This is a genomic window from Pseudomonas sp. zbq_18 (assembly GCF_043102245.1).
In the GTDB taxonomy this organism is placed as follows: domain Bacteria; phylum Pseudomonadota; class Gammaproteobacteria; order Pseudomonadales; family Pseudomonadaceae; genus Aquipseudomonas.
The window spans coordinates 1-57,671 of the sequence record NZ_JBICIT010000019.1 but is presented as its reverse complement, the minus strand read 5'-3'; the positions used below and the strand labels follow the sequence as shown (position 1 = coordinate 57,671).

Below are 57,671 nucleotides of genomic sequence, written 5' to 3'. Positions count from 1 at the left end.
TCGCCCTGATGCTGACGCAGGTCTGGCTGGAAGTAAGCATGTCCCCGCACCAGGTATGGGAAGAATTGGATGGAGAGGGCAACCATGCGCGCACTTGATGCCGGCATCATCGTGTGCGACGAGTGCCATAAGCTCGAATACCTGCGCGAAGGTGAAATTCAGCACTGCAGCCGCTGCGGCTCCCGGCTTCATGCCCGGCGACCCAACAGCATCCTGCGCACCTGGGCACTGCTGATCACTGCGGCAATTCTGTACATACCGGCGAATCTCCTGCCGATCATGACGATCAGCTCGCTCGGCAGAGGCATGCCATCGACCATCATGGGCGGTGTGCTGGAACTGATCCATGCCGAAATGCTGCCCGTGGCCATGGTGGTATTTATCGCCAGTATCCTGGTGCCGACATTCAAACTGGTTGGTATCGCCATTCTGCTGTACTCGGTGCAGCGCCATCAGCCTATGTCTGCGAAGCAGCGCATCTTGATGTACCGCTTTATCGAATGGATTGGGCGCTGGTCGATGCTCGACATCTTCGTGATTGCGATACTGGTGTCGCTGATCAACTTCGGCAACCTGGCGACCATTTCGGCCGGCCCAGGCGCGGCAGCCTTTGCCAGCGTCGTGATCCTAACCATGCTCGCCGCAGTGACTTTCGATCCGCGGCTGATCTGGGACAACACCTTTGAGGAGCAGAGCGCCGATGAAGGGAATACGGGGGAAGCAGTTGGGCGCTGATACTGAGCGTCTACTATTCGTTATTTAACAGAGTGGGTCGTTTCGCTTGGTGTTGCTTTCTCGGAATAGCTGGAAATAGCATCACTGCTGTGTAGTCAGGGGGGCGTGGTTGAGGAGGCTGTTGCAGCCCAAACGACCATCCCTGTTGCAAATGTTTTGTAACAGACTAATTGCACCAATTTCCGGTGTGCCTAGGGCACCTAGCTTGACGTTAAACTTCCATGCTGTGGGTGCCCTCACCGCCATGTTTCATGATCCTGGCTGGCGTGGGACGGTCGGAAGCTGCAGGCTACGATAGGCCTCAATCGGCCATCAGCGGACGCAGGGAGGACTTTCCGCAACCGGCCGTTCGATGCGGCACCGATGGCCTTCGCGCAGGGGTAGTGAATCCGCCAGGATTGACTTGCGCTGCCCTACCTCTCACTAGTGAGGGGCGGCAGCGCATCAAGCGGTGAGCGCACTCCGGCACCGCCAACTTTCAGCACATGCGTGTAAATCATCGTCGTAGAGACGTCGGAATGGCCGAGCAGATCCTGCACGGTTCGAATGTCGTAACCGCTGCGGAGCAAGGCCGTCGCGAACGAGTGGCGGAGGGTGTGCGGTGTGGCGGGCTTCGTGATGCCTGCTTGTTCTACGGCACGTTTGAAGGCGCGCTGAAAGGTCTGGTCATACATGTGATGGCGACGCACGACACCGCTCCGTGGATCGGTCGAATGCGTGTGCTGCGCAAAAACCCAGAACCACGGCCAGGAATGCCCGGCGCGCGGATACTTCCGCTCAAGGGCGTCGGGAAGCGCAACGCCGCTGCGGCCCTCGGCCTGGTCCTTCAGCCACCATGCCCGTGCACGCGACAGCTGCTCGCGCAGGCTGGGTGCCAAGCTCTCGGGTAACATCAAGGCCCGATCCTTGGAGCCCTTGCCCTCCCGCACGATGATCGTGCCGTGATCGAAATCCAGATCCTTGACCCGCAGTTGCAAACCCTCACTGATCCGCATGCCCGTTCCATACAGAAGCTGGGCGAACAAACGATGCTCGCCTTCCAGAAAACCGAGGATGCGAACCACTTCATCCGGGGTCAGCACCACCGGCAAGCGCCGCGACGGCCGAGGTCTTCCGATCTCCTGAAGCCAGGGCAGATCCGTGCACAGCACCTTGCCGTAGAAGAACAGCAAGGCCGCCAATGCCTGACGATGCGTGGAGACCGAAACCTTGCGCTCGTTCGCCAGCCAGGACAGAAATGCCTCGACTTCGCTGCTGCCCAAGGTTGCCGGGTGACGCACACCGTGGAAACGGATGAAGGCACGAACCCAGTGGACATAAGCCTGTTCGGTTCGTAAGCTGTAATGCAAGTAGCGTATGCGCTCACGCAACTGGTCCAGAACCTTGACCGAACGCAGCGGTGGTAACGGCGCAGTGGCGGTTTTCATGGCTTGTTATGACTGTTTTTTTGTACAGTCTATGCCTCGGGCATCCAAGCAGCAAGCGCGTTACGCCGTGGGTCGATGTTTGATGTTATGGAGCAGCAACGATGTTACGCAGCAGGGCAGTCGCCCTAAAACAAAGTTAACCCAGGATGAGAACCTTGAAAGTATCATTGATGGCTGCGAAAGCGAAAAACGGCGTGATTGGTTGCGGTCCAGACATACCCTGGTCCGCGAAAGGGGAGCAGCTACTTTTTAAAGCATTGACCTACAATCAGTGGCTTCTGGTGGGTCGCAAGACGTTTGAATCTATGGGCGCACTCCCCAATAGGAAATACGCGGTCGTTACCCGCTCAGGTTGGACATCAAATGATGACAATGTAGTTGTATTTCAGTCAATCGAAGAGGCCATGGACAGGCTAGCTGAATTCACCGGTCACGTTATAGTGTCTGGTGGCGGAGAAATTTACCGAGAAACATTACCCATGGCCTCTACGCTCCACTTATCGACGATCGACATCGAGCCAGAGGGGGATGTTTTCTTCCCGAGTATTCCAAATACCTTCGAAGTTGTTTTTGAGCAACACTTTACTTCAAACATTAACTATTGCTATCAAATTTGGAAAAAGGGTTAACAAAGCTATGCAATCGACGGCAAAAAGCTTCGTTCGCTTCGCGCACTACGCCTTTTCCGCGATTGATAGCGACGTTAGACATCATGAGGGTAGCGGTGACCATCGAAATTTCGAACCAACTATCAGAGGTGCTAAGCGTCATTGAGCGCCATCTGGAATCAACGTTGCTGGCCGTGCATTTGTACGGCTCCGCAGTGGATGGCGGCCTGAAGCCATACAGCGATATTGATTTGTTGGTTACTGTGGCCGTAAAGCTTGATGAAACGACGCGGCGAGCATTGCTCAATGACCTTATGGAGGCTTCGGCTTTCCCTGGCGAGAGCGAGACGCTCCGCGCTATAGAAGTCACCCTTGTCGTGCATGACGACATCATCCCGTGGCGTTATCCGGCTAAGCGCGAGCTGCAATTTGGAGAATGGCAGCGCAATGACATTCTTGCGGGTATCTTCGAGCCAGCCATGATCGACATTGATCTAGCTATCCTGCTTACAAAAGCAAGAGAACATAGCGTTGCCTTGGTAGGTCCGGCAGCGGAGGAATTCTTTGACCCGGTTCCTGAACAGGATCTATTCGAGGCGCTGAGGGAAACCTTGAAGCTATGGAACTCGCAGCCCGACTGGGCCGGCGATGAGCGAAATGTAGTGCTTACGTTGTCCCGCATTTGGTACAGCGCAATAACCGGCAAAATCGCGCCGAAGGATGTCGCTGCCGACTGGGCAATAAAACGCCTACCTGCCCAGTATCAGCCCGTCTTACTTGAAGCTAAGCAAGCTTATCTGGGACAAAAAGAAGATCACTTGGCCTCACGCGCAGATCACTTGGAAGAATTTATTCGCTTTGTGAAAGGCGAGATCATCAAGTCAGTTGGTAAATGATGTCTAACAATTCGTTCAAGCCGACCGCGCTACGCGCGGCGGCTTAACTCCGGCGTTAGATGCACTAAGCACATAATTGCTCACAGTCAAACTATCAGGTCAAGTCTGCTTTTATTATTTTTAAGCGTGCATAATAAGCCCTACACAAATTGGGAGATATATCATGAAAGGCTGGCTTTTTCTTGTTATCGCAATAGTTGGCGAAGTAATCGCAACATCCGCATTAAAATCTAGCGAGGGCTTTACTAAGCTTGCCCCTTCCGCCGTTGTCATAATCGGTTATGGCATCGCATTTTATTTTCTTTCTCTGGTTCTGAAATCCATCCCTGTCGGTGTTGCTTATGCAGTCTGGTCGGGACTCGGCGTCGTCATAATTACAGCCATTGCCTGGTTGCTTCATGGGCAAAAGCTTGATGCGTGGGGCTTTGTAGGTATGGGGCTCATAATTGCTGCCTTTTTGCTCGCCCGATCCCCATCGTGGAAGTCGCTGCGGAGGCCGACGCCATGGTGACGGTGTTCGGCATTCTGAATCTCACCGAGGACTCCTTCTTCGATGAGAGCCGGCGGCTAGACCCCGCCGGCGCTGTCACCGCGGCGATCGAAATGCTGCGAGTCGGATCAGACGTCGTGGATGTCGGACCGGCCGCCAGCCATCCGGACGCGAGGCCTGTATCGCCGGCCGATGAGATCAGACGTATTGCGCCGCTCTTAGACGCCCTGTCCGATCAGATGCACCGTGTTTCAATCGACAGCTTCCAACCGGAAACCCAGCGCTATGCGCTCAAGCGCGGCGTGGGCTACCTGAACGATATCCAAGGATTTCCTGACCCTGCGCTCTATCCCGATATTGCTGAGGCGGACTGCAGGCTGGTGGTTATGCACTCAGCGCAGCGGGATGGCATCGCCACCCGCACCGGTCACCTTCGACCCGAAGACGCGCTCGACGAGATTGTGCGGTTCTTCGAGGCGCGGGTTTCCGCCTTGCGACGGAGCGGGGTCGCTGCCGACCGGCTCATCCTCGATCCGGGGATGGGATTTTTCTTGAGCCCCGCACCGGAAACATCGCTGCACGTGCTGTCGAACCTTCAAAAGCTGAAGTCGGCGTTGGGGCTTCCGCTATTGGTCTCGGTGTCGCGGAAATCCTTCTTGGGCGCCACCGTTGGCCTTCCTGTAAAGGATCTGGGTCCAGCGAGCCTTGCGGCGGAACTTCACGCGATCGGCAATGGCGCTGACTACGTCCGCACCCACGCGCCTGGAGATCTGCGAAGCGCAATCACCTTCTCGGAAACCCTCGCGAAATTTCGCAGTCGCGACGCCAGAGACCGAGGGTTAGATCATGCCTAGCATTCACCTTCCGGCCGCCCGCTAGCGGACCCTGGTCAGGTTCCGCGAAGGTGGGCGCAGACATGCTGGGCTCGTCAGGATCAAACTGCACTATGAGGCGGCGGTTCATACCGCGCCAGGGGAGCGAATGGACAGCGAGGAGCCTCCGAACGTTCGGGTCGCCTGCTCGGGTGATATCGACGAGGTTGTGCGGCTGATGCACGACGCTGCGGCGTGGATGTCCGCCAAGGGAACGCCCGCCTGGGACGTCGCGCGGATCGACCGGACATTCGCGGAGACCTTCGTCCTGAGATCCGAGCTCCTAGTCGCGAGTTGCAGCGACGGCATCGTCGGCTGTTGCACCTTGTCGGCCGAGGATCCCGAGTTCTGGCCCGACGCCCTCAAGGGGGAGGCCGCATATCTGCACAAGCTCGCGGTGCGACGGACACATGCGGGCCGGGGTGTCAGCTCCGCGCTGATCGAGGCTTGCCGCCATGCCGCGCGAACGCAGGGGTGCGCCAAGCTGCGGCTCGACTGCCACCCGAACCTGCGTGGCCTATACGAGCGGCTCGGATTCACCCACGTCGACACTTTCAATCCCGGCTGGGATCCAACCTTCATCGCAGAACGCCTAGAACTCGAAATCTAACGTCCGTTCGGGCATCGAGGTCCATGTCGGGGTGGGACGGGCCCGTGGCTTCAAGATCACTTGCAGTCCGACCGCGATGTCTTGGTTGCGCGAGAGGTTGTCGATATCCTCCACTTCCATCATCAACCCTGGATAATGCCGCCGCCGTCATCGCCGCCGACGCCCGTGCCGGGCTTTTCGGGCCTGTCAGGCTTGCTCGGCCTTCAGCCTGCCTGGGCGAGATCTCCGGCGGACGGATTAACGGCGGAGCTTCGCCGCCTTTCGTGCGTGTGAAGGCCGAAGATAGTTCTCTCAAAAACATCCGTTTATGAGAGATACCAAATGTCATTTTCAGAAGACGACTGCACCAGTTGATTGGGCGTAATGGCTGTTGTGCAGCCAGCTCCTGACAGTTCAATATCAGAAGTGATCTGCACCAATCTCGACTATGCTCAATACTCGTGTGGGCTCTGTTGCAAAAATCGTGAAGCTTGAGCATGCTTGGCGGAGATTGGACGGACGGAACGATGACGGATTTCAAGTGGCGCCATTTCCAGGGTGATGTGATCCTGTGGGCGGTGCGCTGGTATTGTCGCTATCCGATCAGCTATCGCGACCTTGAGGAAATGCTGGCGGAACGCGGCATTTCGGTCGACCATACGACGATCTATCGCTGGGTCCAGTGCTACGCCCCGGAGATGGAGAAGCGGCTGCGCTGGTTCTGGCGGCGTGGCTTTGATCCGAGCTGGCGCCTGGATGAAACCTACGTCAAGGTGCGGGGCAAGTGGACCTACCTGTACCGGGCAGTCGACAAGCGGGGCGACACGATCGATTTCTACCTGTCGCCGACCCGCAGCGCCAAGGCAGCGAAGCGGTTCCTGGGCAAGGCCCTGCGAGGCCTGAAGCACTGGGAAAAGCCTGCCACGCTCAATACCGACAAAGCGCCGAGCTATGGTGCAGCGATCACCGAATTGAAGCGCGAAGGAAAGCTGGACCGGGAGACGGCCCACCGGCAGGTGAAGTATCTCAATAACGTGATCGAGGCCGATCACGGAAAGCTCAAGATACTGATCAAGCCGGTGCGCGGTTTCAAATCGATCCCCACGGCCTATGCCACGATCAAGGGATTCGAAGTCATGCGAGCCCTGCGCAAAGGACAGGCTCGCCCCTGGTGCCTGCAGCCCGGCATCAGGGGCGAGGTGCGCCTTGTGGAGAGAGCTTTTGGCATTGGGCCCTCGGCGCTGACGGAGGCCATGGGCATGCTCAACCACCATTTCGCAGCAGCCGCCTGATCGGCGCAGAGCGACAGCCTACCTCTGACTGCCGCCAATCTTTGCAACAGAGCCAGATGTGCTGCGCTGCCGTTTTCAGTGCCTCACTTCTTGACGCTGGACGGATAGCCTGCGTCTTCGGTGGCCTTGGTCAGCTTCTGCACGCTGGTCTTGGCATCATCGAAGGTGACAACCGCTTCGCGTGTCTCGAAGGTCACGTTAACTTTGCTGACGCCTTCGACCTTGGAAATCGCCTTCTTGACGGTGATCGGACAAGCGGAGCAGGTCATGCCCGGTACGGACAGCGTGACGGTCTGGGTGGCGGCCCACACGGGGGCAACAACGGCAGCGATGGCGAGAGAGGCAAACAGTTTTTTCATGATGAACTCCTGTGATTAATAGAAAAATGGCATGACGTAGGGAAATCCGAGCGCGACCAGAACCAGCGCGGCCACGACCCAGAAAATGAGCTTGTAAGTAGCGCGCACTTGGGGAATCGCACACACATCCCCTGGTTTGCAGGCTTGCGCCGGTCGGTAGATGCGCCGCCAGGCGAAAAACAGCGCCACCAACGCCGCGCCGATGAAGATCGGGCGATAAGGTTCCAACACCGTCAAGTTGCCGATCCAAGCGCCGCTGAACCCCAGGGCGATCAGAACCAGCGGCCCCAGGCAGCAAGCCGAGGCGAGGATGGCGGCTAGCCCGCCAGTGAAGAGCGCCCCGCGCCCGTTTTGAGGTTCAGACATACGCTTGTCCTTTCAAATCTGGATTGGATAGCTTAAGCTTACTTCCGTACCAATGTACGGAGTCAAGCGATATGGAAAAAAATTTGGAGAATCTGACTATTGGCGTTTTCGCCAAGGCGGCCGGGGTCAACGTGGAAACAATCCGGTTCTATCAGCGCAAGGGCTTGTTGCCGGAGCCGGACAAGCCCTATGGCAGCATCCGCCGCTATGGCGAGGCGGATGTGACGCGGGTGCGCTTCGTGAAATCAGCCCAGCGGCTCGGATTCAGCCTCGACGAGATCGCAGAGCTGCTGAGGCTGGATGACGGCACCCACTGCGAGGAAGCCAGCAGCCTGGCCGAGCACAAGCTTCAGGACGTGCGCGAAAAAATGACCGACCTGGCGCGCATGGAAACCGTGCTATCCGAACTTGTGTTCGCCTGCCATGCGCGGCAAGGGAACGTTTCTTGCCCGCTGATTGCTTCGCTGCAAGGGGAGAAAGAGCCGCGTGGTGCCGACGCGGTGTAGCCGAGGGTAGTTACGCCTTAGCGTGCTTTATTTTCCGTTTTCTGAGACGACCCCTTCCAGCGCCTTCCTGGAGCCGGGGCCTGTGGACAAGGCCGGCATAACTCGGGCTCTTGCCCAGCGTGCGCAATTGCACCCATTTGACCAGTCAATTGCATTGGTACTGACCACCGCGTGCATCCGACTTGGCCAGTGGGCAGCAGAGACGCAACAGGCAGAAACCGGCCAAAAGCGGACGCTGCCGAGCGAAGGCTATCGACTCCAAACGGTCATTGGTTGCCTACAAAATCTGGGTCGACTCAGGCCATCAGGCAAGGTGCAAAGCGCATATCAGGACGCTTTAAGGGGAGATAGGCTGCAACTGTTTCCATAATGGAATCGGTTCGCGAGGGGCCGCGAAGCCAAGAAAAAAGATCGGGCCAGACCGCCATAATCATGATCAGAAAAATCCGAATTCAAATCGGAAAAATGTTCTCATCTGCATCCTATAGGAATACCCTGCAATGGCCGCCGCAACTGCGATGTTTCCATTGCGGATATCAGAAAATAAATGGGAAAAAGAAAAGGAAATGGCAGATCAGTTCGTCAAGGGTATCCATTGGCTTGAGCCCATCGTTCCCTCTCCCACCTACCCAGATGACGTACTGGAGCTGGCCGACTCTCTCCCGTTCCTAGCAGGGCAGCTGTCCGGCCTTGCCGCCCCGGAGACATGCAAGCGGCTGGGGCGACTGATGCGGGTGACCAACAGCTACTACAGCAACCTGATTGAAGGGCAGTACACCGAGCCCGCTGAGCTATCGACGCGGATCAAGCGGCGTGAGGCGAAGCAGCTTGGGCTACTGGCAGTCGAGCACATTGAAGCTCAAGGCGCGCTTGAGCGCCTGATGGCCCAACACAAGGCCAGCATCAACTGGGGCGATATGTTCTCCCTGGATCTGATCAAGTCCATCCATCGCCGCCTGTTCAAGGGAGCGCGCGAGGAGGATCTAAGGGTGAGCGAGGAGCGTCTTATGACGCCCGGTCAACTCCGCGACAGTGCGCAGCAGAACGTGACAGTGGGCGGCCACTACGCGCCGTCCTGGGAGTCCGTGACGCCCATGCTGCAGCGCCTGCAACAAGTCTATGGCGGCATGAAAGATCCACGCAGCCAGCTGCTGGCAAGCCTCGCTTCTCACCATCGCCTTGCCTATGTTCACCCGTTCGAGGACGGCAACGGCAGGGTGGTGCGGATGATCACCCACCTGCAGCTGTTAAAGCTCGGGATTGCCTCTCCACTCTGGTCTATCTCTAGGGGCCTGGCACGCAAGCAGGATGAGTATTACGTGCGCCTCAAGGCCGCTGACCAGCCCCGACGAGGTGATCTGGATGGCAGGGGACAGCTGACCCAAGCTGGCCTGATCGAATTCGTGCGTTTCATGCTGGGTGTCTGCAAGGACCAGATGGAGTACACCCGTGATGCCCTGTCCCTGCCGGCGTTGCGGGATCGGCTGGAAACGATCGTGCGCTATGAGCGCCGGTTCACCGAGGCCGGGGTCAAGCCGGAGGCCGCCCGCGCGCTACACCTGCTGATCATTCAGGGCGAGGTTTCGCGCGCCGACTTCAAGGTCTACCTCGGCCTGCACGACAAGACCGCCGCCAACCAGCTCAAGGAGCTGATTCAGCTGGGTGTGGTCGAGGCACCGTCGCCCAAGTCCCGCGAGCTGTATCCAGGCTTCCCGGTGTGGTTTGTCCAGCTGGTCTTTCCTGATTTGCACAGGCGTTTCCAGTAAGTCATTCGACTTTCATAGGCTCGAGAACGCCTCTAGCCCTGATCAGCCATCATCCGTAGGAAGGCAGCATCGGGCCACTCGGTCACATCATCAGGCATTAGCGCAGTGGTTTTTCACCCTGATCGGGAGGCCCAGTCCTTCCTGGGGCAATGCCACGCCGAAGAGGCGAGCCGTCGAGGCAACTGTTGGGATAGGCATAGCTCGGGGATGTCTACCGTAGCGGGGGTAGTCCAGTACCCTCAGCTGAGCGGCTGTAAACCACACGCCATGATTTGACATCTGCATCAGAAAACGTGCAGTTGGAACCATCGCAGTAAACATGGTTGCTTTCGGTGCGATAGAGATGGAAGGCTCCCGCGCTTCCTTTCAGCTCCACCTCCACAAGCTCATGCAGCGGCTCCATAAGCCAACGATCGCTGCCATTCAGGTAAGCAGGGCTGACGAGCTGAACCATGCCAATCTTCAAGTCCGGGCTCTCGATGTTGACCCACTGCTCCAAGTCAGCCGGACCTGACAGCATCCACATGGACCTTACATTGGGCTCATGGATTGTCATGTAGAACCATGGCAGCGAAATCCCTTGTTCCACGGATCGCCAGAGCTGCATGTCTTCGCCAAGCAAGGCTTTCAGCGGCACCTCGGCATGCTTGTATGTTCTGAACATCCGAAGCACCCTCCAAAATGAACACTATAGATTGTAGCCCTAAAGTGTTCACGAAGGCTTCATCGTTCCTTTTGCGAGACGAGCAATATGGAACTGAAGCAGTCGTTCGGCCAGGCACTGAGAGCGCTCAGAATCAGCAGGCATCTGACGCAAGAGGACTTCTCCCAGGTCAGTAGTCGTACCTACCTCAGTTCTCTTGAACGGGGGTTGAAGAGCCCAACGCTTGAAAAGGTGGAGGGCCTGGCTTCAGCCATCGGAGTGCATCCGGTGACGCTTCTGGCGTCCAGCTATCTGCTAGACAAGAAGGTTTCGATGGAGGATCTCCTTGCACGTGTACGCTCTGAGCTTTCAGAAATCCCTCTTAAAGATGAACGGTAGCAAGCTAACTTCGCTTCGGTCAGTCGCTGATAGAGATTGTTCATCCGATAAAGCCTGAGCGTTAGTAGCGGTTCAGCCGCTCTAAATCCTAGGGGCTAGGCAATTCAGCTCATCTGTTGAGCTCTTTAATGCAGGGCCAGCGGTCATGAATCCAAGCGTATTCCTCGGGCGGATCGGTGGTCACCACATACACCCGTTGCTGCTCGTCCTCGCCGATGATCAGACAATCCAAGGCATAGCCCTCCGGCACGTCGAACCAGTGTGACGGCCGGCTCTTGTCGCCGGGCTGGCCTTCTTTCTCCAAAAAGCGTTGCACCATGCCGAAGCCGCGGCGCGGCTTGTGCTTAGCCCAGCCGCCGGCTTCCACCGTGCTGAGCCGTGCCCACCCCCCCTGGGGGCCGCTGCCTGCTTCCTCCTTGCGCCGTCCCCAGTGAATCCAATCCAGTTGACCGGTATCTTCTAGCAGCACCGGTATAGCCGCCTTGGGGTTTGGGAAGTAGATCTTCCAGACTTTTTCCGCCTCGCGGGCCTCTACGCCGCCGCACATAACTACTCCTCCTCTGTGGGCCACTGCTCAAGCAGGTGGCTCATCCTGTTCTAGACTCCCAGCGCCAGGATGGCATTCCCCATGAATGGAGCTCACCCATGCGCTACCTCAAATACCTCGCTGTCGTTCTCGCTTCTGCCTTGCTCTCTGCCTACGCCGCACTCTGGTTTGCCGCACCGGCTACCGCTGAGGCGCCGCATGCCGTCGTCCGCCCACCGCTGGTGATCGAGCAGAGCGGCGACACGCTACTGATATGGGGTGGATGGGAAACCCAGCAGGGGTATGAGGCCCCTGGTACCAATGCCATCGAGATCCGCTGCGAGCGCGCTAGCGGCCGCTGCGTTGAGGCCTACGCCTCGATACTGCACCACGACGAGGGCGAGGACCTAGAGGCACAGGTGTTTAGCTATGCCGTGCAGAGCTGGTCCGATATCCAGGTGACGGCTGTTGCCGAGCAGGCCGTGGACTGCCTAAGCCGCCGGCTGCTGGTAGACCTGCCCGGCAAACAGGCCCGGCTGGAGTGGTTTCCCCGCGCTGATGCTGACTGCGATGGTGATGTCGGCGCCGCCGTATTGGCTGGCGATCCTGTGCCGCTTGTTGACGTCGATCTCCCGCAGTAACCGCCCCCCACTACCGGAGGACTTTCGCATGGGTTACCTCTGCTTGACTCGCCGTGCCGGCGAGAACATCCGCCTCACCGTCAACCCTGGTGTAGACGTTGCAAAGCTGCTGCACCTGCTGCTGCGCGATGGCATTACCATCCGCATCGACACCCTGGGCCAGGGCGCCGTGCGCGTTGGCATCGAGGCGCCGAGGCAGATAGGCATCTACCGCGAGGAGTTGCTCGAGGGCTGACTGCCTCCTGTCGGTGACAACGGTGTCGCCGATTGACCGGATCCGGGTCTTCGCAAATACTGTTCGCATATACAGTATTCTGTGGATATACCGATGTCATCTCTTTCCATACTCGCCCGGGGTGAGCGCTTGCGTGAGCGCCTGCTCACCGACGTGGCCACCAACCTACGCATCACCGGCTTCCAGTCGCCCGCCGAGGAGGAAAAGGAGGAGGGGCTTTCCCTCGATCGGCTCACCGGGCTGGGCGCGCCGCATATCTGGGGCGTGCAGGTACTGGACGACAGTCTGGTCGGCTTCGGCATCTTCCGTGGCGACCGGCTGATCGTGAACCGGGCAGCCAGTCATCTGGATGACAAACTTGTGGTGGTGGACCTGGGCGGCGAGGGCTACCGCGTGCGTCTGGTGCAGCGGGACCTGTTCAATGGCCGCTGGCTGAAGGCCGCCGACCCGGTGGTGCCCGACGTGCAGCTGGACGGCGAGGAGATCATTGAGGTGTGGGGCGTGGTGGCCTGGGTGGTCAGCCGCGTGGCGCCATGAGCAGTCGGGGGCGCGTGTTCGCGCTGATCGACTGCAACTCCTTCTACTGCAGCTGCGAGCGCATCTGCCAGCCGGCTCTGAAGCGCCGGCCGGTGGTAGTGCTGTCGAACAACGATGGCTGCGTCATTGCCCGTAGCGCCGAGGCCAAGGCGCTCGGCATCGGCATGGGGGCTCCTTACTACCAGGTGCGGGAGCAGATGCGCCGCCAGGGCGTGGTGGCGTGCTCCAGCAACTACACGCTGTATGCGGACATCAGCAACCGGGTAATGCGTGTGATGGCGGAAATGCTGCCCGGCATCGAGGTGTACTCGATCGATGAGGCCTGGGGCGACATGACCGGCGTGGAGGACCTGGAGGGGCTAGGGCGGAGCATTCGCAAGCGCCTGGCGCGCGACGTTGGCATGCCGGTGGGCGTGGGCATCAGCACCACCAAGACGCTGGCCAAGCTGGCGAGCTGGGCAGCGAAGAAGTGGAAGGGCACCGGCGGGGTGCTGGACCTAACCGACCCGGCTCGCCAGGAGAAGTTGCTGCGCCTGGCACCGGTGAGCGAGGTCTGGGGCGTGGGCCGTCGCTCTGCGGCCAAGCTGGCAGCGCTGAACATTGCCACCGCCTGGGACCTGGCGCGTTTCGATATCAGCACCTTGCGCAAGACTTTCGGTGTGACCATGGAGCGAACCGCCCGCGAGCTGCGTGGCATTAGTTGCATCGGCCTCAACGAGGGGCCGCCGCCGAAGGAGGCCATTTGCTCGAGTAAGATGTTCGGCAAGCGCCAGTCGGAGCTGCCGCCGATCCGCGAGGCGCTGGCCGCCTATGTGAGTCGCGCGGCGGAGACGCTGCGCGGCCAGGCCTCGCTATGCAGCACCATTCAGGTGGGGCTGCAGACGCAGCTGGCAGACCTGAAGGGGCCGCGCTACGCCAACGCCGTGACCCTGGCGCTGCCGGCGCCAACCGACGACACTCGCGAGATCCTGGCGCTCGCCCAGCAGGGGCTGACGCAGATCTACCGCCCCAGTTATCCGTACTCGAAGTGCTCCATACTTCTAATTGATCTGAGCCAGCGGGGTGAGCTGACCCCGGATCTGTTCGCCCCGGCGCCACGCCGCGGCGCCGTGCGGCTGATGGCGGTGATCGACCAGATCAACCAGAAGGAGGGGCGCGGCGCCGTGCGCATCGGCAGCGTGCCGAAGACGCCGACTTGGGCAATGCGCCGTGAGATGCTGAGTCAGCGTTTCACGACGCGTTGGGAGGAGGTCATAGGGGTACGTGGATAGAAGAAGTAGTCGCCTCAATTATGAGGCTCGGAGGTCTCTAGCGAAGCGAGATCTATACAGAATGACTATTTTTGCCGACCACTCAGCTCTGTAACCTCAGCTGTAGGTAGCGCTCGTAGTTGGCTAAGCCGCTTTCGGGTCTCCTCCCAGGTGGGAAAGAACCTTCGCCAAGCGGCCATCCCTCCCATTTCACCGACCGCGAGAAGCATTGCTTTGTGAGAGGCGACGAGCAGCTCTAACTCTTCCTTCAGTAGTTCATTTTCTTTTACCAACCGAGCTACGCGAGCTTGGAGGTTTGTCCGAGAGCTCTTGTCAGTCTTTTCTATTAGCGCACGCAACTCTTGCTGCCGTGCTTGATAAGTTTCAACGAGATTTCTTCTATCTGGATTACGCGTCAGATCACTGGCATGCTTGAATGGTGAATCATTCAGTCGAGTAATTGATCGTGCGGTGATAGTGATATTGCCATCAAGCATTCTTTTAAGAATTGACTCCAGCTTCTCAAGCTTCATTCTTTACTCCTTATTATTGCGGAGTCCATCAAGGTCGTTCCTCGTGCCACATCTACGGATCGGTAGAGGTCTGGCCCATCAGGAAATGGATTGTTACCTGGAGCGGTTGAAATGGCCTTATCTAAGTTAGCCAGGCTATTTTCGGCATGGCGCAACTGATTCTGCCATCCAATGTTTCGAGACTCTGTCGGGGTCTTGTTAATTAACTCTACAGTTTCCTGAAGTCGCCCTCTTAGTTTTGTTAGGCTTTGGTTCTCCTCTTCAATTCCTGAGCGAGTTAAATGCCGGCAGCCATTATAACATTGGAGGTGTTTGGGGCAGGGGTCCACCGTGAAGCTATTAACGCAAAAGCCATATGGCGTTGCATGCAGACCATCCGCCTCTGCGGACAAAAACTGGAATGCCACATCATCCCCCATCTCTTTCTGAATCTCTAAAAACTCGTCTACTATCGGCCCTCGTATCTTATTGGCCAATATCATGCGTAGTGTTTCTTGAGCGCGCGGAGAAATAGCGTCAGCCCCGGCTGGTAGATCAATATCTGTAAGCGCTTCTGCTAGGCTACGATGATCATACACATGGCTCTGAGCGACACTGCGGCGATTGAAGCGCTTAGTGATAATGGTGTCCGCAACTCCTAGTCTAAATAGTTCGCCATTTTGCAGATGGCGCAGGGAGTGGGTATTCAGGCTCAGTGATCGATCCTCTTCCGTCTGGCCATAGCGAGCAAAAATATTATTCGGCTGACCACCAAGGTGAAGATGGAGATCAAGGGGGGAGGCGCGACTTATGGCGAAATATCGCGTGACATCCAGAACTCCACCATTCCGCTCTTCAATTAAGGGGCGGATAGGCATGAGATACATCAGTTCCGAAGAAGGAAGAGATCTGCCGGCCTGCAATTTGAAAGGAGCTATGTGCGAAACCTTGGTTGGCATGGTTTTCTTTACCATATCTTCAACTTCAGCAACGCAAAAATAAGCTTCATGCCAGACGGTCTTACCCGTTTGCGGAGAGCCGTCGGAGCGTCTAATTGTAATCGGCAGCCTATTAAAATATTTCTTACAGTTGTCAGATACGCCATAGCGGGCAATTAGGCTTATCTGCTGATTGATGATTAGCTCAAGAAATTGAGAATCTAAGGTTTCTCGATATTTTTCCACTAGCTCTTCTGATGGAGGCAGGGAAGCAAGCTCAATAGATCCAGTTAGACGGTTATAGATATCCCACGCGGGGACTATTGACTCGAGCGGATATTCAGGAATCAGTCTGCCTGTTTCGATCTGTTGTCGAAGGCGGTCACGGAGTGGGGTGCTTAGCCGCTCTGCTTCCGCAAGCGCTTCTTCAATTAAGTTCTCGAAAATCTTTGGAATATTTTGCGTATTCTCATAAAGCACCACTCCTTCAGAGTCTATATCGTCACCCTGTTTTTCAGCGAAATGCCGAATTGATAGTGCTCGAGAAATACCACCTAACTCGCCAGCAGGTCTACCATCAGCGGCGATGTAGTCATGCGCCCGCTTCCAATCCAGAGGCAGTAAGGTGTTTTCACCAATCCGGAATCCACAAGCAATTTGGATCTTGATCTGATTGAAGCGCATTGCATCTGAGAAAGTTCGGGGTTTTTCCGTAAACACTATCCGGACAAGTTCCCAGAACGCCTTTTCATCGGGCAGGCGAGCCGCAGACTTTCTTTCAGAAAGCTCTGTCCGTACCTTCTCCGTTGCTCGGTACGTATTGTTACCTTTACGCAACTTTGAAACATTCTTATCTAGATCTATTTGCTCTGGATATGGCTCGCAAAATCTTGCCAGAGGTGATCGATCCGAAATGTGCAGGGCGTCTATTAGATTACGTACAACCATACAGACATTGGCAGCCAACTTCCCTGAACTGCCCAGGCTGAGCGCCACGTTGTACGACAACTGAATTGTATCGGGAGAAAGCTGCCATGGAGCTTCGGCCGCAGCACAGGTTGCAAGAATACGTAGTGCACGCCCAATATTGTTAAGCGCATGCCCCGGTTTGTTGCGCTTAACCAAGAGCTCGTTAAGCAGCACTGCTTGGTAGAAATCTCGCCACGGTTTGGAAAGGATTTCAGTGGTAACTGGTTCGAGTCCTTGGCGTGCACGGTAGCCGTTGAATAAATTCAGTGCATTTGAGTCAAGCCCCAGGTATGAGTGCCAGAAATATGGGGGGGAGGGAAGTCCGCATAGCTTTGCGAGATCCCAGCGCGCTGTCTTGATTATGTTGCCTTCGAGGTCTGCCGCCAGGTTCCAATCTAGTCCGCGCGACTCAGCAAGTGACTTTCCAGTCTCAATGTATTTATTGAAAAAGCTATTCACTCAACAACCTCTGACTTTATAACTCGGACCTCTTCAGCAACACGTAAGGTAGCCTGAAACATTCGCTTTAGTTGTGTATACGCCGGGCTCTCCTCGTTGTTTCGCGATGCACCTGCAAAATCTGTCACGACAGAGCGCAGTTTTTCTACTACTTCTAGGTGAATCGAAGAATCCAATAGCGGCAAAAACTTTCTGCACGTATAACAACTCAAAATCGGGTTCATCGTGCAGAGCGATTGTCCAGATGAGCAACCACCAATGCCAGCAATCGGAATTCCATGTGGAACGCCTGCTATTTGCTGGTCGGGTGGGAGCCGCATGAGGGTTGCTTTGTCAATAACTCTTGTTCGTGCGACTTCCGCAACATTTGAGTAGATAGGCGAAAGCGCCAACGCCTGATTCACGCGCTCGGCTTGTGTAGGCGAGGCGTTGAAGTAGACATTAGCTGTTAAAGTTGTCGCGTGTGTCATGAACTCTGAAAGGGAGATATGGCTTACACCGGCATCTGCCAATCGTTGCGCAGCCGTATGCCGTAGGTCTGTCGCGACCCAGCGCTCACCAGTAAGAAGCTCCGTAAGATTTCCGATTGCGACAGAGACCTGCGTAGGTGTCATGCAAAAGTAAAGCTGCCCTAAAGTACTATTTTCATGCAGCCGTACCTCGTCAGCCATCTCGCCATATGATCTAAATATAACTATCCATTCATTTTTTATTTTTCGCGTTACTAACCTGCCTCGTTTGGACTCTCTTTGTTTTCCGACGGGCACCGAGATATGTAATGAATTCTTGTTGAGAGACCTGACGTCACTCGCTTTGATCTTTGCAATTTGGCCAGGCCTAAATGCATATTGATGACTCAATATCAGCAGGCAGGTATTCCTTAGCTTTATAATATCTAATTCATGCGGTGTGCCAGTCGCCCCAGAGGCTTCCAATCTTTCTGCAACATCATCTATATAAGATATGAGAAGCGACTGATCTTCAAGGGGTAGAAAGCACTCTTGAGTTCTGACTGTTCTATATTGGTCAAGGTGAGGCGAGGGGAGGAGACTCACAAAATCTCTGTAATTCGGATTCCAAAGGCCAAACGATAGATTACACAGCGAGTGTACCGCAGTCCTTGTTGAAAGCGCATTTATGTACGTCCAACTCCGAAAGTTGGCAACCCAATAGTCGCGAAACTCTGGTGGCGTCATATCAAATGCTGCTATGACATGTTTTGGCTCGCCAAGCAAAGAACCTATAAACATGCCAACTGAAACAGCGCTTTGGCGAGAGAGCATTTCCCTGGCTAAATGTTTAAATAACTCGCGCTCGCGGACTGGAATCCTCTCAAATAGAAGGCGGTGATTTCTTCCTTCTACCTCAAGAGTCCACGTATCTGCAGATGTATCCTTGATAACTCGAAACTCTTCTAAAAACCCATCGTAGTATCGAATGGATTTGTGCAGCACGGGCAGATGAATCTCTTTTTGCTTTTCCTGCTGCGCATAAAACAGATCTAACTGGTCATCGAGTTTCATGCAAAGCCGTCCAACTCTCTCAAGGTGCTAACAATTTTTTCATACTTGTCGCTCCAGACATCCGCGTGCACTGACTCGAAATATGCGCGAGCATAAAGCCTAGGCATTTCCGAACTGGCTGACCAACCAAAGAACACCCGCAACTTTTCCACTGCTGTGTCTAAGTCACATCCTGACTCCATGTAACATTTGAGCCTGTATACGGCGCAAGTGTGGCGAAGATCATGAAGAGTCACGCTATATTTTCCGCGAAAGTGCAAAGCTCTTTTCGCTGCCGGGGACAATCGAGTAGAGGCTGTTTCAAAAATACGTTGCAACTGACGCAGGGAAATTGGTTTTCCTTTCTGTGAGCCTACCAGGTAGCTGTGTGATCTGTTTCTAGTGAAGTCTAAAATTATGCGGTCGCTTGTCTGTAACAAGTCTTGGGAAATTGGCAATTGACGTCTGGACTGTGCATTCTTAATGCCGGGCGCCTCGCGGCGAGGATCCAGTTCAACATATGGGTTCTCCCGAACGCTTATCCAGCTCCGATCATCTTCAGCTGCGTAATCATATTCGGATTGAATAGCATCGCTTGCAAGTGAGGCAACTTCGCCTCGCCTCAAACCAGACGCTAACGCGCAAATAAATACAAAATAATTTCGCCAGCGGTTTCTTTCGGTACGAAAAGGGTTGCCGGGAGAAAGCGGTTCCATAATCCGGTAAAGGTCGTCGACTACAATCCCAGGCAAGGCTCGAATAGGAGCTGGCTTAGCTGCAGGGGATGGATCAAGCTGGCTATACAACTTGTCCAGATTCTCTAGCCGGCCCTTCAAGTTGTCGGCGTCTATTCCTCTGGCAAGGTAGCGGAGGATATCGACAACGAATCTAATGGCCGAAGCCCAAACTGTGGAATTGACAATGCCATCGCGTTTGGCCTGATTTCGCAGGACGCTCAGGAAGGCGGTCAGGCCAGCCTCAAGTGCATCGAATTGGCAATCAGTCAGAAACTGATCAAGGACATCGGCTTGGTGCAGCAGCGCAAAGTGCTGGTACAAGCGATCAATGGCGTACAAGCATCGGCTTCGCGTGCTGTCTTTGAGTTTCGCCTGCAGGACGTCGGCCCAGACAGTCGCCCAATAGCGAGGAAGGTTATTGTCATCGAGGAGAACCCAGCCGGTCAGGGCCTTGGGTGTTGCACTGGATCTGAGTGTTTGACAGGTCATGCCGTATCGTAGTGAAGGAAAACCTCCCTGGAAAGCCCGGAACAGACGGCTTCAGTGCCCATGACGCCTGCATAATGCAACGCTCATGAAACGTCCTGTCTTTAACATAATATACATTATGCGAACATACGTATTGTAAGAGAGTACATGCTCTGGTGCTTCGCCGCGTGGCGATTCGACTGTTGGCCTATCTGCTTACGAGGATTCTAATCAGTCGTGTTTGCAGCTTATTATCATTTTAGCTAAAGTCCCCGCCTTCGCGCTGTTGTCAGCTCGGCCAAAGGATTGCTCATGTTCCGACTCGATGGAGTCAGCTTCGCTCTGCCACAGCGAACGCTTTTGCACCCGCTCAGCCTCGATATTCCACAAGGCCAGATGGTTGGTCTGATTGGCCACAATGGCTCCGGCAAATCCACACTGTTGAAGATGCTCGCTCGCCAGCAGCACGCCAGTGCCGGACGAGTGCTGCTCGATAACAAAGCACTGGGCGATTGGAACGATCGCGACTTCGCCCGTCAGGTGGCCTATCTGCCGCAACAGTTGCCCACCGCTGACAGCCTCAGCGTACGCGAGCTGGTCGGCTTTGGCCGCTATCCCTGGCACGGCCTGCTTGGCCGTTTCTCTGCCGAAGATCACACCAAAGTGCGCGAGGCCCTGGAGCTGACCGATACCGAGCGTTTTGCCGAGCGCATGGTCGACAGCCTCTCCGGCGGTGAACGCCAGCGCGTCTGGCTGGCCATGTTGCTGGCGCAGAACAGCCGCTATCTGTTGCTCGACGAACCCACTTCGGCACTGGATATCGCTCACCAGGTCGATGTGCTGGGCCTGGTGCACCGGCTCAGCCGACAACTGGGGTTGAGCGTGATCGTCGTGCTGCACGACATCAATATGGCTGCGCGCTACTGTGACCGTCTGATCGCCCTGCACAGCGGCCGTCTGTTGCTCGACGGCAGTCCCGCCGAGCTGATGACCGAGGCCAACCTGCAAGCCATCTACGGTCTACCCATGCAGGTGCTCAGCCATCCTCAGGGCCAGCAGCCCATCGCCGTGGTGGTTTGATGCGCTGGCTTCTGTGCATGTTCGCCCTGCTGGCGAGCCTGGCTCATGCCGACAGCCGCACGCCACGCATAGCGGTGATCGACTGGGGCCTGACCGAAACCCTGCTGGGCCTGGGTGTGACACCCTTGGCCGTGGCTCAAACCGAGGGCTACCGGCGCTGGGTGCAGGCGCCCGAGCTGCCTGCCGAAGTGATCGACCTGGGCCTGCGCATCGAGCCCAACCTGGAGCTGCTCAGCCAGCTCAAGCCGGACATGATCCTGATCACCCCGCAGTTTGCCGCCAGCCGCGCCCAGCTGGAGCGCATTGCACCGGTGCACAGCCTGGCCATCTACACCGAGGAGGCCGAGGCCTACCTCGGTGCCCAGCGCGCTACCCGCGAGCTGGCCGAACTGCTCGACCGCAAGGCTGAGGGCGAAGCAATGATCGCCCGTATCGACGACACCATGGCGCGGGTCAGGCAGCAGCTGAGCTCACGCGATCTGCCTCCGTTCTATGTGGTGACCTTCCTTGATCAGCGCCACGTGCGCCTGTTCGGCAAGCAGAGCATCTACCAGGGCGTTCTCGATCGCGTTGGCCTGCGCAACGCCTGGAATGGGCCGACCAACTACTGGGGCTTCACTCAGCAGGGCATCGACAGCCTGGCCGGTGAACCGAGTGCCGCCCTGCTCTACCTGGAACCCCTTCCACCTGGCACTGCGGACGGCCTGGCTCGTAGCGAACTGTGGAAACACCTGCCGGCAGTGCGCGCGCAACGCCTGTATGCCTTGCCGCCGGTGTGGAGTTTCAACGGCTTGATGGCTGCCGAGCGCTTCGCCAACTTGCTGGAAGCACGCTTTGCTGCGGAGGACGCCCGATGAGCGACCTGTTAGCCCAAGGCCCATTGAGTGTGCGCCGCAGGCACGGTTTCTCCAGCCATCCGGCCTGGCTCTGCGCCGTGCTACTGGGCCTGGTCGTACTCCTGATCGGTATCGACCTGAGTGCGCGCCTGCCTGCCGCCCAATGGCTCTCCGCCGCTCTGACTCCCAACATGGCTGACATGCGCCAGTTGATCGTGCATTTCAGCTGGCTGCCTCGCCTGTGTATGGCCCTACTCTGCGGGGCTGTGCTGGCGTTGTCCGGTGTTTTGATGCAGCAGGTCCTGCGCAACCCCCTGGCCTCGCCAACCACACTCGGTGTGGCCAGCGGCGCCCAGCTCGGCCTGCTGATCGCCACCCTGTGGGCGCCCTGGGCACTGGAGCTCGGCCGTGAATGGGTGGCCTTGGCCGGCGGCGGCCTGGCCACGCTGCTGGTGTTCGCCCTGGCCTGGCGGCGCGGTCTGGCACCGCTGACACTGATCCTCGCCGGCCTGGTGGTGACCCTCTATCTCAGTGCACTGAACATCGCCCTGATGCTGGTCCAGCAGCAGGACCTCAATGCGGTATTCATCTGGGGCTCTGGCTCGCTTAGCCAGAACAGCTGGAGTGGCATCCAGCTGCTGTTGCCGCGTCTGGCCCTTGGCCTGTTGCTGATGCTGCCGTTACTGCGCCCACTGGCCCTGCTGGAACTGGACGACAGCGGCGTGAAGAGTCTGGGTGTACCGCTGCGCTTCCTGCGTTTCACTACCCTTCTGCTGGCGGTATACCTGACGGCCTGCACGGTCAGCGTGGTAGGTGTGATCGGCTTCATCGGCCTGGCTGCGCCTGCGCTGGTGCGATTGCTCGGTGCGCGCACGCTGAGTCAGCGCCTGCTCTGGGCACCGTTGCTGGGCGGCCTGCTGCTTTGCGTCACTGATCTGGCGATTCAGCGCCTGGCCGGTTCACTCGCAGAATTGGTGCCCACTGGTGCAGCCACTGCCCTGCTCGGCGCGCCGCTGCTGCTCTGGCTGCTGCCGCGCTTGCGCCTGGCTGGCGGTCAGCCGCAAGCAGGTGATAGTCATGCTTTCACCCGCCACCCTGCGCCTCTGCGCCGCCTGCTGCCGCTGGGTCTGTTGCTGCTTGGCGCCGTCCTGCTTGCGCTTGGCCTGGGCCAAGGCACGAGCGGCTGGCAATGGCACCTGATCGACAGCAGCCTACTGGAGTGGCGCTGGCCGAGAGTCATGGCTGCCGCCAGCGCCGGTTGCATGCTGGCCCTGGCGGGATGTCTGATCCAGCGCCTGACCGGTAACCCGATGGCCAGCCCTGAAGTACTCGGCATCAGCGCCGGCGCCGCCCTGGGACTGATCGCCCTGCTCTTCCTGCTGCCCTACTCCGGCCCCTTGGCGCAGCTGGCGCTGGGCGGCCTGGGTGCCGGCCTGACCCTGCTGTTGTTACTGGGGCTGTCGCGGCGCTCCGGTTTCGCGCCCGAGCGTGTGCTGCTCATCGGCATCAGCATCACCGCGCTGTTCGATGCCCTGCAGGTGATCCTTCTGGCCGGTGGCGACCCGCGTGGGCAAAACCTACTGGGCTGGATGTCCGGCTCAACCTACTTCGTCGGCCCGCAGATGGCACTTTGGGTACTGGGCTGCAGCCTGCTGTTGCTGCTCACCGCCCTGCCCCTTGCCCGCTGGCTGGAGTTGCTGCCGCTGGGGGACGGCACGCCACGCGCACTTGGCGTGCCGCTGGGGCGTAGCCGCTTCGTCCTATTGCTGCTAGCCGCCCTGTTGACTGCCGGAGCCACGCTGATTGTCGGCCCTCTCAGCTTCATCGGCCTGCTGGCACCACACCTGGCGCGCCTGCTGGGCCTGGCCCGAGCCTTACCACAGCTGCTCGGCGCGGCGTTGCTCGGTGCACTGGTGATGGTGGTGGCGGACTGGCTGGGGCGTAACCTGCTGTTCCCGGCCCAGCTGCCGGCAGGGCTGCTGGCCTCCTTGCTCGGCGGAGCTTATTTCATGCTTTGTCTGTATAGGCGCTGATCGGGGTCGGAGCGAATTTATTCGCGATCCGGGCCGGCGCTGAGTGGCCTGCTTATCGCGGCCAAATCCGCGCCCACAAAAGCTCGATGACGGATGCTGCCTTGTAGCCCCGCTGTCATCCGGTGCAGTTCGGCACACTTCCCGGATTAAATCCGGGCTACGTTTAAACTCGCGTAACCGATCAATCCAGCACGGCCACACCTTCCGCCGGAGGTTCTTCCAGCAGCGGGCAGTTGTCGCACATCGCCATGCCCAGCTCGTTGCGGATGCAGCACAACTTGCGTTGCCGCCACGGTGCGCAGCCTTCACCCTGCGGCACGTAGTGCACCGGCTCGAACAGCGGATTGCGCGCACCGTCCGGGCGCAGCCTGCTTTCCAGGACCTCGAAGCCCTGGGCCAGCATCGGCTTGGGGAACGGCAAGCCACCGAGAGTGCTCATGAACCACTCGAAGTAGTTGCCAGCATTACTCCACAGTACCCGTGCGGCGATCTTGCGATGGGCGCGTAACGCATCGATGAAGGGCTGCAGATTGTCGTCCAGCAACCCCTCGAAGCGCTCGAAGCCATTGGCCGGCGGTGTACCCCAACGCTCCCCGGCATGCGGCAACTTAAAGGCCTCGGGCAGGCCGTCGGCGCCCACCACGACCTGGATCTCGTCGAAATTCAGCGGCAAACGCCAGTTGAGGATCAGCCCGGCGGCCAGCACCGGCGGGATCAAACGCAGGAAGTAATACTTCGACCACAACGACATCAGCGCCCGGCGGTCGCCCTCGGCATGCTCGGGAGCAAAGCGCAACATCTGCGCTTCAAGACGCTCGGCGCTGACGAACTCACGCCCGGTCAGTGCCGGGCGTGGGTCATCCGCGAGGGTCAGCACATCGCGGTAGTGGGCAAAGCCCCCCTGGAACAGCGGGGCAATGGCTGGAATCATCGATTCCCTGCCTGGATCAAGCGCATGCGCTGGCGACTCCTGTCGGTTGACGATGACGGCGATTATCCAGCAAAGCGTCGACCACTTCCTGGGAACGTATCGCCAGCACCGACAATAGCGTATCGCTCAGGCCGTGACTGGCCTCGCAGCAGCCCTGCAGGTAGATACCCGCGCTGAGATGCGGCTGGCTGCACAGACGATAGTCACGCTCGACACCTTCGCGCAGGTGCTCCTGCAGACTCTCCAGGAGACGCTTGTAGCCATCCCGTCGGTAGCCGGTGGCCAGCACCACGGCATCGAACAGGTGGTCTTCACGCCCCTGTGGCCCTTGCAACGCCAGGCGGATACCCTGCTCGCTCGCCTCCACGGCTTCGATATGCCGCGACGGCAGCAGACTATGCGGCGCATGGCCGCTGACTTTCTGCAGGTACAGACGCTGGTAGATGCTTTCGATCAGATCCAGGTTGACCACCGAATAATTGGTCTGGGCATTGGCCTGGATCAGCGCCTCGCGCGCTGCCGGAGCCTGCCCGTAGACCACGTCGGTGTAGGCCGGATCGAAGATCTCGTTGACGAAGGGGCTGTCGTCGGCCGGGCGCAAGGCCTGGCTGCGCATCACCATGGACACTTCGGCATTGGGATAGCGGTCGCACAGGTCGCTGAAAATTTCCGCAGCGCTCTGTCCCGAACCGATCACGGCCAGGCGGCGCGGCTCATGGCAGGCCTGGATGCGTTCCAGATAGGTCGAGGAATGCATGACCCGGCGATCGCCCTTGAGCGAACGGAACACCTCCGGTATCAACGGCTCGCCACCGATGCTGACCACCAGGTTGCGAGTGATGCGCGCGCGGGTACGACCATCGGCCAGCCGTGAGATGACCTTCACGCGGCTGATCTCGCCGCCCTCCAGCACCGGCTCGACGCCGATGACTTCCTCGCCATAGTGCACGCGGTCGTTAAAGTGCGCCGCCGCCCAGCCGAGGTAGTCGTTGTACTCCAGGCGCGAGGGCGTGAAGGTGCTGATGTTGATGAAGGCTTCCAGGCGCTGCTTCTGGTGCAGGTAGTTGATGAAGGTGTAGCGGCTGGCCGGGTTGCGCAGCGTGGCCAGGTCCTTGAGGAAGGAAATCTGCATGCGACTGTCGTCCAGCAGCATGCCGCCGTGCCATTCGAAGGCCGGTTTCTTTTCCAGGAAGCAGTAGCGCAGGCCGTGCTCTCGCACGCGGCGATCCTCTTCCAGAGCGACCGCGATGGCCAGGTTGGCAGGGCCGAAGCCCAGGCCGATTACGTCGTATTCCAGTGTTTCTATGCTCATGTCAGGCCCCGATCCTCGGCGGATGGTTCGTGTAAAGGCCAAGTCAGCCCCTGGAGGCACTCGCCTTGCCCAACCTCATCAGTTCACGGCCACGCTCGGGCGCGGCTCTTTTGTTCTATGGGCCCACAGACAAACATTGCGGGCTTACTGCTTTACGCCAGGCGGCAGCGTTCGAAGAACACCTCGCGGGACTGCACCATCAGGGCCGCGCGCTTGTGCGGGAAATCGAACTCCTTGGTCTTGTGGTAACCCTGCGCTTGCATGTGGCCGATCATCCGCGCATTGTCGGCGCGGGGTTCGGCAACGACCCGCTGGGTGCGTGGCTCGTCGAGGAACAGGTAGTGGGTCAGCGCAGTGAGCCAGCTGGCCACCTTGTGCGGCCCGCGATGGCGTTCCTCGCCGACCAGCATATGGATGCCGCGGTCGTAGTCGTCGACCTCAAAGAACGGCGCGATGCGGTCTTCCTTGGCCCAGTAGGCTTCGTAGTAGGCGAACGGCTCGTCGTCGAGGCAGCCGATCAGGGTCAGCACACGTGGGTCGCAAGCCAGCTCCTCGAGGTAACGGCTATGCTTGGCCAGATCGCCCTCCTCCTGCCAGAACGCCGCCACGCGGGCGCTGTTCTGCCAGCGGTTGAAGCGTTCCAGATCCGTGTCGATATCCAGGCTGCGCAGGGAAATCCAGGCGCCCAATCGGGCATCGAAACGGCGGTAGACCTCGCCCACTGGCTTGGGCGCGCGACGCGGATGGCGACGGCCGCTGGCGTGCATGACCATCAGCTGGGGGTAGCCGGCACTGCCGGCCTGGCGCAGGAATGGTCCCGGCAATTGCCAGAACAGCGCACGCTCGATACGCAGATCGGCACTCTCGCCGACCAGCAGGCCGCTGGCCAGCAGGGCCGGGTCGACCGCGTCCAGTTGCAGGCGCACGGCCTGCAGCTGAGGATCATTGGCGAAGCACCAGTAGGCCAGCGCCCACAAGGCTTCGGACTGCTGCCCTGCAGCCAACTCCAGCGGAACGAGTAGCTCGCCCTGGCGACGAGCACGCAACAAAGCGCGCTCGTCCAGGTGCAGGGCCAGGCTGGCGCCATCATCGCGGCCCACCAGCCGCTGCCCGGAGGGCAGCGGTAGTTGTTGCAGCGTCTTAGAACTCATAGCTGACACTGGCGATGACATTGCGACGGTTGCCGTACCAGCAGTAGTAGTCACAGGCGGTGACGTACTCCTTGTCGGTCAGGTTGCTGGCGTTCAGCTGCAGGCGGATGTCCTGGATGCGGTAGCCGATCATGGCGTCGACCAGGGTGTAGGACGGGACTTCCAGGGTTTCGGTGTTGTCGCCGTAGGTCGAGCTGGTGTGGCGTACGCCGGCCCCGAACTCCAGACCATCGAGCGCGCCACCGATAAACTGGTACTTGCCCCACAACGAGGCCATCTCGTCGGCGACGTTGGCCGGCGTCTTGTCCTTCTCGGCGGGATTGGTGGTCTTGGTGGTTTCCGGGTCGAGCTTGGTATAGCTGGCAATCAGGCTGATGTTCTCGGTGACGTTGGCCTGCGCTTCCAGCTCGATACCCCGGCTACGCACCTCGCCCAGCTGGGTCGGTACACCGCCCTGGTTCTTGGTGACGTTTTCCTGGGTCAGCTCGAACACCGCGGCAGTGAACATGGCATCCAGACCCTGCGGCTCGTACTTCAGACCGATTTCCTTCTGGTCGCCCTCTTGCGGCTTGAAGGGTTCGCCAGTGACGCGATTGAGGTCGGTAACCGGCAGGAAGAACTCGGAGTAGCTGATGTAAGGCGTCAGGCCATTGTCCATGACATAGGCCACACCACCGCTCCAGGTGAAGTTGTCGTCACGGACGTTGTTTTTCTCACCGGTGGTCTGGTTGTCGAAGTCCGTGCGCGAGCGGTCATAGCGGCCGCCGAGCAGGAACACCCAGTCGTCGTACTTGAATTGTTCCTGGATGTAGAAACCGTTCTGGTCGGCGCGGGTGTCCTTGTCTTCCAGGGCGAAGTCACCCACGGGTACGTCGTTGCCAATCGGAATCGAACCGAAAAGCGGGGTGTTGTTGCCGGGGTTGAAGATATCCAGCGGCGGGATGACCCCGAAGTTCGGATAACCATTGGGGCTGCGGTCATTGATCTTCAGCTGCTGGTAGTCATAGCCGAGCAGCAGGGTGTTTTCCCAGCGATCGCCGATCCAGTTGCCGAGCAGGCGGTTGTCCACCGACAGGTTGTCAGCCTTGCCATCGTTGTAGGTCAGGCCGCGGTTGATCACACGATCGGTGAGGTTGCCGTAGAAGAACAGCTGGCGCAGTTCCAGATCCATGTGGCCGTAGCGCAGGTTCTGCTGGAAGTCCCAGGTGTCACTGAGGCGATGGTTCAGCTCATAGCCCAGGGTGTACTGGTCACGCTCGAAGGTCTCGTATTTCGGGTTGCCCACGGCGGTATCGGTATCGATGTCGCCGTTGGGGTTGTGGCTGATCGTGCCGCTGGACGGCAGGAACTGCAACTGAGGATCGGAGCGATCCTTCTGCAGGCTGGCCAGCAGGGTCAGCGAGGTGTCCTCGTTGAAATTGATGGTCATCGACGGTGCCAGCAGGATGCGCGCGGCGTCGACGTCATCCACCTGGGTGCCGGTATCGCGGCTCAGGGCGACCACGCGATAGAGCAGATCACCCTCTTCATCCAGCTTGCCACCGACGTCCAGGTTGACCTGCTTGCGGTCGAAGCTGCCGTACTGGATACCCACTTCATTGCGGTTCTCGGCAGTCGGACGCTTGCTCTGCAGGTTGATCAGCCCGCCCGGAGGGGTCTGACCGTAGAGCACGGAGGCCGCGCCCTTGAGCACTTCGATGCGCTCCAGCATGTAAGGGTCGATCTGCCAGCTGTAGAAGGCGCTGGAATAGATGCGCGAGCCGTCCATGAACAGGCCGTTGTTGGCCTGCTTGAAGCCGCGGATGATGAACCAGTCCTGCTTGTTGTCTTCGCCGTAAAAACCGGCCTGCACGCCGCCGGAGTAGCGCAGTGCTTCGCTGATGGTCTGAACATTGCGGTCCACCATCTGCTCTTCGGTGACGACCGAGATGGAGCGTGGCGTTTCGCTCAAGGGCGTGTTGATCTTGGTGGCGCTGCGACTGTTCTTGGCCACATAACCCTGGTCTTCGCCGACCGGGCTATCCAGTTCGCCGCTGATGTTGGTCGCTTCCAACTGCAAGGCCTCTTCTGCATGCAGGCCCATACTGAGGGCGCCTAGAGCACAAGCCATGGCCAGTGGCAGGCGAGCCTTAGCGAAAGGTGCTCTTGGTTGGTATTTCGACTGCTGTTTCATCAACCGCTCCCCAGTAAAAAATTAATCAGAAGGATTCGCATTTGTGTGTTGTGCCTCTACTAGACGTATCGCTTCTGAAAAAATTTACTGTTCCCTGACATTTCTTATGGGCTGAGCAGCGTCGCCAGCTCTGCGATTACGTGCGGATGACGAACGATGCCCTGGTGATCGGTATCCACCAGACGGTGGAAAGCCGCCCTGCCCTGTACCTGCTCCAGGCCTCTTTCCAGCAGCGCCGCGCGCCCGGTCGGTTGCGCCGCCCACCAGCAGTGCGGGCGCACCTTGACCTTGGGTAGCGCGTAGCCGGCACACAGGCGGCGCATGTGCTGCTCCAGCGACCAGGCGAACAGCAGTTCCTCCAGGCTCTGGCGGGTCATCGCGTCCAGCCCCTGCCCCGCGAACCAGGCGCTGGCGGTTTGCGGCCAGTCCAGCGGCTCCAGCGACAACAGCCGCTCGAACAGACCGTCCCAGGCCCTGGCCGGCAGCTCCGGCGCCAACAGCTGTAGATGCTCGACCAGCTTGGCCCGGGCCTGCGGGTGGCGGGCGTCGTCGCCAGCGATCTCGGTGCCCGGCACATAGCAGTCGAGCAGGCCGAGGAAGGCCACCTCCTCACCACAGGCCTCCAGACGCGCCGCCAGCTCCAGGGCCAGGCTGCCGCCCAGCGACCACCCCACCAGGTGGTAAGGCCCCTGCGGCTGTTGCTGGAGCAGCGCGGACAGATAGGCATCGGCCATTTCCGCCAGGGAGGCGTCACGCCAGCTCGGGTCGAGGAAGCTGCGGCATTGCAGGCCGAAGACTTCGCGTACACCCTCCAGACGCGCGGCGAGCGGTTGATAGCCGGTGACCCGGCCGGTGACCGGGTGCGGGCAGAACAGCGGGGCTTTGTCTGCCTGCTGACGGGTTAGGCGCAGCAGCGGCGATGGGCCTTGATCGGCCTGGCCGCTGACCAGCTCCAGCAGAGCCAGCAACTCCTGGCGATAGGCCTGGGCCAACGCCGCGATGGTCTGCTCGCGGTACTGGCCGTCAGCGTATTCCCAGGACAGTTGCAGCTGGCCGTCGAACACCTGGCCATTGACGCTCAGCCGACTGGCCAGCGGGTTGTTCGGCGCCACGGTGCTGCCTCCACCGCTGGCCGGGCGGAACCAGTCCGCTGCAGCGCCGGCCTGGTACTGGCCGAGATAGTTGAAGGTGACTTCCGCTGCCGGCAGTTCAGCCAGCGCGCCTTGCACTGCATCGTCGCCCAGCCAGCGCAGCACGCCGTAGCTCTGGCCGCCGTGAGCGATCTGCTCCAGCTCCGCCTGGATACGCTGCAGTTGGATTTGCAGGTCGTCCAGCTGTGGCAGCTGCAGCGGATAGAGGCTGGTAAACCAGCCAACCGTGCGCGACAGATCCAGCTCGCCGGCCAGCGCCTCGCGGCCGTGGCCTTCCAGATTGACCCGCAGCCCGGTCTGGCCGCTCCAGCGGCACAGGGTGCGAGTCAGCGCGGTAAGCAACAACGCGTCGATGCGCACGCCCAGGCGCGCCGGCGCCTGCAGCAGGCGCTTGGTCTCGGCGGCCTCCAGGTTCAGACGCACCTCGCGCTTGTCGCCGTGCTTGGCCGACTGGCCATCCAGCTCGCGCGGCAGCTGCAGTTCATCACCTGCCAGACGCTCTTGCCAGAACGCCAGCTCGCTCTGCGCTGCGGCATTCTGGGTCCAGTCGCGCAGCGCCTCGGTCCAGCGTTTGTAGGAAACGCTCTTGCTCTGCAGACGCACCGCTTGTCCGGCCTCCAACTGGCGATAGGCGGCCAGCAGGTCCTCCAACAGGATGCGCCAGGACACCCCGTCCACCACCAGGTGGTGGATGGCCAGCAGCAGGCGGTCAGCCTTGCCGGCCTGACGCAGGTGCAGGCCGCGCAGCAGCGGCCCATGGCCCAGATCCAGGCTGCGCTGCGCCGCGTTGCACAGCGCTTCGGCCTGCGCGTCGTCAGCCGCTTCGCGCTGCCAGAGCAGGGGCTGATCGGCTTGTATCTCGCCGTAGTGCTGGATCCAGCGACCGTCGCGCTGCTCGAAACGCAGGCGCAATCCATCGTGATGCGCCACCAGCGCCTGCAGCGCCTGTTCCAGCAGTGCCGGATCGAGCGGGCGCAGCAGCTCCAGATTCAGCGCCTGGTTCCAGTGCGCCGGCTCCGCCTGATTCATGGCGAAGAAATGCGCCTGGATCGGCGCCAGCAGCAGTTCGCCGGTGACTGGCTCCTGCGCGACTTCCTCACCGGCAGCGCGGGCGGCCTGGGCCAGCTCGGCCAGGCGGGGGAACTGGAACAGCTCGCGCGGCGCCAGCTGCAGCCCCTGTTGGCGCACGCGGCTGACCACCTGCAAGGCGACGATGGAGTCGCCACCCAGCTCGAAGAAGTGATCCTGGCGCCCTACCCGCTCCACGCCCAGCACTTCGGCCCAAATGGCGGCGAGGATGCGTTCGTTGTCGGTTTGCGGCGCCTCGTAGTCCTGGCTCTGCCAGGTCGGTTCCGGCAGCGCGGCGCGGTCCAGCTTGCCGGCCGGGGTCAGCGGCAGTTTCCCCAGCGCGATGATCTGCGCGGGGACCATATAGTCCGGCAGCACCTTGGACAGCTCGGCCTTCAGCGGTGCAGTGTCGCCGCCCTGTTTGGCCACCACATAACCCACCAGCTGCTTGCCAGTTGGCGTCTCGCGGGCGATTACCGCCGCTTCCTGCACGCCTTCGAGGGCCAGCAGCTGGCTCTCGATCTCGCCCAGCTCGATACGGAAGCCACGGATCTTCACCTGATGGTCGACGCGGCCCAGGTAATCCAGAGTGCCATCCACACGCCAACGCACCAGGTCGCCGGTGCGGTACATGCGCTCGCCGGCGGCGCCGAACGGGTCGGGCAGGAAGCGCTCGGCAGTCAGCTCGGGGCGCTGGAAGTAACCGCGAGCCAGGCCGACTTCGCCACCGATATACAGCTCGCCGGCCACGCCGATGGGCAGCAGGTTGAGCTCGGCATCCAGCACATACAGGCGGCGCGGGCCGACCGGATTGCCGATGGGGGCATAGGCCGCCTCGAAACTGTCGCCCGGATAGGCTTCCCAGATCAGCGGGGTCACCACGGTTTCGGTGGGGCCGTAACCGTTGATGATGCGCTTGGGTTCGAGCACGCGCTGCAGGCGCTCGTAGGTTTCGCGGGTAAAAGCTTCTCCACCCAGGGTCCAGGAACGCACCGGCAGTTTCAGGCCTTGCGATTCGACCCAATCCAGCAGTTGCTGGGCATAGCTGGGCGGCAGGCAGGAGATGGTCACGCCTTCGTCGGCAATCACCTGGCAGGTCTTCTCCGCGCTCCACAGTTCCTGATCGCGGATCACCAGACGGCTGCCAAAGGCCAGCGGTACGGTCCAGCGCTCCAGGGCGCCGTCGAAGCTGATGGAGGCGAAGTGCAGCTCCACATCGTCCGGGGTCATGCCATAGCGCTGGCCGATGGTCTGCACATGCATGCTCAGGCCGAGATGGTTCACTGCCACGCCTTTCGGCTGGCCAGTGGAGCCGGAGGTGTAGATCAGGTAGGCCAGATTTAGCGGATGGAGCTGTACCTCAGGCGCTGACAAATCAAACGCGGACAGATCCAGCTGATCCAGATACAGCGGTTCAACCGCAGAGGACAGCGGCAGGCGCTCAGCCAGATCGGACGAGGTGATCAGCCACTGCAGGCCCGAGTCCTCGACCATATAGCTGAGGCGCTCACGCGGATAGTCCGGATCGAGCGGCACAAAGGCGCCCCCGGACTTAAGCACCGCCAACATGGCCACGATCATGGCGTTGCCGCGCTCCATCGAAACACCGACGCGGGACTCCGGTCGCACACCGTGAGCCACCAGCAGATTGGCCAGTTGGTTGGAGCGTACCTCCAGCTCGGCGAACGAAATACGCTCGGCGCCATGCACCAGAGCGATGGCTGCGGGACGCAGACGCGCCTGCTCGGCGATCAGCTCCGGCAGCAGGCGAGCAGCATCGAAACTCTGCCGCGGAGTATTCCATTCAGCCAGGCGTGCCTGGTCACCGGCATCCAGCAGTTGCAGGCGTACCAAGGCCTGATCCGGCGCGGCGCTGATCTGCTCCAGCAGGCCCAGCAGGTGTGCAGTCATCTGCTGCATCTGCGCATCATCGAGCCGCTCGCGGGCCCAGGTCAGGGTCAGGCGCAGCTGGCCGGCGCTGTCTTCCTGGCTGTCCAGGGCCAGGTCGAACAGCGCATGCGGTACGCCCTGGGCCAAGGGTTCCAGGCGCAGGCCGGGCAGCTGCAAGGCGCCGAGGTCGCGCTTCTGGTGGTTGAACAGCACCTGAAACAGCGGCGTCTGGCCCAAGCTGCGCTCTGGCGCCAGGGCCTCCACCAGCTGGTCGAACGGCAGGTCCTGCTGGTCCTGGGCATCCAGGGCGTGACGGCGCACCTCGGCCAGCAGCTGACGGAAACTCATGCCGGCATCGAACTCAGCGCGCAGCACCTGGGTATTGACGAAGAAGCCCACCAGCGGCGCGGTCTCGGCGCGCTGGCGGTTGGCCACCGGCACGCCGACGCGGATATCGCGCTGGTTGCTGTAGCGCGCCAAGAGCAGCTGGAAGGCGGCCAGCAACAGCATAAACAGGGTCGCGCCCTCCTTCTGGGCCAGGTGGCGCAGGCGCTCGGCCAGGGCTGGCGGCACCGCGACGGCCTGGCGCGCGGCATGCCGCTGGCCACTCGCATCCCGTTTGTAGGGCAAGGCCAGCACCGGTTGCTCTTGGCCTAAGCGTTCACGCCAGTAGCCGAGCTGGCGCTCGCGCTCACCGGCCTCCAGCCAGGCACGCTGCCACTGGGCGTAATCGGCGTACTGGATCGGCAGCTCGGCCAGCTGCGGCGCCTGCCCCTGGCGCAGCGCGGCATAGGCGCGGCCCAGCTCCTCGGCGAACACGCCGATCGACCAGCCGTCAGAGACGATATGGTGACAGACGATCTGCAAGCGCCAGCGCTGCTCGTCCAGGCGCAGCAGCTGCACGCGCAGCAGCGGCCCTGCGACCAGGTCGAAGGCGCGCGCCGCATGGGCATCGGCCAGCGCCTGCACGGTCTCGGTCTCGCCGCGCAGATCGCGTTCCTCCAGGGCCAGCGGGCCGGGCGGGTCGATGCGCTGGTACAGCTGGCCGGCGTGCTCGTAGAAGCGCGTGCGCAGCGCCTCGTGGCGCTCGACGATCAGCTCCAGCGCCGCCAGCAGCGCACCGCGATCCAGCTCGCCCTCCAGGGCGAAGGCGCCGACCATGTGGTAGGCGCTGCTGTCCGGCTCCAGCTGGGCCACCAGCCACAGGCGCTGCTGGGCATGCGAGGCCGGCAGATGCTCGCCGCGGGTTGCCGGCACCAGCGGCAGACGGTCGAAGCGGATGCCTTTGGTCGCCAGCAGTTCGAGGAAACGCTTCTGTTCTGCTGGCCCTAAGGCGAGGAAACGCCGCGCCAGGGCGGCCTTGTCGATAGGCGCGGTCACAGGGCCTCCAGTTCGTCGAGCAGCGCGGCCATGTCGCGCAGGTCTTGGTCTTCTTCCTCGGCAGCGGCCGGAGCCTGACCATCGAGGTTGGCGGCCAGGGCCACCAGGTTCTCCGCCTCGAAGAAGGCGCGCAGCGGCAGTTCCAGCCCCAGGCGCTGGCGCAGCAGGGCCACGGCCTGGGTAGCCAGCAGTGAATGCCCGCCGAGTTCGAAGAAGTTGTCGTCGAGGCCGACCTGGGCCACCTCCAGCACCTCCTGCCAGATAGCCGCCAGGGCGATCTCCCGTTCGCTCTGTGGCGCCCGGTAAACCCGCGCCTGCCACACCGGCTCGGGCAGCGCACGACGTTCCAGCTTGCCGTTGGGCGACAGGGGCATGCGGTCCAGGCGCATCAGGATCGACGGCACCATATGCTCGGGCAGCTCGGCCTTGAGCGCGGCCTTGATGCCGGCCAGCCAGGCGCTCTCATCCGCCGGCAGCGGATCGGCCACCAGGTAGCCGACCAGCTGCTTGCCGATCTGGCTGTCGCGGGCCACCACCACGGCTTCGGCGACGCCCGGCTGGGCACCGAGCTGGGCCTCGATCTCGCCCAGTTCGACGCGGAAGCCGCGGATCTTCACCTGGTGGTCGATACGGCCCAGGTAGTCGATGGCGCCGTCGGCGCGCCAGCGCACCAGGTCGCCGGTGCGGTACATGCGTCCGCCCTCGCTGTTGAACGGATCGGGCAGGAAGCGCTCGGCGGTCAATTCCGGACGGCGGTGGTAGCCGCGCGCCAGGCCGACACCGGCGATATACAGCTCGCCGGGTACGCCCTGCGGCACCGGGTTGAGCTGGGCATCGAGGATATGCAGGCGCAGGTTGGCGATCGGCCGGCCGATTGGCACGGCATGCCGGCCCTCCTCCACGCACGTCCAGTGGCTGACGTCGATGGCCGCCTCGGTCGGACCGTACAGGTTGTACAGGGAAGCACCCGGCAGGCGCTGGAAAGTGCGCCCCTGCAGCTCCGCCGGCAGCGCCTCGCCGCTGCAGATGACGCGGGTCAGGCTCTGGCACTGCTCCACGTCCGGATGCAGGAGGAAGGCCTGCAGCATGGACGGCACGAAGTGCAGCGTGCTGACCTTGTGGCGCTGGATCAGCTCCACCAGCCTCTGCGGATCGCGGTGGTCGCCCGGCGCGGCAACGGCCAGGCAGGCGCCGGTGATCAGCGGCCAGAAGAACTCCCATACCGAGACGTCGAAGCTGAACGGGGTTTTCTGCAGCACCACGTCGCCAGCGCCCAGCTGATAGGCCTCCTGCATCCACAGAATGCGGTTGGCCAGGGCCTCGTGGCTGTTGCCGGCGCCCTTGGGCTTGCCGGTGGAGCCGGAGGTGTAGATGACGTAGGCCAGATCGTTGCCCTGCAGGCTGACTGCCGGTGGCGTGACCGGCTCGGCACTGCAGTCTTCGCGATCCAGGCCCAGGGCCTTGAGCCCGGCCGGCAGCGGCAGGCGCTCGACCAGCGCGCTGTGCGACAACAGCAGGTCGACGCCGGAATCCTCCAGCAGATAGGCCAGGCGTTCCAGCGGGTATTCCGGGTCGAGCGGCACGTAAGCAGCGCCGGCGCGGACGATGGCGTGCAGGCCGATCACCAGCTCCAGCGAGCGCTCCAGGCTGATACCGACCAGGCTGCCGCGCTGTACGCCGAGGCTGCGCAGGCGGTTGGCCAATTGGTTGATACGTGCATCCAGCTCGGCGTAGCTCAGCGTCTGCTCGCCGAACACCAGGGCTGGCGCCTGCGGCGTGCGCGCGGCCTGCTGGCTGATGCGCTCGCTGAGGTTGACCAACTGGCCGTAGTCCTTGGCCGTGTCGTTCCAGGTGGCGAGCTGCGCCTGCTCGTCTTCCTCCAGCAACGGCAGCAGGCCGATGGGCTGACTCGGGTCGGCGCAGATACCTTCCAGCAGCCGCACGAAATGCCGTGCCAAGCGGGCGACGGTACGCGCCTCGAACAGCTCGGCGGCGTAGCTGACGAAACCGCTGAGGCTGCCATCGGCCGCCTCCTCGGTATCCAGCGCCAGGTCGAACTGCGCGCCGGCGGCGCCCGGGTCATGCGGTTGCACACGCAGGCCCGGCAGGCAGCCGAGGGCGCTGAAGTCCACCTGCTGATGGTTGAAGGTCACCTGGAACAGCGGGTGATGGCTCAGGCTGCGCGTCGGTTGCAGCGCTTCCACCAGCTGGTCGAACGGCAGCTCCTGATTGGCTAGGGCATCACGGCTGGCCTGGGCCAGTTCGCCGAGCAGTTCGCGGAAGGGTTTAAGCCCCGCCGGCCCGCCGCGCAGCACCAGGGTGTTGATGAAGCAACCGAGCACGCCGTCCATTTCCGCCAGGCTGCGCCCGGCCACCGGTACGCCGACGCGGATATCTTCCTGGCCGCTGTAGCGGTGCAGCAAGGTCTGCCAGGCCGCCAGCAACAGGCTGAACAGGGTGCTGCCCTCACGCTGGGCCAGGGCGCGCAGCTGTGCGGTCAGCAACGGCGACAGCTCGAAGCGCCAACGCAGGCCCTGGCGCGCGCCCTGAGCCGGGCGCGGATGGTCGGTGGGCAGTTCCAGCAGCGGCTGGTGTTCACCCAGGCGCGCCTTCCAGTATTCCAGTTGGCGTGTGGCCTCGCTGGACTTCAGCCAGTCGCGCTGCCACTGGGCATAGTCGGCGTACTGCAGCGGCAGCGCTGCGAACTGCGCGGTGCGGCCTTCGGCGAACGCCGCATAGGCGGCGGCGAACTCGCCGATGAAACGCTGCATCGACCAGCCATCGGAGACGATGTGGTGCTGAACCAGCAGCAGGCGGTACTCCTGGTCGGCCAGACGCAGCACGCTCACCCGCAGGAGCGGCTCGGAAGCCAGGTTGAACGGGCGCGAGAGCAGCTTCTGCGCATAATCGCGCGCCTCGACTTCACGCTCACTGGCCGGCAGTTCACGCAGGTCGAACCAGTCGATGCGCTGGCCCTGCGGCGCCTGGATGCGCTGGCGCGCCTCGCCACCCACCTCGACAAAGCGCGTACGCAGCGCCTCGTGGCGCGCTTCCAACTGGTCGAAAGCGGCCTGCAGCGCCTGGCGATCCAGGCGGCCCTGCAGGTCGAGGCCGGCCGGCATATGGTAGGCGCCGTTGCTCGGGTCCAGACGGTTGAGGAACCACAGACGCTGCTGGGCATGCGACAGAGGCAGGTCGCCGCCACGCGGCAGCGCGCGCAGCACCGGCGCATCGGCGGCTTCGCGCTGCAGGGAAGCCGCACAGTCGGCCAGGCGGCTCTGCTCGAACAACGCCTTGAGCGGCAACTGCAGGCCCTGCTGGCGGATGCGGCCGACCACCTTGAGCGCGACGATGGAGTCACCTCCCAGCTCGAAGAAATGATCCTGCCGCCCTACCCGCTCCACACCCAGCACGTCGGCCCAGATGGCGGCGAGGATGCGCTCGTTGTCGGTTTGCGGGGCCTCGTAGTCCTGGCTCTGCCAGGTCGGTTCCGGCAGCGCGGCGCGGTCCAGCTTGCCGGCCGGGGTCAGCGGCAGTTTGGCCAGGGCAATGATCTGCGCGGGAACCATATAGTCCGGCAGGATCTTGGCCAGCTCGCTGCGTAGAGCATTGGTATCAGTGTTGTCGCGAGCGACGACATAGCCCACCAGCTGCTTGCCGGTCGGCGTCTCACGGGCGATCACCGCCGCTTCCTGCACGCCATCGAGGGCCAGCAACTGGCTCTCGATCTCGCCCAGTTCGATACGGAAGCCACGGATCTTCACCTGATGGTCGACGCGACCGAGGTAATCCAGGGTGCCATCCGCACGCCAGCGCACCAGGTCGCCGGTGCGGTACATACGCTCCCCTGCCTGGCCAAACGGATCAGGTAGGAAACGTTCGGCAGTCAGCTCGGGGCGCTCGAAGTAGCCGCGGGCAAGGCCGACTTCACCGCCGATATACAGCTCACCGGCCACGCCGATGGGCAACAGGTTCAGCTCGGCATCCAGCACATAGAGGCTGCGCGGGCCGACCGGATTGCCGATCGGCGCATAGGCCGCCTCGAAGCTGTCACCCGGATAGGCTTCCCAGATCAGCGGGGTCACCACCGTCTCGGTCGGGCCGTAGCCGTTGATGATCCGTTGCGGCTGCAGCACCTTCTGCAGGCGCTCGTAGGTTTCGCGGGTAAAGGCTTCGCCACCCAGGGTCCAGGAGCGTACCGGCAGTTTCAGGTTCTGGCTTTCCACCCAGTCGAGTAATTGCTGGGCATAGCTCGGCGGCAGGCAGGAGATGGTCACGCCTTCGTCGGCGATCACCTGGCAGGTTTTCTCCGCACTCCACAGTTCCTGGTCGCGAATTACCAGACGGCTGCCGAAGGCCAGCGGCACCGTCCAGCGCTCCAGGGCGCCGTCGAAACTGATGGAGGCGAAGTGTAGTTCCACGTCGTCCGGGGTCATGCCGTAGCGCTGGCCGATGGTCTGCACATGCATGGACAGACCGAGGTGGTTGACCGCCACGCCCTTGGGCTGGCCGGTGGAGCCGGAGGTGTAGATCAGATAGGCCAGATTCAGCGGATGCAGCTGCACCGTTGGCACGGATGCTTCAAATGCACTCAGATCGAGCTTATCCAAATAGAGGGGCTCGACGGCGGAAGACAGCGGCAGGCGTTCGGCCAGATCGGAGCTGGTGATCAACCACTGCAGCCCCGAGTCCTCGGCCATATAGCTCAGGCGCTCACGCGGATAGTCCGGATCGAGCGGAACGAAGGCGCCACCCGATTTCAGTACCGCCAGCATGGCCACGATCATCGTGTTACCACGCTCTAGCGAGACACCCACGCGGGACTCGGCACGCACGCCATGGGCCACCAGCAGATGGGCCAGGCGATTGGCGCGAGACTCCAGCTCGGCAAAGGCAATCCGCTCGCCTCCATGGACCAGGGCGATGGCCTCAGGACGCAGATACGCCTGCTCGGCGATCAGCGCGGGCAGCAGGCGGGTGGCATCGAAGGACTGGCGTGGAGTGTTCCACTCGGCCAGGCGTGCCTGCTCATCGGCGGAACTCAGCTGCAGGCTGCCCAGCGCACGCGCTGGGTCGCCGCAGACCAGCTGCAGGGCCTGGCGCAGCAACGCCTCGACCTGGGCGATGCCGTCGGCATCGAAATGCGCGCGGTCGTAGGCCAGCAGCAGCTCCAGGCGGCTGCCCGGCAGCACGGCCAGGGTCATCGGGTAATGGGTGAACTCGTGGCTCTGCGGCAGGCCCAAGCGCAGCTCACCGCGCTCGGCCTGCTTCAGTGCATCGCCCAGCGGGTAGTTCTCGAACACCAGCAGGCTGTCGAACAGCGCCTCGCCGGCGCTGCCGACCCAGCGCTGGATATCGTGCAGCGGGCTGTGCTCGTGCTCGCGCAGCTGCAGGTTCTGCACCTGCAGCGCGGCCAACCAGTCGCCCAGCGGCTGCTCGGCCGGCAGTTGCACGGCAACGGGAAGGCTGTTGATAAACAGGCCAAGCATCTGCTCGCTGCCGGCCAGCTCGGTCGGGCGACCGGCCACGGTAGCGCCGAAACACAGGCTGCGCTTGCCGGTCAGGCGCGCCAGCAGCAAGGCCCAGGCGGCCTGCACCAGGGTGTTGAGGGTCAGGCCGTGGCACTGGGCGAAACCGCGAATCTGTTGTTCGGTGACGCTATCGAGTGGCAGCGGATGACGAGCATGGCCCTGCCCCGCTGTGCGGCACGGCAGGCAGCCGGCGATGCGGGTGGCGCCCTCCAGCGGGGACAGTTGTTCACGCCAGAAGGCCTGCTCGGCGGCAGCATCCTGGCCGTCGAGCCAGTGGATGTAGTCGCGGAACTGGCCTCCCGGTGCCGGCAGGCGATCACCGTGATAGAGAGCCAGCACTTCGGCGAACAGCAGGCCGTTGCTCCAGCCGTCCAGCAGCAGGTGGTGCAGGGTCCAGACCAGCACGAAGTCGCCGGCACCGCGCTGGATCAGCGCCAGGCGCAGCAGCGGCGCCTGGTCGAGAGCAAAGCCGCGCTCGCGCTCGGCGCTGCAGAAGGCCTGCAGCTGCGCCTCGAAATCGGCAACGCCACGCCAGTCGAGATCCTGCCAGTCCAGCTCGACCTCGGCCTGCACCAGTTGCAGCGGTCGTTCGCCGAGCAGGAAGCGGCTGCGCAGCACGCCGTGGCGCGCCAGCACCTGGCGCCAGGCATTCTGCAGACGCTGCGGATCGAGGCCGGTGAGCGGCAGCAGCAGCTGGCTGACATAGCTGCCGGCACCTTCCAGCTGGCTGTGGAATAGCAGGCCCTGCTGCAGCGGCGACAGCGGGTGGATGTCTTCCACGCCGGCCAGTGCATCCAGTTCGACCTGGCTCAGACCGGCCAGCGGCACATCGCTGGGCGTCAGCCGTGGCGAGACCTTGGCACAGTGCTGGGCGATGCTGTGCAACTCATCCTGCAGGCGTGCGACCAGGCCCTCCAGGGTGGTTCTCGCCAGCTGCGCCGGGTTGAAGTCGATGTGCAGCTGCAGGGCACCGCCACGCTGCTCGGCGTTGATGACCAATGGAGCATCCATGGGCGCATCGGCTTCGCGCCACAGGCCGCCTTCGCGCAGACGCAAGCCGCCCTCGCCCTCGTCGAACTGGCCCAGGTAGTTGAACAGCAGTTGCGGGGCGCGCTCGGTCAACTGGCCTTGCTGGGCCAGTTGACCAAAGCCCAGGCCCAGAGCGGGCACGGCACGCAGTTGCTCCTTGATCGCCTTGAGGCTGGCGGCCAGCTCGGTCTCGGGCTGCAGGCGCACGGGGTAGAGGCTGGTAAACCAACCGACGCTGCGCGACAGGTCGATATCCTCGAATAGCGGCGCGCGGCCGTGACTTTCCAGATGCAGGGTCAGCGCCGGCTGCTCGCTCCAGCTGCACAGCACGCGGCTAAGGGCGGTCAGCAGCAGCTCGTCGGCACGCAGGCGATAGGCTTGCTGGCCAGCCTGCAGCAGCTCGCGGGTGAAGGCGGCGTCCAGGCTCAGCTCGATGCGCTCGCGGGTTCCTTCGCTGCCCGACTCCTGGCTCTGCAGGGGCAGCTCACCGCCGGTCTGCTGGGCCTGCCAGTACGGCAGCTGGGCGTCAGCTTTCCAGCCCGCCAGGCGCTCGCCCCAGGTCTTGAAGGCACTGGTCTTGGCCGGCAGCTGCACCGCCAGGCCGCTGGCCAGTTGCAGACAGGCACGCTGCAGGTCTTCCAGCAGCACGCGCCAGGACACGCCATCGATCACCAGGTGGTGGATGGACAGCAGCAGGCGATCAGCCTGGCCTGGCTGGGTGAGATAGAGACCGCGCAGGTGTGCGGCGCTGGCCGGGTCGATGCTGCGCTGGGCGGCATCGTAGTGCGGCTGCGGGTCTTCGCCAATTGCCAGCTCGACCTTTTGCAGCAGCGGGCTGCCGGCTTCGCTGGCATGTATTTGCTGCCACTGGCCGGCATGCTGTTCGAAGCGCAGGCGCAGTGCGTCGTGATGCTGAACCAGGGCCTGCAGCGCCTGCTCCAGCTGGGCGGCCGGCAACGGCTCGGCCATTTCCAGCAGCAGGTACTGGTTGCAAGGGGCCAGGCCTTCACGTGCCAACAGACGGGCCTGGATTGGCAGTAGCGGTGCAACGCCGGTCACCGGGCCCTGATCGGCCAGTGGCGCGGCGACGTTGCGGGCAACGCCAGCCAGCTGCGCCAGGGTCTGCTGCTGGAACAAGTCCTTGGGCGTCAGGCCCAGCCCCTGCTGGCGTGCACGACTGACCACCTGCAAGGCGACGATGGAATCACCGCCCAGCTCGAAGAAGTGATCCTGGCGCCCTACCCGCTCCACACCCAGTACGTCGGCCCAGATGGCGGCGAGGATGCGCTCGTTATCGGTTTGCAGGGCCTCGTAGTCCTGGCTCTGCCAGGTCGGCTCCGGCAGCGCGGCGCGATCCAGCTTGCCAGCCGGGGTTAGCGGCAGTTTTTCCAGGGCGATGATCTGTGCGGGGACCATATAGTCCGGCAGGATCTTGGCCAGTTCGGCCTTGAGCTCCGCGGTGTCGGTGCCCTCTTTAGTCACCACATAGCCCACCAACTGCTTGCCGGTCGGCGTCTCACGGGCGATCACCGCCGCTTCCTGCACGCCTTCCAGGGCCAGCAGCTGACTCTCGATCTCGCCCAGCTCGATACGGAAACCACGGATCTTCACCTGATGGTCGACCCGGCCCAGGTAATCCAGGGTGCCGTCCGCACGCCAGCGCACCAGGTCGCCGGTGCGATACATGCGCTCGCCGGCGGCGCCGAACGGGTCAGGCAGGAAGCGCTCGGCAGTCAGTTCCGGGCGCTGGAAGTAACCGCGAGCCAGGCCCACTTCGCCACCGATATACAGCTCGCCGGCCACGCCGATGGGCAGCAGATTTAGCTCGGCATCGAGGACATACAGGCTGCGCGGGCCGACCGGGTTGCCGATGGGAGCGTAGGCGGCTTCGAAGCTGTCACCGGGGAAGGCTTCCCAGATCAGCGGGGTCACCACGGTCTCGGTCGGGCCATAGCCGTTGATGATGCGTTGCGGCTGCAGCACTTTCAGCAGACGCTCGTAGGTCTCGCGGGTAAAGGCTTCGCCGCCCAGGGTCCACGATCTGACAGGCAACTTGAGGTTCTGGCTTTCCACCCAATCCAGCAGTTGCTGGGCATAGCTGGGCGGCAGGCAGGAGATGGTCACGCCTTCGTCGGCGATTACCTGGCAGGTCTTCTCCGCGCTCCACAGTTCCTGGTCACGGATCACCAGGCAGCTGCCGAAGGCCAGCGGCACGGTCCAGCGCTCCAGGGCGCCGTCGAAACTGATCGAGGCGAAGTGTAGTTCCACGTCGTCCGGGGTCATGCCATAGCGCTGGCCGATGGTCTGCACATGCATGCTCAGGCCCAGATGGTTCACCGCCACGCCCTTGGGTTGGCCGGTGGAGCCAGAGGTGTAGATCAGATAGGCCAGATTCAACGGATGCAGCTGAACGGCTGGAGTCGAATCCTCGGAGGCCGACAGGTCCAGCTGATCCAGATACAGCGGCTCGACCGAAGAGGACAGCGGCAGGCGCTCGGCCAGATCGGAGCTGGTGATCAGCCACTTCAGCCCCGAGTCCTCGACCATGTAGCTCAGACGCTCGCGCGGGTAATCCGGATCGAGCGGCACGAAGGCGCCACCGGCCTTCAGCACGCCGAGCATGGCGACGATCATCGCGTTGCCACGCTCCAGCGAGACACCGACGCGGGATTCCGGCTGCACGCCGTGGGAAACCAGCAGGTTGGCCAGGCGATTGGCGCTGGCCTCCAGCTCGGCGTATGACACACGCTCGCCGCCATGCACCAGGGCAATAGCCTCCGGGCGCAGACGCGCCTGCTCGGCGATCAGCGCGGGCAGCAGACGCGTGGCATCGAAGGCCTGGTGCGAGGTATTCCACTTGCTCAGCTGCGCCAGTTCAGGCGCCGTCACCAGCGCCACTTCACCCAGCGCCGCCTGCGGCGCGCTGGCGAAACCGTCGAGCACTTCGAGGAAGCCGGCAATCAGGCGCTCGATGCTGCTTTCGGCGAACAGGTCGGCTGCGTAGGCGAAGTTGATCGACAACTGGTCACCTTTGTCGCGCACCGCATCCAGGGCCAGGTCGAAGGGAATCTGGCTGGACGGTACTTCCTTCAGGCTGGTGTCGATGCCCGGCAGCCAGTTGGCTGCCAGTGGGTGCTGGCGCCGGTAGTTGAAGGCCACCTGGAACAGCGGCTGCTGGCCCAGACTGCGGCTCGGCGCCAGTTCTTCCACCAGGCGCTCGAAAGGCATCAGCTGATGCGCCTGCGCTTCCTTCAGGCCGGCACGGGTCTGCTCCAACCAGGCCGCTACCGACAGTTCGGGGCGCGGCTCGGCCTTGAGCACCAGGGTGTTGACGAAGAACCCGACCAGGCGCTCATTACCCTTGGCGCGGCCGGCAACCGGCACGCCGATGCGCACTTCGCGCTGACCGGACAGGCGCGCCAGCTGCAGCTGCAGGGCCGCCAGCAGCACGGTGAACAGCGTCGCGCCAGTGGCTTTGGCCAGGTCGCTGAGCCGCGCCACCAAAGCCGGCTCCACCTGCAACGTCCGATAGGCCGCACGTCGCGCGGCCTGGGCGTTATGCGGGAAGTCCGGGATCAGGCTCAGCGGCGGCTGCTCGCCGCCCAGGCGCTCGCGCCAGAAGGCCATCTGCCGCGCACCCGCTTCGCTGTCCAGCCACTCGCGCTGGCCGACGGCGTACTCGCTGTACTGCAGCGGCTGCGGGGTCATGAACGGCTGGCGGTTCTGTTGGCGGGCCCGATAGAACTCGGCCATCTCCTCGACCATCACCCGCACCGACCAGGCGTCGGAGATGATGTGGTGCATGCCCACGGCCAGCGCGTGACTGTTATCGCCCAGGCGATACAGGGCGCAACGGACTAGCGGGCCGCGGGTCAGGTCGTAATCGGCCTCGATGAAGTCGCGCGCCAGGGCCTCGACCTGCTCGGCGCGGCCTTCGAGGTCGATGATCTGCAGTGGCATCGAACCCGTCGGTAGCACGGCCTGCTGGGCCAGCCCGTCCTGCTCGCGGAATACAGTGCGCAGCGCCGCATGACGGGCATAAACCTGATCCAGGCCATGACGCAGGCCGTCCAGATCCAGCGCCCCTTCGAAACGCAGCAGCCCGCCGAGGTTGTAGGCGCTGCTGCCGCTTTCCAGACGGCTGAAGAACCACAGCCGCTGCTGGGCGAAGGACAGCGGTGCCCATTGCAAAGCGGTATTGGTCGGGACAGGTGCGTTCATGGCAGAACCTCGCAAGAGTGGCCTAGGCGCCCAGAGGCAAGCCGGCCGCCTCGCGCCGTAGCAGGCGCGAGGCATGGAATTCGATCAGGGACAGCAGTTCGTCTTCCTGGGGGCGCAGGTAGGCGTGATCGCCATCCAGCCACTCCAGGGTGAAGGGACCGCGAGTTTCGCGGCGCCAGGCGCGCAGGTCGTCCTCGCTCAGGCAGTCGCGGCGCGCACCGAGCACGTGCAGGGCGCAAGGCAAGGGCGCGCGGCGCTGGTAGCGGTAGCTCTCGGCCAGGGCAAAGTCGCTGCGCAGGACCGGCAGCAGTTCGCGACGGAACAGCGGATCGGCCAGCAGCTCGCGCGGCAGACGGGCGAAGCCATCGAGGCTGGCGAACAGCTCGCCGTCGCTGCAGGCAGTCATGCGCGGCGCCTGCAGACGGCGTGAGGGCGCACGCGAGGCCGAGGCGAACAGTGCCAGCGGCGCCTCATGCCCTTCGCCAATCAGCGCCTGAGCCAGTTCAAAGGCCAGCATGGCGCCCAGACTGTGACCCCACAGCAGGTAGGGGCCCTGGCACTCGCGGCGCCAGGTCTGGCTGAGGTCGGCCAGCAGCGCCGGCAGCTCCTGGCACAGCGGTTCGTCCTCGCGGGCACCGCGTCCTGGCAATTCCAGCGGGCAGACTTCCAGCCAGTACGGCAGGCGCTTTCGCCAGCGTGCGTAGGGCATGGCGCTGGCGCCGGCATGGGCCAGGCAGAACAGTTGCATCAGGCGTCCATGGCCTCGCGCAGGCTGCGCGGACGCATGTCGGTCCAGACGCTGGCGATATGCGCCAGGCAAGTTGCCTTGTCGCCGCGCACGCCGTCTTCCTTCCAGCCGGCGGGCACGGCCTTGTAGGCCGGCCAGATGGCGTACTGCTGCTCGTCGTTGACCACGACCAGGAAAGTGGTTTGCGGGTTGTCCAGGCTCATGGGGTATCCCTCGTTGAAAGTGGCACGCTTTAAAGACGCACGAAGATGCGAATAATTTTCACTTAAATCGATTTCGCGGACATGACGGTGCCGCCCCCTAACTCGGGGCCTGCACAGCGAGGCATCAGACTGGGATGGAGCCGCCGATCTCGCGCACCGCGTCCTGGGTGGCGCGCTCGCGCTCGACGCCGGTGAGTTCGCTAAGACGACCGCCATCCATCTTCAACAGGCGGTCGGCCTGATCGAAGTAATGGTCGTCGTGAGTAATGGCCAGCACGGTCTTGCCGGCGGCCTTCAGCTGCGGCAACAGCTCGCGGTAGAACAGGCGACGGAACAGCGGGTCCTGGTCGGCGGCCCACTCATCGAGGATAAGGATGTCGCGCCCCTCCAGCATCGCCAGCATCAGGGCCAGGCGCTTGCGCTGGCCCTGGGAGAAGCGCGTGTCAGCCAGCCGCCCATTGGCAAACCGCACCTTGTGGCGCAGGCGCAGGCGATCCAGCCATTGCCCCACCAGCGATTCCTCCACCTCGATACCAGCCGGACCGAGCAGGCGGGAGAACAGATGGAAGTCGGTGTACACGCTGGCGAACAGCTGGCGGTACGCCTGCCATTCATGGGCCTGCACCACGCGGCCGTCGAGGCGGATTTCCCCTGCGGCCGGACGATGCAGGCCAGTGAGCAGGCGCGCCAGGGTCGACTTGCCGCTGCCGTTGCCGCCGACCAGAAACACCAGCTCGCCACGGCGCAACTCCAGATCGATCGGGCCGACATCGAAGCCGGCCTCATCGCCCTCGCCCGGATAACGGTATTCGACACCGGCAAGCTGCAGGCTCTGCCACTGGCCGAGGCTTTCGACCGCTGCGATTTCAGCGGTTTCCGGCGCCAGCTCCAGGGTTTCCAGCTTGTCCAGCGAGATGCGCGCGGCCAGCAGGCTGGGCAGAGCGGCGACAGTGGCGACCATGGGCGCGCGCAGGAACAGCACGGTCAGGGCGAAGGTGGCGGCCACTTCGCCGGGCGCCCAGCCCAGGCCGCTGGCACAGAAAAACACGATGCCGATACTGCCCAGCACCATGGCATTGGCCCAGTTGCCCGCCAGGCCGTTGAAGATATCGGCGCGGGTGACGTTGTCGCGGTAGGCGCGGGCATCGCGGTCGAACTCCTCGTCATACAGCAGCCGCGCGCGGTCGCGGTTGAGGGCCAGCTCCTTGCGCCCGTCGATGATCGCCTGATAGTCCTGGTAGAGGTGATCCTCGGCCTCGCGCAACAGGCGGATATGGTGATTGACCTTGCCGACGAAGAACCAGCCCACCAGCAGGGTCAGGCCCAGCCAGGCAGCAGTGATGCCGAACAGCGCCGGCGACAGCCAGGACAGGTAGCTGAAGGCGGCGATGCTGAGGATCAGCCCGTAGGTCAGCTCCGGCAGGTAGACGAAGGCGATGGTGATGTTGCGAATGTCGCTGGACAGGCTGGCCAGGATGCGCGCGCCGCCAATCTGCTCCAGGCGCTCGATATCGGTATCCAGCACGCGGCGCACCAGGCTGCGGCGCAGGCGGTAGACAAAGCGGTGGCCGAGCGTATGCAGCGCCACCTGCCCTGCCCCGGAACACAGCAGCAACAACGCCAGCAAACCGAGGAAGCTGAGCAGCGTGGTCGCCAGCTCCCCGTCCAGGCGAATCAGCTTCTGGTTGATGAAGGCGATCACGCCGACGCTGAGCATCGCACTGCACAGGCTGAGCAGGACGATGCCGCAAAGCGGCAGGCGATTATCGCGGAACAACAGCTTGAGCAGTTTCATGGCAGATCCAGAGCAGGAAGAACATCAGGCCGCTTCAGGTTCGAGACGGCTGCGGCAATGCTTCAGCGCGTCGCGCAGGAGGAAATGCACCAGCGTAGGCGAAGCACTGAGATGGCTGGCCACCTCGCGCTGGCTGTAGCCTTCCAGCTGGCTCATGGTGAAGACGGTGCGCGTACGCTCGGGCAGCTCGCCGAGGGCAAACTGCAGGCGCTGCCATTGCAGCTGGCCGATGGCCCGCTGTTCGGGACCGGACTGCTGTGCGGGCAACTCGTCGAGTGCTTCCTCGTCGGCGCTGTAGCGGCCTTCCAGGTTCTGCCGGCGCAGACGGTCGATGGCCAGGTTGCGCACCATGCGGAACAGGTAGCGCAACGGATCGTCGATGGCATGGCGCTCGCCGCTTTCCCAGAGCTTGAGAAAAGCATCCTGCACCACGTCTTCGGCACGGGCGCGGCAACCGAGCACCCCCTGAGCGGCGTCGGTCAGGACACGACGGTGACTGGCATACAGGCGCTCCAGCCCTCGTTCCCTGCTTGCGCAAGGCAGTTGAACGGACAGCTCCGCCCCACCTTCCCAACGTCGATACGATCCCATCGGCCATTCCTCGGCGATAACGTGATGCGCATCTTAATGATAATTCTTATCAATTCAACAATTGCGCAGCGAATTGCCCCGCAGAAATGCAAACGCCGCCCGAAGGCGGCGTTGAGGTGGCACGAAGGTACTCAGGGCTCCAGCGTCATGACCACCCGACCGCCAGCCGGGCAGGTTTCCATGAACTGGTTGGCCGCGACGAAATCCTCGAAAGAAAATGTCTTGGCGATGGTCGGCTTGAGCAGGCGATCTGCCGTCATCTGATTGATGCGGGTCAGCGCCCGCTGCACCGCTGCTTCGTCACGCTGCAGGCCCAGTTCCGGCTGACCGGTGAAGTCCAGTACGCAGTGGCGGAAGAACTGCAGGTGCTTCTTGAACGCGGCGCAAGCCGGGAAAGCCGCATCGTTGCCGCCGTTGACACCATACAGGATCAACTTGCCACGGGTGGCCGCAACATCGCCGAGCAGCTTCATTTGCGGGCCGGCGCATTGGTCCAGCACCACTTCCACCCCTTTGCCATCGGTGAAGCGCTCCACCTCCAGCACCAGATCCTGCTCCTCGGTGTCGATCACCTTGTCGGCACCCAGCTCACGCAGGTAACTACGGGTGTCGCCTTCGCTGGTGGCAGCGATCACCGTAGCGCCCAGCGCCTTGGCCATTTGCACCGCCTGCGGTGCCAGACAGTGTGCGGCTTCGGTGATCAGCACGCGCTGGCCCGGCTGCACAGCGGCCAGTTCGACCAGGGCGAAATAGGCCAACAGGTAAGGGGTGTAGTGCACCGCCGCCTCGACCGGACTGAGTGTTTCCGGATAGCGAACCAGCGCACTGCGCGGCATCAGCACCAGATCACCCCAGGCCGGGTACTGGTTGGGGCTGAAGGCCGGGAAGCTGGCTACAGTCATGCCGGGCGCAAGATCGTCGACGCCCGGGCCTGTCGCCTCGACCACACCGGCCAGCTCGAAACCAACCCCGGCCGGCAGCTGCGCCGGCTGGTCAGGGGCCAGGTTCTGTCGCCACAGCACGTCGCGCCAACCGACACCAAGTGCCTGGGTGCGTATGAGCACTTCGCCGTGACCGGGTTTCGGGGTCGGCAGATCGTCCAGACGCAAAACGCTGGCATCGCCGAACTGGTGAAATCGGATCATGCGGGACATCAAACACCTCGCCTTCATATTGCTATGGCCACGGACTCTATACGGGCTTACCCGGCAAGACCACCCGCACAGATTGATAGTCACCATAAATAGGGATGATCCGCAGGGTCGCAGGCCATCCCTCGCGCCGCTTAAGACTTGACGCCGCCGGCTCACACACGCACCTTTCACGCAATCCCGGATGGAAGCTGGAACATGAACCGCAACGACCTGCGCCGTGTCGATCTCAACCTGCTGATCGTGTTCGAAACCCTGATGCACGAACGCAGCGTGACCCGCGCCGCGGAAAAGCTGTTCCTCGGCCAGCCGGCGATCAGCGCCGCCCTCGCCCGCCTGCGCAGCCTGTTCGATGATCCGCTGTTCGTGCGCACCGGACGCACCATGGAGCCCACCGCGCGGGCCACGGAGATCTTCGCCCTGCTCTCGCCGGCGCTGGACTCGATCTCCACCGCGGTCAGCCGCGCCACCGATTTCGACCCCGCCACCAGCACTGCGGTATTCCGCATCGGCCTGTCCGACGACGTCGAGTTCGCCCTGCTGCCACCGCTGCTGCGCCGCCTGCGCGGCGAGGCGCCGGGCGTGGTGCTGGTGATTCGCCGCGCCAACTACCTGCTGATGCCCAACCTGCTGGCCTCCGGGGAGATTTCCGTGGGCGTCGGCTACACCGAGGAATTGCCGGCCAACGCCAAACGCAAAGTGCTACGGCGTAGCAAGCCCAAGCTGTTGCGCGCCGACAGCGCACCGGGAACGGTCAGCCTGGATGATTTCTGCGCCCGCCCGCATGCGCTGGTCTCGTTCGCCGGCGACCTCACCGGGTTCATCGACGAAGAGCTGGAAAAACTCGAGCGCAAGCGCCGCGTGGTGCTCGCCGTACCCCAGTTCAACGGCCTCGGCACCCTGCTGGCCGGCACCGACATCGTCGCCACCGTGCCGGACTACACGGCGGCTGCACTGACTGCCGCCGGCGGGCTGCGCGCCGAGGAACTGCCGCTGCCGTCACGCACCTTCGAACTGCACATGGCCTGGCGCGGCGCTCAGGACAATGACCCGGCCGAACGCTGGCTGCGCTCGCGTATCCAGATGTTCTGCGGCGACCCCGACAGTCTGGAGTGACGCCAGCGCTCTAGCACGGTGCATGCATGCACTATTAACGAACGATGACGAAACCATCATTCCGGATGATAGTCATCTTCGGATTGTTCGATTCGTCTCATCAAACGCCGCCCAGCAGACTCCGCCCATTCTCAAATCCGACGGCGGAGTCACTCATGGAACAGCCCAACCCTCTTTTCTGGCGTTTTCCCCTCGCCTTGGCAGCAGCCTTGGTGCTCAGTGCCTGCGGCAAGGCCGGGGAAACCAGCCAGAACACCCCGGCAGCCAAGGTCAGCGTTGCCGAAGTGATCGAGCAGCCGATCAACGAGTGGGACGAGTTCACCGGCCGCCTGGAAGCACCGGAGTCGGTGGAAATCCGCCCGCGCGTATCCGGCTACATCGACAAGGTGGCCTTCGACGAAGGCAGCCTGGTGAAGAAAGGCGACCTGCTGTTCCAGATCGATCCGCGCCCGTTCCAGGCCGAAGTCAAACGCCTGCAAGCGCAACTGCAACAGGCCCGCGCCAACAGCACCCGCGCCGCCAACGAAGCCCGTCGCGGTGAGCGCCTGCGCCAGAGCAATGCCATCTCCACCGAGCTGGCCGATGCCCGCTCCAGTGCTGCCACCGCGGCCCAGGCCGAAGTCGCGGCGATCCAGGCGCAGCTGGAGAATGCCCAGCTCAATCTCGGTTTCACCCGCATCACCGCCCCCATCGATGGCCGCGTCAGTCGCGCCGAGATCACCGAGGGCAACCTGGTCAATGCCGGCGAGTCGCTGCTGACTTCGGTGGTGTCGACCGACAAGGTCTACGCCTACTTCGACGCCGACGAGCGTGTATTCCTCAAGTATGTGGAACTGGCGCGCCAGTCCGGCAGCGATGCCCGTGGCGGCAGCCCGGTCTACCTCGGTCTGTCCAGCGAAAGCGGCCACCCGCATCAGGGCCAGCTGGACTTCCTTGACAACCAGGTCAACCCGCGCACCGGCACCATTCGTGGCCGTGCTGTGTTCGACAACAGCGAAGGCCTGTACACCCCAGGCCTCTACGCCCGCCTCAAGCTGGTCGGCAGCCAGACCTACCCGGCTGCCCTGATCAAGGACGAAGCCATCGGCACCGACCTGGGCAGGAAGTTCGTCCTGGTGCTGGACAAGAACAACGCCGTGCAATACCGCGCCATCGAGCTGGGCCCGAAGCTGGAAGGCCTGCGCATCGTGCGCCAGGGCCTCTCCAAGGGCGAGCAGATTGTGGTCAACGGCCTGCAACGTGCCATGCCCGGCGCGCCGGTCGACCCGCAGCGTGTGCCGATGGCCGATGACAGCACCCTCGCCCACCTGGCCGAACTGCGCCGCGCCGTCGATGGCAGTCGCGCCCCGCAGGTCGCCGAGCAGCGCATCAAGCCCGGTACGCCGCGCAGCTGATCCCGCCCAGGCCGGGCAGCGCCAGGCGCCGCCCGCCGCAACAAACCTGAACAACGTCCGGTGAGCCGTGCCGTAGGCCGGCTCACCCCGAAAAAGCCTATCCGAACAGGTAGACGAAGATGAATTTCTCCCAGTTCTTCATCAAGCGGCCGATCTTCGCCGCCGTGCTGTCCCTGCTGATCCTGATCGCTGGTGCGATCTCGCTGTTCCAGCTGCCGATCAGCGAATATCCGGAAGTGGTGCCGCCTACCGTGGTGGTGCGCGCCAACTTCCCCGGCGCCAACCCTAAGGTGATCGGTGAAACCGTGGCCTCGCCGCTGGAGCAGGCCATCGTCGGCGTCGAGGGCATGCTGTACATGTCCTCGCAGTCGACCAACGACGGCAAGCTGACCCTGACCATCACCTTCGCCCTCGGCACCGACCTGGACAACGCCCAGGTGCAGGTGCAGAACCGCGTGACCCGCACCATGCCGACCCTGCCCACCGAGGTGCAGCGCCTCGGCGTGACCGTGGACAAGGCCTCGCCGGACCTGACCATGGTGGTGCACCTGACCTCGCCGGATAACCGCTACGACATGCTCTACCTGTCCAACTACGCCGCGCTCAACGTCAAGGACGAGCTGGCGCGCCTGGATGGTGTGGGTGACGTGCAGCTGTTCGGCATGGGCAACTACTCGCTGCGCGTGTGGCTGGACCCGAACAAGGTGGCCTCGCGCAACCTCACCGCCACCGACGTGGTCAACGCCATCCGCGAACAGAACCGCCAGGTCGCCGCCGGTGCGCTCGGTGCGCCGCCGTCCGATGCCGGCAACAGCTTCCAGCTGTCGATCAACACCCAGGGCCGCCTGGTCAGCGAGGACGAGTTCGAGAACATCATCATCCGCGCCGGTGACGATGGCGAGATCACCCGCCTGAAGGACATCGCCCGCGTCGAGCTGGGCTCCAACCAATACGCTCTGCGCTCGCTGCTGAACAACCAGCCAGCCGTAGCCATCCCGGTATTCCAGCGACCCGGCTCGAATGCCATCGAAATCTCCAACGCCGTGCGGGAGCGCATGGCCGAGCTGAAGCAGAGCTTCCCCCAGGGCGTGGACTACGAAATCGTCTACGACCCGACCATCTTCGTGCGCGGCTCCATCGAGGCGGTGGTACACACCCTGCTCGAAGCCATCGTGCTGGTGGTGCTGGTGGTGATCCTGTTCCTGCAAACCTGGCGCGCCTCGATCATCCCGCTGGCCGCCGTGCCTGTGTCGCTGATCGGCACCTTCGCCGTGATGCATCTGTTCGGCTTCTCGCTCAACGCTCTGTCGCTGTTCGGCCTGGTGCTGGCCATCGGCATCGTGGTGGACGACGCCATCGTGGTGGTAGAGAACGTCGAGCGCAACATTGGCCTGGGCAAGTCGCCGATTGACGCCACTCGCCAGGCCATGAAGGAGGTGACCGGCCCGATCGTCGCCACCGCCCTGGTGCTGTGCGCCGTGTTCGTGCCGACCGCGTTCATCTCCGGCCTCACCGGGCAGTTCTACCAGCAGTTCGCGCTGACCATCGCTATCTCGACCGTGATCTCGGCGTTCAACTCGCTGACCCTGTCGCCAGCCCTGGCCGCCGTGCTGCTCAAGGATCACCACGCGCCCAAGGACCGCTTCTCCCGCGTGCTCGACAAACTGTTCGGCGGCTGGCTGTTCGCTCCGTTCAACCGTTTCTTCGACCGTGCCAGCCATGGCTACGTCGGCACCGTGAAGCGCGTGCTGCGTGGTAGTTCCATCGCCCTGCTGGTCTACGGTGGCCTGCTGGTGCTCGGTTACCTGGGCTTCTCCAGCACCCCGACCGGCTTCGTGCCGCAGCAGGACAAGCAGTACCTGGTCGCCTTCGCCCAACTGCCAGACGCCGCTACCCTCGATCGCACCGAAGACGTGATCAAGCGCATGTCCGAGATCGCCAGCAAGCATCCTGGCGTGGAGAACACCGTGGCCTTCCCCGGCCTGTCGATCAACGGCTTCACCAACAGCCCGAACAGCGGCATCGTGTTCACCCCGCTCAAGCCCTTCGATGAGCGCAAGGACCCGTCGATGTCCGCCGGCGCCATCGCCGCCGAGCTGAACCAGCAGTTCGCCGAGATTCAGGACGCCTACATCGCCATCTTCCCGCCGCCACCCGTACAGGGCCTCGGCACCATCGGCGGCTTCCGCCTGCAGGTGGAAGACCGCGGCAACCTGGGTTACGAAGAGCTGTACCAGCAGACTCAGAACATCCTGGCCAAGGCCCGTCAGCTGCCGGAACTGGACCCGATGTCGCTGTTCACCAGCTACCAGGTCAACGTGCCGCAGATCGACGCCAACATCGACCGCGAAAAAGCCAAGACCCACGGCGTGGCCATCAGCGACATCTTCGACACCATGCAGGTGTACCTGGGTTCGCTGTATGCCAACGACTTCAACCGCTTCGGCCGTACCTATCAGGTCAACGTCCAGGCCGACCAGCAGTTCCGTCTGGAGCCGGAGCAGATCGGCCAGCTCAAGGTGCGCAACAACCGCGGGGAAATGGTGCCGCTGTCGACCTTCGTCAAGGTCGAGAACAGCGCCGGCCCGGATCGGGTGATGCACTACAACGGCTTCATCACCGCCGAGATCAACGGCGCGGCGGCGCCCGGCTACAGCTCCGGCCAGGCCGAAGCAGCCATTGCCAAGCTGCTCGACGAAGAGCTGCCCAACGGCATGGCCTATGAGTGGACGGACCTGACCTACCAGCAGATCCTCGCCGGCAACACCGCGATCTTCATCTTCCCGCTCTGCGTGCTGCTGGCCTTCCTGGTGCTGGCCGCCCAGTACGAAAGCTGGAGCCTGCCGCTGGCGGTGATTCTGATCGTGCCGACCGTGCTGTTCTCCGCCATCACCGGGGTAATCCTGGCCGGCGGCGACAACAACGTGTTCACCCAGATCGGCCTGATCGTGCTGGTGGGTCTGGCGTGCAAGAACGCCATCCTCATCGTCGAGTTCGCCAAGGAAAAGCAGGAAGAAGGCATGGACCGCATGAGCGCGGTACTGGAAGCCTGCCGCCTGCGCCTGCGCCCGATCCTGATGACCTCCATCGCCTTCATCATGGGCGTGGTGCCCCTGGTGCTGAGCTCCGGCGCTGGCGCGGAAATGCGTCATGCCATGGGCGTGGCGGTGTTCAGCGGCATGATCGGCGTGACCTTCTTCGGCCTGCTGTTGACCCCGGTGTTCTACGTACTGATCCGCGCCTTCGTGGAGAAACGCGAAGCGCACAAGGCCGCCCTGATCAAGGAAGCACACGCATGATGTACAAGGCTTTCGCCCCTGCCCTGCTGGCCCTGGCCGTTTCCGCCTGCGCCGTGGGCCCGGACTACCAGGCCCCGGCAACCGAGCCCGCGCGGCTCGCCGCGGCCGATGCTGCCAAGGTCGAGCGCGCGCGTTTCGAAACACTGTGGTGGCAGCAGTTCGACGACGCCACGCTGAACCAGCTGGTGCAGCAGTCACTGCAGGAAAACCGCGAGCTGCGCGTGGCCTTCGCCCGCCTCAAGGCGGCCCGATCCATTCGTGACGACGTCGGTAATGACCAGTTCCCGGTGGTCACCAGCGCCGCCAGCGGTGAGTTCGGCAAGGCCCAGCAACCGCCGACCACTGAAGAGCGCATCCGCCAGGAACGCTATGACCTGGGCCTGAACATGGCCTGGGAGCTGGATCTGTTCGGCCGCATCCAGCGCCAGATCGAAGCCAGCGAGGCTGACATCGGCGTGGCTGAGGCCGAGTTGCAACAGCTGCAGGTCAGCCTGATCGCCGAACTGGTCGATGCCTACGGCACCTTGCGCGGCGCCCAGCTGCGTGAGGCCATCGCCCGGGAAAACCTGAAGAACCAGCAGGACTCCCGTGCCCTGACCGTGCAACTGCGCGACGCCGGTATCGGCAACGAACTGGACGTGCTGCGCGCCGATGGTCGCCTGGCGGCCACCGAGGCCAGCGTGCCGCAACTACAAGCCATCGAGGCCCGAGCGCGCAACCGCATCGCCACCCTGCTCGGCCAGCGGCCGGAACAGCTGAGCGTGGACCTGTCGCCCAAGCCGTTGCCGGTGATCGCCAAGGCGCTGCCGATCGGCGACCCGACCGAACTGCTGCGCCGTCGCCCCGATATCCGCGCCGCCGAACGCCAGTTGGCGGGGGCCACGGCCCAGGTGGGTGTGGCCACGGCGGATCTGTTCCCGCGCGTGAGCCTGTCCGGCTTCCTCGGCTTCACCGCCGGGCGCGGCTCGCAGATCGGCGCTTCCGATGCCCGTGCCTGGGCCGTGGCGCCGACCATCAGCTGGGCTGCCTTCGATCTGGGCAGCGTGCGCGCCCGTATTCGCGGTGCCAAGGCCGATGCCGAAGGTGCGCTGGCCAACTACGAGCAGCAGGTGCTGATCGCGCTGGAAGAGTCGGAAAACGCCTTCAGCGACTACAGCAAGCGCCAGCAGCGCCTGGTGTCGCTGGTACGTCAGTCGGAAGCCACCCGCGCCGCCGCCGAGCAGGCTGCTGTGCGCTACCGCGAAGGAACGGTGGATTTCCTCGTGCTGCTCGACGCCGAGCGTGAGCGCCTGGCCGCCGAAGACGCCCAGGCGCAGGCCGAGGTCGAGCTGTACCAAGGCATCGTCGCCATCTATAAAGCCCTCGGCGGAGGCTGGCAGCCCAACGCCTGAGCCAAGGTTTCCTCCTGGGTCGGCCCGCCCTTGCCGACCATTGCGCTCCCCGCGATCCGCTCCTGGTCGCGGGGATTTTTTTGCTTTTCGCGGACGTTTGGAGAGCGAACCAAGTGACAGGTTGGGTTGTGCGGGTTGATACCAGACTGGCAAGAATGGGTGTTGGTGCGGTTGCCCCAGCCTAGAGGCATGGCTGTTTGCTGTGTTGGCCGACGCCCCGGGTTTCGCCCACCCGGGCGACCTACTTTTCCAGTCGCCGGATGGCCGGCCCCGAAAAAGTAGGCAAAACGCTTTGCCCCTGCATCCGGCCCTACTCTGCGCTCCGGGTGCGTTCGCTCCTGAAGGGGCGTTTGCACCGTCTGAAAGTTCTGAGTGCTTTTGTGGGAGCGGCTTCAGCCGCGATCCAGGTGGCCCGGCAGTTGCCAAATATCGCGGCTAAAGCCGCTCCCACAGAACCATCACCATGCGCACTAAC

General features: G+C 62.4%; 41 protein-coding genes and 1 pseudogene (1 of these 42 running past the window's edge). 22 read left to right on the top strand and 20 right to left on the bottom strand.

Going from position 1 to position 57,671, the window contains the following annotated elements; genetic code table 11:
* Together ACF8C6_RS15555 and ACF8C6_RS15550 are read left to right on the top strand one after the other, a co-directional pair.
* Nucleotides 1-98, top strand: the 3' end of a protein-coding gene (locus ACF8C6_RS15555) for a paraquat-inducible protein A (RefSeq protein WP_392500114.1). Its footprint begins 559 nt before the window's first position; 98 of the gene's 657 nt are visible here — the last part of the coding sequence; the start codon falls outside the window, past its left edge; its stop codon occupies nt 96-98.
* Nucleotides 85-735, top strand: coding sequence for a paraquat-inducible protein A (locus tag ACF8C6_RS15550; RefSeq protein WP_392500113.1), 651 nt, complete (start codon nt 85-87; stop codon nt 733-735). The genes ACF8C6_RS15555 and ACF8C6_RS15550 overlap by 14 nt, the downstream gene beginning before the upstream one ends.
* Nucleotides 736-1,148: 413 nt before the next feature.
* On the opposite strand, the gene intI1 is transcribed toward ACF8C6_RS15550, so the two are convergent.
* A complete protein-coding gene (gene intI1 / locus ACF8C6_RS15545) occupies nt 1,149-2,162 on the bottom strand; it encodes a class 1 integron integrase IntI1 (protein ID WP_000845048.1) in 1,014 nt (337 codons plus the stop codon).
* Nucleotides 2,163-2,317: 155 nt separating this feature from the next.
* Between intI1 and dfrA14 the strand changes: the two genes are divergently transcribed.
* From dfrA14 to ACF8C6_RS15515, 6 genes and pseudogenes are all read left to right on the top strand, one after another.
* Nucleotides 2,318-2,791: a trimethoprim-resistant dihydrofolate reductase DfrA14 gene (gene dfrA14, locus ACF8C6_RS15540; protein WP_004201280.1), complete on the top strand. Its 474-nt coding sequence runs from the start codon at nt 2,318-2,320 to the stop codon at nt 2,789-2,791.
* Between the two features lie 83 nt (nt 2,792-2,874).
* Nucleotides 2,875-3,713, top strand: a pseudogene (locus tag ACF8C6_RS15535) (AadA family aminoglycoside 3''-O-nucleotidyltransferase).
* A gap of 116 nt (nt 3,714-3,829) precedes the next feature.
* Entirely contained in the window at nt 3,830-4,177 is a 348-nt protein-coding gene (locus tag ACF8C6_RS15530) for a quaternary ammonium compound efflux SMR transporter QacE delta 1 (protein WP_000679427.1), read from the top strand.
* Nucleotides 4,171-5,010, top strand: a complete 840-nt coding sequence (sul1, locus tag ACF8C6_RS15525) for a sulfonamide-resistant dihydropteroate synthase Sul1 (protein WP_000259031.1) — start codon at nt 4,171-4,173, stop codon at nt 5,008-5,010. Before ACF8C6_RS15530 ends, sul1 begins: the two co-directional genes overlap by 7 nt.
* A 127-nt stretch (nt 5,011-5,137) precedes the next feature.
* On the top strand, nt 5,138-5,638 hold the full coding sequence (locus ACF8C6_RS15520; protein ID WP_000376623.1) for a GNAT family N-acetyltransferase: 501 nt from the start codon (nt 5,138-5,140) through the stop codon (nt 5,636-5,638).
* Between the two features lie 506 nt (nt 5,639-6,144).
* Nucleotides 6,145-6,909 carry an IS6-like element IS6100 family transposase gene (locus ACF8C6_RS15515; protein ID WP_001389365.1) on the top strand — a complete coding sequence of 255 codons (765 nt, stop codon included), beginning with the start codon at nt 6,145-6,147 and terminating at the stop codon, nt 6,907-6,909.
* A gap of 83 nt (nt 6,910-6,992) precedes the next feature.
* On the opposite strand, the gene merP is transcribed toward ACF8C6_RS15515, so the two are convergent.
* Together merP and ACF8C6_RS15505 are read right to left on the bottom strand one after the other, a co-directional pair.
* Nucleotides 6,993-7,268 carry a mercury resistance system periplasmic binding protein MerP gene (gene merP, locus ACF8C6_RS15510; RefSeq protein ID WP_000732290.1) on the bottom strand — a complete coding sequence of 92 codons (276 nt, stop codon included), beginning with the start codon at nt 7,266-7,268 and terminating at the stop codon, nt 6,993-6,995.
* A 15-nt stretch (nt 7,269-7,283) separates the two neighbouring features.
* Nucleotides 7,284-7,634, bottom strand: coding sequence for a mercuric transport protein MerT (locus ACF8C6_RS15505; RefSeq protein ID WP_001294666.1), 351 nt, complete (start codon nt 7,632-7,634; stop codon nt 7,284-7,286).
* A gap of 71 nt (nt 7,635-7,705) precedes the next feature.
* On the opposite strand from ACF8C6_RS15505, the gene ACF8C6_RS15500 reads away from it, so the two are divergent.
* Both ACF8C6_RS15500 and ACF8C6_RS15495 read left to right on the top strand, forming a co-directional pair.
* Nucleotides 7,706-8,140, top strand: coding sequence for a mercury resistance transcriptional regulator MerR (locus tag ACF8C6_RS15500; protein WP_000414383.1), 435 nt, complete (start codon nt 7,706-7,708; stop codon nt 8,138-8,140).
* A gap of 500 nt (nt 8,141-8,640) precedes the next feature.
* A complete protein-coding gene (locus ACF8C6_RS15495; protein ID WP_392500112.1) occupies nt 8,641-9,906 on the top strand; it encodes a Fic family protein in 1,266 nt (421 codons plus the stop codon).
* A 211-nt stretch (nt 9,907-10,117) separates the two neighbouring features.
* On the opposite strand, the gene ACF8C6_RS15490 is transcribed toward ACF8C6_RS15495, so the two are convergent.
* Nucleotides 10,118-10,570, bottom strand: a complete 453-nt coding sequence (locus ACF8C6_RS15490; RefSeq protein WP_392500111.1) for a hypothetical protein — start codon at nt 10,568-10,570, stop codon at nt 10,118-10,120.
* An 87-nt stretch (nt 10,571-10,657) separates the two neighbouring features.
* On the opposite strand from ACF8C6_RS15490, the gene ACF8C6_RS15485 reads away from it, so the two are divergent.
* Nucleotides 10,658-10,948 carry a helix-turn-helix domain-containing protein gene (locus ACF8C6_RS15485; protein WP_392500110.1) on the top strand — a complete coding sequence of 97 codons (291 nt, stop codon included), beginning with the start codon at nt 10,658-10,660 and terminating at the stop codon, nt 10,946-10,948.
* 109 nt (nt 10,949-11,057) lie between these two features.
* On the opposite strand, the gene ACF8C6_RS15480 is transcribed toward ACF8C6_RS15485, so the two are convergent.
* On the bottom strand, nt 11,058-11,495 hold the full coding sequence (locus tag ACF8C6_RS15480; RefSeq protein ID WP_392500109.1) for a hypothetical protein: 438 nt from the start codon (nt 11,493-11,495) through the stop codon (nt 11,058-11,060).
* Between the two features lie 98 nt (nt 11,496-11,593).
* On the opposite strand from ACF8C6_RS15480, the gene ACF8C6_RS15475 reads away from it, so the two are divergent.
* The 4 genes from ACF8C6_RS15475 (at nt 11,594) to umuC (ending at nt 14,158) form a co-directional block, all read left to right on the top strand.
* Nucleotides 11,594-12,115, top strand: coding sequence for a hypothetical protein (locus ACF8C6_RS15475; RefSeq protein ID WP_392500108.1), 522 nt, complete (start codon nt 11,594-11,596; stop codon nt 12,113-12,115).
* Nucleotides 12,116-12,143: 28 nt separating this feature from the next.
* Nucleotides 12,144-12,350: a carbon storage regulator gene (locus ACF8C6_RS15470; protein ID WP_392500107.1), complete on the top strand. Its 207-nt coding sequence runs from the start codon at nt 12,144-12,146 to the stop codon at nt 12,348-12,350.
* Nucleotides 12,351-12,443: 93 nt separating this feature from the next.
* A complete protein-coding gene (locus tag ACF8C6_RS15465) occupies nt 12,444-12,887 on the top strand; it encodes a LexA family protein (RefSeq protein ID WP_392500106.1) in 444 nt (147 codons plus the stop codon).
* Nucleotides 12,884-14,158 (top strand): translesion error-prone DNA polymerase V subunit UmuC, encoded by a 1,275-nt coding sequence (gene umuC / locus ACF8C6_RS15460; protein ID WP_392500105.1) that lies wholly within the window; start codon nt 12,884-12,886, stop codon nt 14,156-14,158. Before ACF8C6_RS15465 ends, umuC begins: the two co-directional genes overlap by 4 nt.
* A gap of 65 nt (nt 14,159-14,223) precedes the next feature.
* Here the strand turns inward: umuC and ACF8C6_RS15455 are convergent, their stop codons facing one another.
* From ACF8C6_RS15455 to ACF8C6_RS15440, 4 genes are read right to left on the bottom strand one after another with little or no spacing between them, the layout of a single operon-like run.
* Entirely contained in the window at nt 14,224-14,670 is a 447-nt protein-coding gene (locus ACF8C6_RS15455; RefSeq protein ID WP_392500104.1) for a hypothetical protein, read from the bottom strand.
* Nucleotides 14,667-17,015 (bottom strand): hypothetical protein, encoded by a 2,349-nt coding sequence (locus tag ACF8C6_RS15450; RefSeq protein ID WP_392500103.1) that lies wholly within the window; start codon nt 17,013-17,015, stop codon nt 14,667-14,669. Before ACF8C6_RS15450 ends, ACF8C6_RS15455 begins: the two co-directional genes overlap by 4 nt.
* The gene (locus tag ACF8C6_RS15445) at nt 17,012-18,538 is read right to left on the bottom strand and encodes a hypothetical protein (protein WP_392500102.1); all 1,527 of its coding nucleotides are present in this window, start codon (nt 18,536-18,538) and stop codon (nt 17,012-17,014) included. The genes ACF8C6_RS15450 and ACF8C6_RS15445 overlap by 4 nt, the downstream gene beginning before the upstream one ends.
* Complete coding sequence (locus ACF8C6_RS15440) at nt 18,535-19,743, bottom strand: tyrosine-type recombinase/integrase (RefSeq protein ID WP_392500101.1); 1,209 nt, start codon at nt 19,741-19,743, stop codon at nt 18,535-18,537. Before ACF8C6_RS15440 ends, ACF8C6_RS15445 begins: the two co-directional genes overlap by 4 nt.
* Before the next feature lie 291 nt (nt 19,744-20,034).
* On the opposite strand from ACF8C6_RS15440, the gene ACF8C6_RS15435 reads away from it, so the two are divergent.
* Genes ACF8C6_RS15435 through fhuB form a run of 3 tightly spaced genes read left to right on the top strand, consistent with a single transcriptional unit; the run spans nt 20,035 to nt 23,671 of the window.
* On the top strand, nt 20,035-20,802 hold the full coding sequence (locus tag ACF8C6_RS15435) for an ATP-binding cassette domain-containing protein (RefSeq protein WP_392500100.1): 768 nt from the start codon (nt 20,035-20,037) through the stop codon (nt 20,800-20,802).
* Nucleotides 20,802-21,659, top strand: a complete 858-nt coding sequence (locus tag ACF8C6_RS15430; RefSeq protein ID WP_392500099.1) for an ABC transporter substrate-binding protein — start codon at nt 20,802-20,804, stop codon at nt 21,657-21,659. Before ACF8C6_RS15435 ends, ACF8C6_RS15430 begins: the two co-directional genes overlap by 1 nt.
* Complete coding sequence (gene fhuB, locus ACF8C6_RS15425) at nt 21,656-23,671, top strand: Fe(3+)-hydroxamate ABC transporter permease FhuB (protein WP_392500098.1); 2,016 nt, start codon at nt 21,656-21,658, stop codon at nt 23,669-23,671. The genes ACF8C6_RS15430 and fhuB overlap by 4 nt, the downstream gene beginning before the upstream one ends.
* A gap of 181 nt (nt 23,672-23,852) precedes the next feature.
* Here the strand turns inward: fhuB and fhuF are convergent, their stop codons facing one another.
* The 11 genes from fhuF to ACF8C6_RS15370 all read right to left on the bottom strand — a co-directional run bounded on the left by fhuF (nt 23,853) and on the right by ACF8C6_RS15370 (nt 49,999).
* Nucleotides 23,853-24,602: a siderophore-iron reductase FhuF gene (gene fhuF, locus ACF8C6_RS15420; protein ID WP_392500097.1), complete on the bottom strand. Its 750-nt coding sequence runs from the start codon at nt 24,600-24,602 to the stop codon at nt 23,853-23,855.
* Nucleotides 24,603-24,618: 16 nt separating this feature from the next.
* Entirely contained in the window at nt 24,619-25,914 is a 1,296-nt protein-coding gene (locus ACF8C6_RS15415) for a lysine N(6)-hydroxylase/L-ornithine N(5)-oxygenase family protein (protein WP_392500096.1), read from the bottom strand.
* A gap of 152 nt (nt 25,915-26,066) precedes the next feature.
* On the bottom strand, nt 26,067-27,065 hold the full coding sequence (locus tag ACF8C6_RS15410; protein ID WP_392500095.1) for a GNAT family N-acetyltransferase: 999 nt from the start codon (nt 27,063-27,065) through the stop codon (nt 26,067-26,069).
* Complete coding sequence (locus ACF8C6_RS15405) at nt 27,055-29,148, bottom strand: TonB-dependent siderophore receptor (protein ID WP_392500094.1); 2,094 nt, start codon at nt 29,146-29,148, stop codon at nt 27,055-27,057. Before ACF8C6_RS15405 ends, ACF8C6_RS15410 begins: the two co-directional genes overlap by 11 nt.
* Nucleotides 29,149-29,342: 194 nt before the next feature.
* The gene (locus ACF8C6_RS15400; RefSeq protein WP_392500093.1) at nt 29,343-34,727 is read right to left on the bottom strand and encodes an amino acid adenylation domain-containing protein; all 5,385 of its coding nucleotides are present in this window, start codon (nt 34,725-34,727) and stop codon (nt 29,343-29,345) included.
* Nucleotides 34,724-45,508, bottom strand: a complete 10,785-nt coding sequence (locus ACF8C6_RS15395) for an amino acid adenylation domain-containing protein (protein ID WP_392500092.1) — start codon at nt 45,506-45,508, stop codon at nt 34,724-34,726. The genes ACF8C6_RS15400 and ACF8C6_RS15395 overlap by 4 nt, the downstream gene beginning before the upstream one ends.
* A 22-nt stretch (nt 45,509-45,530) precedes the next feature.
* A complete protein-coding gene (locus ACF8C6_RS15390; RefSeq protein ID WP_392500091.1) occupies nt 45,531-46,256 on the bottom strand; it encodes a thioesterase II family protein in 726 nt (241 codons plus the stop codon).
* Nucleotides 46,256-46,459, bottom strand: coding sequence for an MbtH family NRPS accessory protein (locus ACF8C6_RS15385; protein WP_061904411.1), 204 nt, complete (start codon nt 46,457-46,459; stop codon nt 46,256-46,258). Before ACF8C6_RS15385 ends, ACF8C6_RS15390 begins: the two co-directional genes overlap by 1 nt.
* A 124-nt stretch (nt 46,460-46,583) precedes the next feature.
* On the bottom strand, nt 46,584-48,254 hold the full coding sequence (locus ACF8C6_RS15380; RefSeq protein ID WP_392500090.1) for a multidrug ABC transporter permease/ATP-binding protein: 1,671 nt from the start codon (nt 48,252-48,254) through the stop codon (nt 46,584-46,586).
* Between the two features lie 24 nt (nt 48,255-48,278).
* Nucleotides 48,279-48,845: a sigma-70 family RNA polymerase sigma factor gene (locus ACF8C6_RS15375; RefSeq protein WP_277690830.1), complete on the bottom strand. Its 567-nt coding sequence runs from the start codon at nt 48,843-48,845 to the stop codon at nt 48,279-48,281.
* A gap of 131 nt (nt 48,846-48,976) precedes the next feature.
* On the bottom strand, nt 48,977-49,999 hold the full coding sequence (locus ACF8C6_RS15370) for a zinc-dependent alcohol dehydrogenase family protein (protein WP_392500089.1): 1,023 nt from the start codon (nt 49,997-49,999) through the stop codon (nt 48,977-48,979).
* 195 nt (nt 50,000-50,194) lie between these two features.
* On the opposite strand from ACF8C6_RS15370, the gene ACF8C6_RS15365 reads away from it, so the two are divergent.
* From ACF8C6_RS15365 to ACF8C6_RS15350, 4 genes are all read left to right on the top strand, one after another.
* Nucleotides 50,195-51,112 carry a LysR family transcriptional regulator gene (locus ACF8C6_RS15365; RefSeq protein ID WP_392500088.1) on the top strand — a complete coding sequence of 306 codons (918 nt, stop codon included), beginning with the start codon at nt 50,195-50,197 and terminating at the stop codon, nt 51,110-51,112.
* A 155-nt stretch (nt 51,113-51,267) separates the two neighbouring features.
* Nucleotides 51,268-52,506: a multidrug efflux RND transporter periplasmic adaptor subunit MexE gene (mexE, locus tag ACF8C6_RS15360; protein WP_392500087.1), complete on the top strand. Its 1,239-nt coding sequence runs from the start codon at nt 51,268-51,270 to the stop codon at nt 52,504-52,506.
* Nucleotides 52,507-52,625: 119 nt separating this feature from the next.
* The gene (locus ACF8C6_RS15355; protein WP_392500086.1) at nt 52,626-55,805 is read left to right on the top strand and encodes an efflux RND transporter permease subunit; all 3,180 of its coding nucleotides are present in this window, start codon (nt 52,626-52,628) and stop codon (nt 55,803-55,805) included.
* Nucleotides 55,802-57,196 carry an efflux transporter outer membrane subunit gene (locus tag ACF8C6_RS15350; protein ID WP_392500085.1) on the top strand — a complete coding sequence of 465 codons (1,395 nt, stop codon included), beginning with the start codon at nt 55,802-55,804 and terminating at the stop codon, nt 57,194-57,196. Before ACF8C6_RS15355 ends, ACF8C6_RS15350 begins: the two co-directional genes overlap by 4 nt.
* The last annotated feature ends 475 nt before the right edge of the window (nt 57,197-57,671 follow it).

Excerpts from the sequence above, each read along its gene's own strand:
- ACF8C6_RS15495 (WP_392500112.1), top strand. The coding sequence starts at position 8,641 with ATGGCCGCCGCAACTGCGATGTTTCCATTGCGGATATCAGAAAATAAA.
- ACF8C6_RS15385 (WP_061904411.1), bottom strand. The coding sequence starts at position 46,459 with ATGAGCCTGGACAACCCGCAAACCACTTTCCTGGTCGTGGTCAACGAC.
- mexE (WP_392500087.1), top strand. The coding sequence starts at position 51,268 with ATGGAACAGCCCAACCCTCTTTTCTGGCGTTTTCCCCTCGCCTTGGCA.
- ACF8C6_RS15355 (WP_392500086.1), top strand. The coding sequence starts at position 52,626 with ATGAATTTCTCCCAGTTCTTCATCAAGCGGCCGATCTTCGCCGCCGTG.
- sul1 (WP_000259031.1), top strand. The coding sequence starts at position 4,171 with ATGGTGACGGTGTTCGGCATTCTGAATCTCACCGAGGACTCCTTCTTC.
- ACF8C6_RS15455 (WP_392500104.1), bottom strand. The coding sequence starts at position 14,670 with ATGAAGCTTGAGAAGCTGGAGTCAATTCTTAAAAGAATGCTTGATGGC.
- intI1 (WP_000845048.1), bottom strand. The coding sequence starts at position 2,162 with ATGAAAACCGCCACTGCGCCGTTACCACCGCTGCGTTCGGTCAAGGTT.
- ACF8C6_RS15445 (WP_392500102.1), bottom strand. The coding sequence starts at position 18,538 with ATGAAACTCGATGACCAGTTAGATCTGTTTTATGCGCAGCAGGAAAAG.
- ACF8C6_RS15365 (WP_392500088.1), top strand. The coding sequence starts at position 50,195 with ATGAACCGCAACGACCTGCGCCGTGTCGATCTCAACCTGCTGATCGTG.
- ACF8C6_RS15395 (WP_392500092.1), bottom strand. The coding sequence starts at position 45,508 with ATGAACGCACCTGTCCCGACCAATACCGCTTTGCAATGGGCACCGCTG.
- ACF8C6_RS15490 (WP_392500111.1), bottom strand. The coding sequence starts at position 10,570 with ATGTTCAGAACATACAAGCATGCCGAGGTGCCGCTGAAAGCCTTGCTT.
- ACF8C6_RS15370 (WP_392500089.1), bottom strand. The coding sequence starts at position 49,999 with ATGTCCCGCATGATCCGATTTCACCAGTTCGGCGATGCCAGCGTTTTG.
- ACF8C6_RS15415 (WP_392500096.1), bottom strand. The coding sequence starts at position 25,914 with ATGAGCATAGAAACACTGGAATACGACGTAATCGGCCTGGGCTTCGGC.
- ACF8C6_RS15480 (WP_392500109.1), bottom strand. The coding sequence starts at position 11,495 with ATGTGCGGCGGCGTAGAGGCCCGCGAGGCGGAAAAAGTCTGGAAGATC.
- ACF8C6_RS15505 (WP_001294666.1), bottom strand. The coding sequence starts at position 7,634 with ATGTCTGAACCTCAAAACGGGCGCGGGGCGCTCTTCACTGGCGGGCTA.
- ACF8C6_RS15390 (WP_392500091.1), bottom strand. The coding sequence starts at position 46,256 with ATGCAACTGTTCTGCCTGGCCCATGCCGGCGCCAGCGCCATGCCCTAC.
- ACF8C6_RS15485 (WP_392500110.1), top strand. The coding sequence starts at position 10,658 with ATGGAACTGAAGCAGTCGTTCGGCCAGGCACTGAGAGCGCTCAGAATC.
- ACF8C6_RS15465 (WP_392500106.1), top strand. The coding sequence starts at position 12,444 with ATGTCATCTCTTTCCATACTCGCCCGGGGTGAGCGCTTGCGTGAGCGC.
- umuC (WP_392500105.1), top strand. The coding sequence starts at position 12,884 with ATGAGCAGTCGGGGGCGCGTGTTCGCGCTGATCGACTGCAACTCCTTC.
- ACF8C6_RS15530 (WP_000679427.1), top strand. The coding sequence starts at position 3,830 with ATGAAAGGCTGGCTTTTTCTTGTTATCGCAATAGTTGGCGAAGTAATC.
- ACF8C6_RS15410 (WP_392500095.1), bottom strand. The coding sequence starts at position 27,065 with ATGAGTTCTAAGACGCTGCAACAACTACCGCTGCCCTCCGGGCAGCGG.
- ACF8C6_RS15515 (WP_001389365.1), top strand. The coding sequence starts at position 6,145 with ATGACGGATTTCAAGTGGCGCCATTTCCAGGGTGATGTGATCCTGTGG.
- merP (WP_000732290.1), bottom strand. The coding sequence starts at position 7,268 with ATGAAAAAACTGTTTGCCTCTCTCGCCATCGCTGCCGTTGTTGCCCCC.
- ACF8C6_RS15350 (WP_392500085.1), top strand. The coding sequence starts at position 55,802 with ATGATGTACAAGGCTTTCGCCCCTGCCCTGCTGGCCCTGGCCGTTTCC.
- fhuF (WP_392500097.1), bottom strand. The coding sequence starts at position 24,602 with ATGATTCCAGCCATTGCCCCGCTGTTCCAGGGGGGCTTTGCCCACTAC.
- ACF8C6_RS15500 (WP_000414383.1), top strand. The coding sequence starts at position 7,706 with ATGGAAAAAAATTTGGAGAATCTGACTATTGGCGTTTTCGCCAAGGCG.
- ACF8C6_RS15470 (WP_392500107.1), top strand. The coding sequence starts at position 12,144 with ATGGGTTACCTCTGCTTGACTCGCCGTGCCGGCGAGAACATCCGCCTC.
- ACF8C6_RS15430 (WP_392500099.1), top strand. The coding sequence starts at position 20,802 with ATGCGCTGGCTTCTGTGCATGTTCGCCCTGCTGGCGAGCCTGGCTCAT.
- ACF8C6_RS15405 (WP_392500094.1), bottom strand. The coding sequence starts at position 29,148 with ATGGGCCTGCATGCAGAAGAGGCCTTGCAGTTGGAAGCGACCAACATC.
- ACF8C6_RS15440 (WP_392500101.1), bottom strand. The coding sequence starts at position 19,743 with ATGACCTGTCAAACACTCAGATCCAGTGCAACACCCAAGGCCCTGACC.
- ACF8C6_RS15520 (WP_000376623.1), top strand. The coding sequence starts at position 5,138 with ATGGACAGCGAGGAGCCTCCGAACGTTCGGGTCGCCTGCTCGGGTGAT.
- ACF8C6_RS15380 (WP_392500090.1), bottom strand. The coding sequence starts at position 48,254 with ATGAAACTGCTCAAGCTGTTGTTCCGCGATAATCGCCTGCCGCTTTGC.
- fhuB (WP_392500098.1), top strand. The coding sequence starts at position 21,656 with ATGAGCGACCTGTTAGCCCAAGGCCCATTGAGTGTGCGCCGCAGGCAC.
- ACF8C6_RS15550 (WP_392500113.1), top strand. The coding sequence starts at position 85 with ATGCGCGCACTTGATGCCGGCATCATCGTGTGCGACGAGTGCCATAAG.
- ACF8C6_RS15435 (WP_392500100.1), top strand. The coding sequence starts at position 20,035 with ATGTTCCGACTCGATGGAGTCAGCTTCGCTCTGCCACAGCGAACGCTT.
- ACF8C6_RS15475 (WP_392500108.1), top strand. The coding sequence starts at position 11,594 with ATGCGCTACCTCAAATACCTCGCTGTCGTTCTCGCTTCTGCCTTGCTC.
- ACF8C6_RS15375 (WP_277690830.1), bottom strand. The coding sequence starts at position 48,845 with ATGGGATCGTATCGACGTTGGGAAGGTGGGGCGGAGCTGTCCGTTCAA.